44 protein-coding genes (1 of these 44 only partly in view) are annotated in these 57,671 nt (G+C 65.4%); 18 read left to right on the top strand and 26 right to left on the bottom strand.

Annotation, left to right across the window (positions count from 1 at the left end):
• The first annotated feature begins 54 nt into the window (after positions 1-54).
• Entirely contained in the window at positions 55-561 is a 507-nt protein-coding gene (locus ACVIHF_RS08365; RefSeq protein WP_156436518.1) for a DUF2147 domain-containing protein, read from the top strand.
• A 115-nt stretch (positions 562-676) separates the two neighbouring features.
• Here ACVIHF_RS08365 and ACVIHF_RS08360 read toward each other — a convergent pair whose 3' ends face one another.
• Positions 677-1,474 carry a helix-turn-helix transcriptional regulator gene (locus ACVIHF_RS08360; RefSeq protein WP_253609461.1) on the bottom strand — a complete coding sequence of 266 codons (798 nt, stop codon included), beginning with the start codon at positions 1,472-1,474 and terminating at the stop codon, positions 677-679.
• Between the two features lie 785 nt (positions 1,475-2,259).
• On the opposite strand from ACVIHF_RS08360, the gene ACVIHF_RS08355 reads away from it, so the two are divergent.
• The 7 genes from ACVIHF_RS08355 (at position 2,260) to ACVIHF_RS08325 (ending at position 13,814) form a co-directional block, all read left to right on the top strand.
• On the top strand, positions 2,260-7,251 hold the full coding sequence (locus tag ACVIHF_RS08355) for an autotransporter domain-containing protein (protein ID WP_256559051.1): 4,992 nt from the start codon (positions 2,260-2,262) through the stop codon (positions 7,249-7,251).
• Between the two features lie 188 nt (positions 7,252-7,439).
• Positions 7,440-7,577 carry a hypothetical protein gene (locus ACVIHF_RS08350; protein WP_167350443.1) on the top strand — a complete coding sequence of 46 codons (138 nt, stop codon included), beginning with the start codon at positions 7,440-7,442 and terminating at the stop codon, positions 7,575-7,577.
• A 260-nt stretch (positions 7,578-7,837) separates the two neighbouring features.
• Entirely contained in the window at positions 7,838-9,130 is a 1,293-nt protein-coding gene (oxlT, locus tag ACVIHF_RS08345; RefSeq protein WP_057020267.1) for an oxalate/formate MFS antiporter, read from the top strand.
• A 236-nt stretch (positions 9,131-9,366) separates the two neighbouring features.
• Positions 9,367-10,683 carry an oxalate/formate MFS antiporter gene (gene oxlT, locus ACVIHF_RS08340; protein WP_028331533.1) on the top strand — a complete coding sequence of 439 codons (1,317 nt, stop codon included), beginning with the start codon at positions 9,367-9,369 and terminating at the stop codon, positions 10,681-10,683.
• A 313-nt stretch (positions 10,684-10,996) separates the two neighbouring features.
• A complete protein-coding gene (locus tag ACVIHF_RS08335; RefSeq protein ID WP_028331534.1) occupies positions 10,997-11,431 on the top strand; it encodes a CBS domain-containing protein in 435 nt (144 codons plus the stop codon).
• 246 nt (positions 11,432-11,677) lie between these two features.
• Complete coding sequence (locus ACVIHF_RS08330; RefSeq protein WP_253609463.1) at positions 11,678-12,673, top strand: NAD(P)H-dependent flavin oxidoreductase; 996 nt, start codon at positions 11,678-11,680, stop codon at positions 12,671-12,673.
• Between the two features lie 172 nt (positions 12,674-12,845).
• Positions 12,846-13,814 (top strand): zinc-binding dehydrogenase, encoded by a 969-nt coding sequence (locus ACVIHF_RS08325; RefSeq protein WP_253609464.1) that lies wholly within the window; start codon positions 12,846-12,848, stop codon positions 13,812-13,814.
• A gap of 43 nt (positions 13,815-13,857) precedes the next feature.
• Here the strand turns inward: ACVIHF_RS08325 and ACVIHF_RS08320 are convergent, their stop codons facing one another.
• The 5 genes from ACVIHF_RS08320 to ACVIHF_RS08300 form a co-directional block, all read right to left on the bottom strand.
• The gene (locus ACVIHF_RS08320; protein ID WP_253609465.1) at positions 13,858-14,352 is read right to left on the bottom strand and encodes a septal ring lytic transglycosylase RlpA family protein; all 495 of its coding nucleotides are present in this window, start codon (positions 14,350-14,352) and stop codon (positions 13,858-13,860) included.
• A 146-nt stretch (positions 14,353-14,498) separates the two neighbouring features.
• The gene (locus ACVIHF_RS08315; RefSeq protein WP_253609466.1) at positions 14,499-14,732 is read right to left on the bottom strand and encodes a hypothetical protein; all 234 of its coding nucleotides are present in this window, start codon (positions 14,730-14,732) and stop codon (positions 14,499-14,501) included.
• A complete protein-coding gene (locus ACVIHF_RS08310) occupies positions 14,716-16,737 on the bottom strand; it encodes an alkyl/aryl-sulfatase (RefSeq protein ID WP_253609467.1) in 2,022 nt (673 codons plus the stop codon). Before ACVIHF_RS08310 ends, ACVIHF_RS08315 begins: the two co-directional genes overlap by 17 nt.
• Positions 16,738-17,179: 442 nt before the next feature.
• Entirely contained in the window at positions 17,180-18,031 is an 852-nt protein-coding gene (locus ACVIHF_RS08305; RefSeq protein WP_253609468.1) for a DMT family transporter, read from the bottom strand.
• 92 nt (positions 18,032-18,123) lie between these two features.
• Positions 18,124-18,720, bottom strand: a complete 597-nt coding sequence (locus ACVIHF_RS08300; RefSeq protein ID WP_253610059.1) for a TetR/AcrR family transcriptional regulator — start codon at positions 18,718-18,720, stop codon at positions 18,124-18,126.
• A 429-nt stretch (positions 18,721-19,149) separates the two neighbouring features.
• Between ACVIHF_RS08300 and ACVIHF_RS08295 the strand changes: the two genes are divergently transcribed.
• Positions 19,150-20,538: a cation-efflux pump gene (locus ACVIHF_RS08295; RefSeq protein WP_253609469.1), complete on the top strand. Its 1,389-nt coding sequence runs from the start codon at positions 19,150-19,152 to the stop codon at positions 20,536-20,538.
• A gap of 193 nt (positions 20,539-20,731) precedes the next feature.
• Positions 20,732-23,053, top strand: a complete 2,322-nt coding sequence (locus tag ACVIHF_RS08290) for an ATP-binding protein (RefSeq protein WP_456791894.1) — start codon at positions 20,732-20,734, stop codon at positions 23,051-23,053.
• A 10-nt stretch (positions 23,054-23,063) separates the two neighbouring features.
• Here the strand turns inward: ACVIHF_RS08290 and mdoH are convergent, their stop codons facing one another.
• From mdoH to ACVIHF_RS08275, 3 genes are all read right to left on the bottom strand, one after another.
• Positions 23,064-25,184 (bottom strand): glucans biosynthesis glucosyltransferase MdoH, encoded by a 2,121-nt coding sequence (gene mdoH / locus ACVIHF_RS08285; RefSeq protein ID WP_456791893.1) that lies wholly within the window; start codon positions 25,182-25,184, stop codon positions 23,064-23,066.
• Positions 25,172-26,638 carry a glucan biosynthesis protein G gene (locus ACVIHF_RS08280; protein ID WP_253609471.1) on the bottom strand — a complete coding sequence of 489 codons (1,467 nt, stop codon included), beginning with the start codon at positions 26,636-26,638 and terminating at the stop codon, positions 25,172-25,174. Before ACVIHF_RS08280 ends, mdoH begins: the two co-directional genes overlap by 13 nt.
• A 242-nt stretch (positions 26,639-26,880) precedes the next feature.
• A complete protein-coding gene (locus tag ACVIHF_RS08275) occupies positions 26,881-27,777 on the bottom strand; it encodes a LysR family transcriptional regulator (RefSeq protein WP_018270739.1) in 897 nt (298 codons plus the stop codon).
• Between the two features lie 256 nt (positions 27,778-28,033).
• Between ACVIHF_RS08275 and ACVIHF_RS08270 the strand changes: the two genes are divergently transcribed.
• From ACVIHF_RS08270 to ACVIHF_RS08250, 5 genes are read left to right on the top strand one after another with little or no spacing between them, the layout of a single operon-like run.
• Positions 28,034-28,510 (top strand): formate dehydrogenase subunit gamma, encoded by a 477-nt coding sequence (locus tag ACVIHF_RS08270; protein WP_456791892.1) that lies wholly within the window; start codon positions 28,034-28,036, stop codon positions 28,508-28,510.
• A complete protein-coding gene (locus ACVIHF_RS08265) occupies positions 28,507-30,075 on the top strand; it encodes a formate dehydrogenase beta subunit (protein ID WP_253609473.1) in 1,569 nt (522 codons plus the stop codon). The genes ACVIHF_RS08270 and ACVIHF_RS08265 overlap by 4 nt, the downstream gene beginning before the upstream one ends.
• Positions 30,076-30,088: 13 nt before the next feature.
• Positions 30,089-32,965 carry a formate dehydrogenase subunit alpha gene (gene fdhF / locus ACVIHF_RS08260; protein WP_253609474.1) on the top strand — a complete coding sequence of 959 codons (2,877 nt, stop codon included), beginning with the start codon at positions 30,089-30,091 and terminating at the stop codon, positions 32,963-32,965.
• Between the two features lie 2 nt (positions 32,966-32,967).
• A complete protein-coding gene (fdhD, locus tag ACVIHF_RS08255; protein ID WP_253609475.1) occupies positions 32,968-33,804 on the top strand; it encodes a formate dehydrogenase accessory sulfurtransferase FdhD in 837 nt (278 codons plus the stop codon).
• Positions 33,788-34,009: a formate dehydrogenase subunit delta gene (locus ACVIHF_RS08250; protein WP_076833312.1), complete on the top strand. Its 222-nt coding sequence runs from the start codon at positions 33,788-33,790 to the stop codon at positions 34,007-34,009. The genes fdhD and ACVIHF_RS08250 overlap by 17 nt, the downstream gene beginning before the upstream one ends.
• A gap of 143 nt (positions 34,010-34,152) precedes the next feature.
• Here the strand turns inward: ACVIHF_RS08250 and ACVIHF_RS08245 are convergent, their stop codons facing one another.
• The 11 genes from ACVIHF_RS08245 to ACVIHF_RS08195 form a co-directional block, all read right to left on the bottom strand.
• A complete protein-coding gene (locus ACVIHF_RS08245) occupies positions 34,153-37,110 on the bottom strand; it encodes a bifunctional [glutamine synthetase] adenylyltransferase/[glutamine synthetase]-adenylyl-L-tyrosine phosphorylase (RefSeq protein ID WP_253609476.1) in 2,958 nt (985 codons plus the stop codon).
• The gene (locus ACVIHF_RS08240; RefSeq protein WP_253609477.1) at positions 37,107-38,561 is read right to left on the bottom strand and encodes a sensor histidine kinase; all 1,455 of its coding nucleotides are present in this window, start codon (positions 38,559-38,561) and stop codon (positions 37,107-37,109) included. The genes ACVIHF_RS08245 and ACVIHF_RS08240 overlap by 4 nt, the downstream gene beginning before the upstream one ends.
• Positions 38,545-39,225 (bottom strand): response regulator transcription factor, encoded by a 681-nt coding sequence (locus ACVIHF_RS08235; RefSeq protein ID WP_028331552.1) that lies wholly within the window; start codon positions 39,223-39,225, stop codon positions 38,545-38,547. The genes ACVIHF_RS08240 and ACVIHF_RS08235 overlap by 17 nt, the downstream gene beginning before the upstream one ends.
• Before the next feature lie 265 nt (positions 39,226-39,490).
• Positions 39,491-41,077, bottom strand: coding sequence for a Do family serine endopeptidase (locus ACVIHF_RS08230; protein ID WP_057020253.1), 1,587 nt, complete (start codon positions 41,075-41,077; stop codon positions 39,491-39,493).
• 171 nt (positions 41,078-41,248) lie between these two features.
• Complete coding sequence (locus tag ACVIHF_RS08225; RefSeq protein WP_253609478.1) at positions 41,249-41,755, bottom strand: cytochrome c-type biogenesis protein; 507 nt, start codon at positions 41,753-41,755, stop codon at positions 41,249-41,251.
• Positions 41,755-43,737: a heme lyase CcmF/NrfE family subunit gene (locus tag ACVIHF_RS08220; RefSeq protein WP_253609479.1), complete on the bottom strand. Its 1,983-nt coding sequence runs from the start codon at positions 43,735-43,737 to the stop codon at positions 41,755-41,757. Before ACVIHF_RS08220 ends, ACVIHF_RS08225 begins: the two co-directional genes overlap by 1 nt.
• Positions 43,734-44,231 carry a cytochrome c maturation protein CcmE gene (gene ccmE, locus ACVIHF_RS08215; protein ID WP_253609480.1) on the bottom strand — a complete coding sequence of 166 codons (498 nt, stop codon included), beginning with the start codon at positions 44,229-44,231 and terminating at the stop codon, positions 43,734-43,736. The genes ACVIHF_RS08220 and ccmE overlap by 4 nt, the downstream gene beginning before the upstream one ends.
• Positions 44,232-44,290: 59 nt before the next feature.
• Positions 44,291-45,430 carry a c-type cytochrome biogenesis protein CcmI gene (gene ccmI / locus ACVIHF_RS08210; protein ID WP_253609481.1) on the bottom strand — a complete coding sequence of 380 codons (1,140 nt, stop codon included), beginning with the start codon at positions 45,428-45,430 and terminating at the stop codon, positions 44,291-44,293.
• Between the two features lie 360 nt (positions 45,431-45,790).
• On the bottom strand, positions 45,791-47,185 hold the full coding sequence (locus ACVIHF_RS08205; RefSeq protein WP_253609482.1) for a hypothetical protein: 1,395 nt from the start codon (positions 47,183-47,185) through the stop codon (positions 45,791-45,793).
• A 357-nt stretch (positions 47,186-47,542) separates the two neighbouring features.
• On the bottom strand, positions 47,543-48,919 hold the full coding sequence (locus tag ACVIHF_RS08200; protein WP_253609483.1) for a sensor histidine kinase: 1,377 nt from the start codon (positions 48,917-48,919) through the stop codon (positions 47,543-47,545).
• 216 nt (positions 48,920-49,135) lie between these two features.
• Positions 49,136-49,798 carry a response regulator transcription factor gene (locus ACVIHF_RS08195; RefSeq protein WP_016841655.1) on the bottom strand — a complete coding sequence of 221 codons (663 nt, stop codon included), beginning with the start codon at positions 49,796-49,798 and terminating at the stop codon, positions 49,136-49,138.
• Between the two features lie 172 nt (positions 49,799-49,970).
• On the opposite strand from ACVIHF_RS08195, the gene ACVIHF_RS08190 reads away from it, so the two are divergent.
• Positions 49,971-50,570, top strand: coding sequence for a VanZ family protein (locus tag ACVIHF_RS08190; protein WP_253609484.1), 600 nt, complete (start codon positions 49,971-49,973; stop codon positions 50,568-50,570).
• Positions 50,571-50,588: 18 nt separating this feature from the next.
• Here ACVIHF_RS08190 and ACVIHF_RS08185 read toward each other — a convergent pair whose 3' ends face one another.
• Both ACVIHF_RS08185 and ACVIHF_RS08180 read right to left on the bottom strand, forming a co-directional pair.
• Positions 50,589-50,822, bottom strand: coding sequence for a hypothetical protein (locus ACVIHF_RS08185; RefSeq protein ID WP_253609485.1), 234 nt, complete (start codon positions 50,820-50,822; stop codon positions 50,589-50,591).
• A complete protein-coding gene (locus ACVIHF_RS08180; protein WP_253609486.1) occupies positions 50,819-51,976 on the bottom strand; it encodes a hypothetical protein in 1,158 nt (385 codons plus the stop codon). Before ACVIHF_RS08180 ends, ACVIHF_RS08185 begins: the two co-directional genes overlap by 4 nt.
• A 160-nt stretch (positions 51,977-52,136) precedes the next feature.
• On the opposite strand from ACVIHF_RS08180, the gene ACVIHF_RS08175 reads away from it, so the two are divergent.
• On the top strand, positions 52,137-53,672 hold the full coding sequence (locus tag ACVIHF_RS08175) for a hypothetical protein (protein WP_456791891.1): 1,536 nt from the start codon (positions 52,137-52,139) through the stop codon (positions 53,670-53,672).
• Positions 53,673-53,708: 36 nt separating this feature from the next.
• Positions 53,709-54,695, top strand: coding sequence for a UbiA family prenyltransferase (locus ACVIHF_RS08170; protein WP_253609488.1), 987 nt, complete (start codon positions 53,709-53,711; stop codon positions 54,693-54,695).
• A 73-nt stretch (positions 54,696-54,768) separates the two neighbouring features.
• Here the strand turns inward: ACVIHF_RS08170 and galE are convergent, their stop codons facing one another.
• The 4 genes from galE to ACVIHF_RS08150 all read right to left on the bottom strand — a co-directional run.
• A complete protein-coding gene (gene galE / locus ACVIHF_RS08165; RefSeq protein ID WP_253609489.1) occupies positions 54,769-55,764 on the bottom strand; it encodes a UDP-glucose 4-epimerase GalE in 996 nt (331 codons plus the stop codon).
• Between the two features lie 140 nt (positions 55,765-55,904).
• On the bottom strand, positions 55,905-56,162 hold the full coding sequence (locus ACVIHF_RS08160) for a hypothetical protein (RefSeq protein WP_253609490.1): 258 nt from the start codon (positions 56,160-56,162) through the stop codon (positions 55,905-55,907).
• 158 nt (positions 56,163-56,320) lie between these two features.
• Positions 56,321-56,950 carry a transglutaminase-like cysteine peptidase gene (locus ACVIHF_RS08155; protein ID WP_253609491.1) on the bottom strand — a complete coding sequence of 210 codons (630 nt, stop codon included), beginning with the start codon at positions 56,948-56,950 and terminating at the stop codon, positions 56,321-56,323.
• Between the two features lie 219 nt (positions 56,951-57,169).
• Positions 57,170-57,671 carry the 3' portion of a ParA family protein gene (locus ACVIHF_RS08150; RefSeq protein WP_016841664.1) on the bottom strand. Its footprint extends 161 nt past the window's final position, so only the last 502 of its 663 coding nucleotides appear in the window; its start codon lies off the right edge, out of view; it ends in the stop codon at positions 57,170-57,172.

Below are 57,671 nucleotides of genomic sequence, written 5' to 3'. Positions count from 1 at the left end.
CCTTAAACGCGATTTATTTCATGTTTATCATGAAATTTTTCATGAAGAAGGTGGATGATGACGGTAATCCCAGACCAAAACGGCCTGCGCAAGGCCCTGAAGCAATTGATCCACGCTCACCTCACGCGCCGCCTGATCGTGGCCACGTTCCACATCCCGCTGCTCGGCAGCCCCGCCGATGCCGCCAAGGCGAGCGACAAGGCCAACGATCCGGCCGGCGTCTGGCTGACCCAATCCGGCGACGCCAGGATCAAGGTCCACCGATGCGGCAGCGCGCTGTGCGGCCGCGTCGTCTGGTTGAAGGAGCCGACAGACAAGGCCACCGGCAAGCCGCAGCTCGACGACAAGAATGCCGATCGCGCGCAGCGCACCCGACCGGTCATAGGCATGTCGCTGTTCATCAACATGCAGCCCGCCGGCCCGAACAAATGGGCCGGCCGGATCTACAACGCCGACGACGGCAAGACCTATGAGAGCTCGGTGACGCTGGTGTCGCCGGGCACGCTGAACGTTCGCGGCTGCATGGGAACGCTGTGCGCCGGCGAAGACTGGACGCGGTGAAGGGAATGCGGTGAAGGGACTTGGCCCCGACCCTTCATCGGCCAAGAAGAAAAGCAAACCCGCACTCGAGGCCGCCGCATTTGGGCGGCCTTCTTTTATAAACGCGCCGCCCGCCTCAATCTTCGAGGCCGAGCTTCCACAGCGGCGGCAGATCGGCGAAGGGCGGCGTGGTGTGGGCGATGACGATCGCGGCGCGCCGGCTGTCGGAATCGATCTTGCTGTTGATCGCCTTGACGTGCGCCTTCACGGCATCGAGCCCGACGCCGAGGATGCCCGCGATCTCTTCGTTCGACTTGCCCTGCGCGATCCACGACGCCACCTCGATCTGGCGCGGCGTCAGCGCGGGAAATGCCAGACGCAGGCGGTCGCTCGGTGTCAGCGCCGCCAGCGTTCGCTCCTGCGCCTGGCGGTAGCCGCGTAGGATGTGCGGACGAAAACCCTGCATCCGGTCGCGCTCCTCGTCGCTGAACGCCGGCCGTCCCACCACGCGATGCCCGACAACCGTGACCACATAACCGGCGTGCTCGAACGCGATCCCCATGATCCGCCGCGCCCCCGACGGCAGGAACACCTCCTTGGCAATCGGCAGCTCGACGAATTCCTCGTCGCTGAAGAAATCCGACTCGCGCAGCGCGCGTTCGCCATAGAACGCCGGATCGTGCTGCCAGAACGGATGCGAGTGCATGTGCTTCGCAAACGCCTGCATGCCGCGGGCACGAACCTCCGGATCGTCGCCGACCGAAATCAACGACCGGAAATCCCAGCTCGGACGATGGAACTCGGTGAAGCTCACCACCTCCGCATCGACCAGGCGGCCGACGCCGGCGAACAGGACACCCGGCAGCGTGTGCAGGTTGGACTCGGATTCGTAGAGACGAATGATTTCGTCGTCGAGTGTGCTGTCCCGTTGCATGGGATTCTGATCGACCAGGTTTGATTTGATTTTTTGGCGATCACTGCAACGTCGCGACGTGCCCACATGTTGCAGCAAAGCCTCGCTCGCCGTCTTATCGTTCGTGCGCGCGTTGGTATACCCCTTAGGGTAATGGCCAGATCGCATTCGATTACGGAATCTCTCCGCTGTGTCGAGTCCGACACATCGCGCAACGTCATCAGGGACTGCAACACACATGGCCCGGCGAAAGTTGCAACAATCCGAGTTACTACCGGGACTGAATGCGGTGCCCCATTTGACGACGCAGCGGAACGTCCCGCTGTAGGACAGTTCGACGACACCGTAGCGGTTGCTTGGCCTCGATCTGCGCATCACGTCGCAGGCAAGCGTCGGCATCTCCTATGTCGGCCAGTTGGCCGATCGGGTGCAGGATCATTCGGTGAAGGGCAATTTCAGCTGGAAGTTCTGACGACGGCTTCGACACCATCGTCGCTGTTGAATTGGCGTGACACGCGACGTCTCGCGCTCTTCCCGCTAACGGGAAGAGCAAGCCGTCTTGATTCAATTTGCGCGCAATTCGCAGCGATTGTGGGACCCGCCTGTTGCAGCAAAGCCTCGCTCGGCGACTTATCGTACGTGCGCACGTTGAATACCCTTTTGGGTAGTGGCCAGATCGTAGTCCATTACGGAATCTGTCGGCAGTGTCGACTCCGACACATCATGCGACATCATCAGGGCTCGAGTCACGTAAGCCCGATGAAGGCGGTGACATCTCGAGGCTGCCGGGGCTGAATGCGGTGACAATGCGGGAATACGCGGCGAAGGATTTCGCTGTAGGACAGTTCGGTGGCGCGCAGACCGCCCGTCTCGATGCGAAGTCGCGCGCGAGTTATTTTCGCACCCTCGCCACGGTCTCGCCGCTTGCGCTGATCCTCGGCACGGCCGGCCTGACATTGCCGGCTCACGCCCAGGCGGCCTGCACGGCTGACACCACGGCGTGCAGCGCTGCCGGTGGTCCCAACTCCGGCGGGCGTGGCGGCTTCGGCGGCAACGGCAATGGCGTCGGCGGCAACAGCACCAACCTGGTGGGCGCCGACACCGTGCAAGTGCCTGGCAGCCCCAGCAGCGGCGGCACCGGCGGGATCGGCGGTGCGGGGGAGAACGCTGGAGGAAACGGCGGCGCGCCGGGCTCGGCACTAACCGGAACGGCTGTCGTGACGACACCAACCACCGGCGTGACCGGCGACACCGGACCGGACGGGTTTCATTTTGGGTCAGGCGGCGGCGGCGGCGGCACCGGGGTGTATTTTTCGGGCACATCCCTGACCGTCAATGGCGGAGTGACAGTCAACGCCGGTAACGGCGGTGCTGGCGGAAATTCTCCCGGCGCCGGTGGCGGTGGTGGCGGCGGCGGCGGTGGCGCCGGCGTGGTCTCCACCGCAGCCGGCGCCTTCGTCTCGAATGCGGGGACGATCACGGGAGGGCAAGGCGGGACCGGAGGCGGCGGGACCGGACTCGGCGGCGGCGGCGGGGGCGGCGGCGATGGCTTGCTGGTGCTCGGCGATGGAACGTCGATAAGCAACGCCGGCAGCATTACCGGAGGCGGCGGCGGCAGCGGCGGGATCGGCTCCCTTGGCGGAGCCGGCACCGGCGGCAGCGGCGCCGGCGTCAATCTGGTCAGCAGCGATAATACACTGGGCAACACCGGCACCATCACGGGCGGTGCCGCGACCGGCACAGGTACGGCCGGCGTCGGTGTCATGACCAATGGAAACAGCACCATCAACAATGCCGGCACGATCAGCGGCGGGCTCAACGCCGACGGCGCAACCCATGCGGCCGCGATCCGTTTCGGTGGAACCAGCAACGTCCTGAATTTGCTGACCGGCTCGACGCTTGTCGGCGATATTCAATTGATTACGGGTGCCGCTGCAACGATTGCAGCACAAAACAACGGGTTCGCGCTCGGCAACAACATCGTGCTCGGCTCCGGCTCCCTCGTCGCCTTCAACACCACGCCGGCCAATTTTTCAGTCACCGGTGTGGTATCGGGCGCCGGCAGCGTGGCCGTGACCGGAATAGGCACGCTCACACTCTCCGGGACCAACAGCTACACCGGAGGAACGACGCTGGCGGGCGGAACGCTGTCGGTGTCGTCAGAGGCCAACCTCGGCGCGGCTTCGGGCTCCCTGACCTTCAACGGCGGCACGCTCCAGGTGACCGGCACGAGCTTCACCGGTACGTCACGCACCATCAATTGGGGCGGCGGCGGCTTCGAGATCGTCGATGGCACCAACAATTTCGTCGTCAGCAACTCGTTCACGGGCAACGGCGGGCTGACCAAGTCCGGCGCCGGAACGCTGACCTTCACCGGCACCAACAACTACTCCGGCGGCACCACCATCTCCGCCGGCACGCTGCAACTCGGCAACGGCGTCAGCTTCGGATCCATCACCGGCAACGTGGTGAACAACGGCATTTTCGCCGTCAACCGATCGGACATCTATACCTTCGGCGGGACGATCTCGGGCAGCGGTGCGTTCGCGCAGATCGGCATCGGCACCACCATCCTGACCGGCACCAACAGCTATGGCGGCGGCACGACTATGTCGCGTGGCACAGTGCAGGTGTCATCGGACACCAATCTCGGCGCCGCGTCGGGCGCGCTGAATTTCGACGGCGGTGGCACGCTGCGGGTCACCGGCACAGCCTTCACCGGCACCACGCGCGCCATCAACCTGGGCAGCGGCGGCGGAGCGTTCGATATCGCCGATGCCGCCAACAATTTCACCCTGGGCCAGTCGATCAACGGAAACGGCACCCTGTTCAAGTTCGGCGCCGGAACGCTGACCTTGACCGGCAACAGCAGCCTGACTGGCGGCATCGCAATCAGCGCGGGCACGCTGCAACTCGGCAACGGCGGCACCTCCGGCTCCATCCTGGGCCAGGTGGTGAACAATGGCACCTTCGCCATCAACCGCTCCGACACCTATACTTTCGGCGGCGACATCTCGGGCAGCGGCGGGTTCGTGCAGAAGGGCAGCGGCACCACCATCCTGACCGGCACCGGCCGCTATGGCGGCGGCACGACGATCGCGAACGGCACGCTGCAGATCGGCAATGGCGGCACGTCGGGCGCGATCACCGGTAACGTCTTCAACAACGGACGGCTGATCTTCAACCGCTCCGACGACAGCACCTTTGCCGGTTCGATCAGCGGCGGCGGCCTCTTCACCAAGAGCGGGACCGGCACGCTGACGCTCTCCGGCAACAACACCTATACCGGTGGCACGCAGCTGCTCGGCGGCACCTTGGTCGTACAAGGTGGCAACGCCATTGGCGACAATTCCAGCGTCATCGTGCTCGGCAACAGCACGCTGCGCCTGCTCAGCAATGAGACGGTGGCAACGCTGTCGTCCGGCACCACCGATTTCGGCACCGTCGATCTGGCCGGCGGCAATCTCACCACCAGCCTGAAGTCGACCATCACCACCGCGCTCTACTACGGCGCCATCACCGGCGCGGGCGGTTACATCAAGGACGGCAGCTACAAGCAGGTGCTGGCCGGCACCAGCAGTTACACCGGCGGCACCACGATCCAGGCCGGCACGCTGCAGCTCGGCGATACCACGCATCAGGGCAAGATCATCGGCAGCGTGCTCAACAACGCCACCTTCGAGGTGGTCAACGCCGATACCTCGGGCCTGACCACGATCACCAACAACAGCAAGCTGAATTTCCGCAACGCGACCTCGGCCGGCGCCGTCACGCTCACCACCACAGCGAGCGGCCAGACCGCGTTTGCCGGCAGCAGCACGGCGGGCAATGCCCGTCTCGTCACCGACGCCGGCGGCGTCGTGGATTTTTCCGCAAGCACGGGGCCGGCCGGAAACCGCGTTCTCTCCGCCGGCTCGATTGAGGGAGCCGGCCGCTATAATCTCGGCGCGAACGCACTCACCGTCGGCGGCAACGACCTGTCGACGATCGTCAGCGGCGTCATCGCCGACGGCGGCTCGAGCGGCGGCACCGGCGCATCGCTCACCAAGATCGGCGCCGGCACGCTGACCCTGAACGGCCAAAGCACCTACACCGGCGCGACCAACGTCAACGCCGGCAAGCTCGTGGTCGGCGACGACAGCCACGGCGGCGCAAGCCTTGCCAGCGCCGTCACGGTGAACAATGGCGGCACCCTCGGCGGCATCGGCACCGTCGGCGGCATCACGGCCAATGCCGGCGGCATCGTCGCGCCCGGCAATTCGATCGGCACCTTGAACGTCGCCGGCAACGTTTCCTTCGCGGCCGGCTCGATCTACCAGGTCGAGGCCAATGCGGCCGGCCAGTCCGACAAGATCATAGCCACCGGCACCGCGACGCTCGCCGGCGGCAATGTGCTGGCGCTGGCGCAGACCGGCACCTATGCGCCGCAGACGGTCTACACGATCCTCACCGCGAACGGCGGCGTGAACGGCACCTTCACCGATGTCACGAGCAGCCTGACATTCCTCACGCCGACGCTGAGCTACGACGCCAACGACGTCTTCCTGACACTCGCCCGCAACGCCACCTCGCTGACGAGCGTCGCGACGACACCGAACCAGATCGCCGTCGCCGGCGCACTGGACGCAAGCGGGCAACAGCGCGATCCGCTAATGATCGCGGTGCTGAACCAGAACGCCGCCGGCGCGCGACAGGCGTTCGATGCGCTGTCGGGCGAAGTGCATGCCAGCGCGCAGACCGCGATGCTCGACGACTCGCGCTACCTGCGCGATGCCGTGCTCGGCCGTCTGCGGCAAGCTTCGTTCGCCGGCAGCAGCGGGCCGATGGCGGCGCTCGGTTCAGGTGGCCCGCAGACCGCTGCGATGGATCAGCTGTCGGTCAGCACCGCGCTCGCCTATGCCGGCACCGAGCGGTCCGCGTTTCCGGTCAAGGCGCCGCCACTCGCGCGTGCTGCGCCGATCGCGGACACCACATTCTGGGCACAGGGGGTCGGCGCCTGGGGCCGGTTGAACGGCGCCGGCAACGCCGCGGGAATGACGCGCGACCTCGCCGGCTTCTTCAGCGGCGTCGATCATAGATTCGCGCCGAACTGGATCGCCGGCATCGCCGGCGGCTACACCAGTTCGTCGGTTCATATCGGCGATCGCGCGAGCTCGGCCGATATCGAGACCGCGCATCTCGCCGGCTATGTCGGCGCGAGCTACGGCGCGGTCAATCTGCGCGGCGGCGCCTCGGCAAGCTTCAGCACGCTCGACACCAGCCGTTCGATCGTGTTCCCGGGCTTCTTCGACGCGGCGCGCGGCCGCTATGACGCGACCACCGCGCAGGTGTTCGGCGAGATCGGCTACGGGCTATCGCTCGGCCGCGCCGCGCTCGAGCCGTTCGCCGGCCTCGCCTGGGCCCACCTCAGCACCGACAGTTTTGCCGAGACCGGCGGCAGCGGCGCTGCCGCGCTGCGCGGCGCCGGCAGCGATCAGGATGTCGGCTACTCCTCGCTCGGCGCCCGCATCGCCACCAGCTTCGCCCTCACCAACGGCATGCAGCTGACGCCGCGTGCCTCGGTGGCGTGGCAGTACGCCTTCGGCGACGTGACCCCGACGGCGGCGCTCGCGTTCCAGGGCCTGGGAACCGGATTCACCGTGGCCGGCGTGCCGCTGGCGCGGAACGCGGCACTGGTCGAAGGCGGGCTCGACCTGCGGGTCACACCGCAGGCCAGCATCGGCATCGCCTATGTCGGCCAGCTTGCCGACCAGGTCCAGGACCACTCGGTAAAGGCCAGTTTTAGCTGGAAATTCTGACCCGGCGCCGCCGCCGGGCTCCGCCCCATCCGCGCCGATCCGGAATGCCGATCCGCCGATTTTGCTGCATTGCACAGTCGTGCATGCTGCTATGCAAACAAGTCCGTTGTATCTGGCATCTGGTATACATAGTTTGGCTGCAGATGATGAGCCGGCCCATTGCTGGCCTCCAATGAAAGGGGACACCAATGTCCAAGACCACTGTACTGACGCTCGCGCCCTCCTCCACCCTGTTCGGCCGCCTGCTGGCCTCGATCGACCGCCTGCTGATGAAGAGCGCGGAGATCTCGAATCGCAACGGCGACCTGCCGCGCTTCGGCCTCTAAGCCAAGGGATTTCCGGCGCTCTCCGCCGGATGCAGCTTTCGTCGCAAGATGCGACCTGACATTGAACCTTCGACCAATGGCCCCGATTTTCGGGGCCATTTCCTTGCGCGCTGAACTAGTCTCCCCGGGGGTGCCCGGGCTGAGTCCTGTGCGGCATAAGCGCGCGCTGCCCCTGCGACAGCTTGAACCTTGGCATATCGGATACCAAGATGGCCATCGCGCGCTCATAAGCAACGACAAGGGGCGCACTGGGAGGATCTATGTCGGACATGGTTCAGGCAACTGCGGCCCCTGCGGCCGCGCGTGTCAGCGACACCTATCGCTGGACGCAACTCGCGATCGGCGTCGCCGCGATGGTGATGATCGCAAATTATCAATACGGGTGGACATTCTTCGTCCCCGACATCCAGAAGAAATTCGGATGGGATCGCGCATCGATCCAATGGGCTTTCACGCTGTTCGTGCTGTTCGAGACCTGGCTGGTGCCGGTCGAAGGCTGGTTCGTCGACAAATACGGTCCGCGCATCGTCGTGCTGGTCGGCGGCATCCTCTGCGCACTCGGCTGGGCGATCAACGCGCAGGCGACGACGCTGAACGGCTACTATCTCGGCATGATCATCGCCGGTATCGGCGCCGGCGGCGTCTACGGCACCTGCGTCGGCAACGCGCTGAAATGGTTTCCGGATAAACGCGGACTTGCCGCGGGCATCACCGCTGCCGGCTTCGGCGCAGGCTCGGCGCTCACGGTCGCGCCGATCCAGGCGATGATCAAGGACTCCGGCTTCCAGACCACCTTCCTGTATTTCGGTCTCGGCCAGGGCATCATCATCGTGCTGCTCTCCTTCTTCCTGCTGGCGCCGAAGGCCGGACAGGTGCCGGCCGTCGTGGCGAACGCCAACATCATCCAGACCCGGCGCAACTATCAGCCGACCGAAGTGCTGCGGCAGCCGATCTTCTGGCTGATGTACTTCATGTTCGTGATCGTCGGCGCCGGCGGCCTGATGGTGACCGCGAACCTGAAGCCGATCGCGGTCGACTGGAAGGTCGACAGCGTGCCGGTCACGCTGATGGCGGTGACGATGACGGCCGTGACCTTCGCGGCAACCATCGACCGGGTGCTCAACGGCCTGACGCGTCCGTTCTTCGGCTGGATCTCCGACATGATCGGCCGCGAGAACACGATGTTCATCGCCTTCGGCATGGAAGGCATCGGCATCTGGATGCTCTACCTCTGGGGACACGACCCGGTTTGGTTCGTGCTGCTCTCGGGCTTCGTGTTCTTTGCCTGGGGCGAGATCTACTCGCTGTTCCCCTCGACCTGCACCGATACGTTCGGCGCCAAGTTCGCCACCACGAATGCGGGCCTGCTCTACACCGCGAAGGGCACCGCGGCGCTCTTGGTGCCGATCGCCAACTACATGCAGCAATCGTCGGGCAACTGGGACAAGGTGTTCATCATCGCGGCAGGCGCCAACATCCTCGCCTCGCTGCTCGCGATCATGCTGCTCAAGCCCTGGCGAAAAATCGTGGTCGCGAAATCGGCTACGGCTTAAGCAACCGCCTCACCACAGCCTGCGAAGCGCCTGGCCAAAAGCCGGGCGCTTTTCATTTTGGCTGGCCACGAGATGCCGTCTGGACCGGCGCGTCGGAGGGCAGATTTGCTGCATTGCAGCAGCATGAAGGGCTTGCTTTCTGGAATATAGTATACCAACTTCCGCCGGCGCTTGCGACGATACGCCACAATAATTGCGACACTCGGTCACAAGACCAGCGCGCTCGGGAGGACTTGATGGTTTCCAGCAATACTGCCGTCACACAAGCTCAACCTTCGTCCAGCGGCTTCCGCTGGCTGCAGCTCGTCATGGGCATCGTCTGCATGGCGATGATCGCGAACCTGCAATATGGCTGGACGCTGTTCGTCGATCCGATCGACGGCGCGCATCACTGGGGCCGCGCGGCGATCCAGTTCGCCTTCACGATCTTCGTGGTGACCGAGACCTGGCTGGTGCCGGTCGAGGCCTGGTTCGTCGACAAATACGGCCCGCGGCTCGTCATCATGTTCGGCGGCATCATGATCGCGCTCGCCTGGGTGTTGAACTCCTATGCCGACTCGCTCGCCCTGCTCTACACCGCCGCCGTGTTCGGCGGCATCGGCGCCGGCGCGGTGTACGGCACCTGCGTCGGCAACGCGCTGAAGTGGTTTCCCGATCGCCGCGGCCTCGCCGCCGGCGCAACCGCGGCCGGCTTCGGCGCCGGCGCCGCGCTCACGGTGGTGCCGATTGCAAAGATGATCGCCGCGAGCGGCTATCAGACTGCGTTCTTCGATTTCGGCATCGGACAGGGATTGATCGTCTTCCTGCTCGCCTTCTTCATCCAGCCGCCCGCGGTCTCGATCCCGCCGAAGAAGAAGCAGCTCAATCTGCCGCAGACCAAGGTCGACTTCACGCCGCCGCAGGTGCTGCGCAGCCCGATCTTCTGGGTGATGTATCTGGTGTTCGTGATGGTCGCCGCCGGCGGCCTGATGGCGGCGGCGCAGATCGCGCCGATCGCGCACGACTACAAGATCGCGAACACGCCGGTCACGCTCGCCGGCTTCCAGATGGCCGCGCTGACCTTTGCGATCTCGCTCGACCGCATCTTCGACGGTTTCGGACGGCCGTTCTTCGGTTGGGTGTCCGACAATATCGGCCGCGAGCACACCATGTTCATTGCGTTCGGCACCGGCGCGCTGATGCTGCTCACGCTATCCACCTGGGGTCACAACCCGGTGGTGTTCGTGCTGGCGACCGCGGTCTATTTCGGCGTGTTCGGCGAGATCTACTCGCTGTTCCCGGCGACCTGCGGCGACACCTTCGGCTCGAAGTTCGCGACCACCAACAACGGCATGCTCTACACCGCGAAGGGCACCGCAGCGCTCTTGGTGCCTGCCGCCAGCATCGTTGCCGCCAGCTATGGCTGGCAGGCGGTGTTCGTGATCGCGGTCGCCCTCAACGCCACCGCGGCGCTGATGGCGCTGTTCGTGATCAAGCCGATGCGCCGCGCCTTCATCAACGGCAACGAGGCTGCCGCCGCGGAAGAGACCGCGACGAGCGCCAAGACGGCTTAACAAGACGGCTTAACAAGACGGCTTGGCTAAAGACCACCCGATCAGGACCGCTTGGTCCCGACATTTCCCCGGAGACTGATGGAGGCGCATTTCGGTGCGCCTCTTCTCCTTTTTGCCAGCTCAGGGATGCCAGATGCCACCACGCTTAGTGCGGCAGATCGCCCGCGCCGCCCACGGCCGCTCACAATCGTCGGAAATGTCAGTAAACCTGCCTATTTAAGCATTTTGCTGATGGTAGATTTCTGAGACAGTCACGTTGACAATTGGCATTTTGTATACCAGACTCCAGTGAACGATAACCAAGGAGGTTGCCATGCAAGTCGGAGATATCCTGCGCAAGAAGACCCCCCGCGTCGCCACGGTGCGCATGAACGAGACCGTTGCGATTGCCGCGCAACTGATGCGCGCCAGCAATATCAGCGCGCTCGTGGTCAAGGATGTCGTTCGCACCGAGGGCAACACCGCCGTCGGCATGTTCACCGAGCGCGACGTGGTGCGCGCGATCGCCGAGCACGGCGCGGCCGGTGCGAGCATGAAGGTGTCGCAGTTCGTCTCGGTGCAGCAGCTGGTCTCGTGCACATCGAGCGACACGCTCGAGCACATCCGTCATCTCATGACCAAGCACCACATTCGCCACGTGCCCGTCATCGACAACTACAGCCTGATCGGCGTCGTCAGCATGCGCGACATCGCCGCCGCGTTCGACGAGGAGACCGCCGCGTCGAAGAAAGACGCCGTGCCGGCGTAACACGCGCCTGCTTTGCCTTGCTCTCAGCCAGGCGCTGCGTGTTCGATCACCAGCGCCTGAACAGATGACGAAAGACTTCCGTCCCGCCCTCGCCTGACCGCCGCGGCCCGTCATTTCCGCATGGGCGCGCCGCAGGTCGCCGGTAGACAATTGCCGGACAGGACTGCATCCTTCCCTCGACATCCCATAACAACACCGTGCGCCGCCGTCCGCGCCACGGAAAATTTTGATGGAAACGAGGGCAGAATGATCAAGACACGTTTCACCGAGATGTTCGGCGTCGACCACCCGATCGTGCAGGGCGGCATGCAATGGGTCGGGCGCGCCGACCTGGTTGCCGCCGTCGCCAATGCCGGCGCACTCGGCATGATCACCGCGCTGACACAGCCGACGCCGGACGATCTGCGCAAAGAAATCGCGCGCTGCCGCGAGCTGACCGACAAGCCGTTCGGCGTCAACCTGACTATTCTGCCCGCGATCAAGCCGCCGCCCTACGCCGAATATCGCCAGGCCATCATCGAGAGCGGCATCAAGATCGTCGAGACCGCCGGTAACAAGCCGCAGGAGCATGTCGACGAGTTCAAGAAGCACGGCATCAAGGTGCTGCACAAATGTACCAGCGTGCGCCACGCGCTCTCCGCCGAGCGGATGGGCGCCGACGCGATCTCGATCGACGGTTTTGAATGCGCCGGCCATCCCGGCGAGGACGACACCCCCGGCCTGATCCTGATCCCTGCCGCCGCCGACAAGGTGAAGATCCCGATGATCGCCTCGGGCGGCTTCGGCGATGCGCGCGGCCTGGTCGCAGCGCTGGCGCTCGGCGCCGAAGGCATCAACATGGGCACGCGCTTCATGTGCACCAGGGAGAGCCCGATCCACCAGCTCGTGAAGGAACGCATCGTCGCCAATGACGAGCGCGAGACCGAGCTGATCTTCCGCACCATGCGCAACACCTCGCGCGTCGCCAAGAACGCGATCTCGACCAAGGTCGTGCAGATGGAGAAGGAAGGCGCCAAGTTCGAGGACGTGCGCGAGCTGGTCGCCGGCGCGCGCGGCAAGATGGTCTACGCGTCAGGCGATGCCGACGAAGGCATCTGGTCGGCCGGCCAGGTGCAGGGCCTGATCCACGACATTCCGTCCTGCGCCGAGCTGGTGTCGCGCATCGTCCACGAAGCGGAAGCGATCATTCGCGAGCGGCTGGAAGCGATGATGTCTGGCGGCAAGCGCCAGGCCGCGGAATAGGGCGGAGCGGAGCACGAGTGTTATCCGTCACCCTGAGGAGCGCGAAGCGCGTCTCGAAGGGTCGACGGCCACCAGCCGGGCCGTCCATCCTTCGAGGGCCGCTGAAAAAGCGGCCACCTCAGGATGACGGAATTCAAGTCATCTCGCGTTAGACACAAACGAGAAGAAGCCCATGAAAGCCTATGTCTACGGCCCTAACGGCCCTGAAATCACCGACGTTGCGAAGCCCGTGCCGAAGGGCACCCAGGTGCTGGTCAAGGTTCATGCCTGCGGGCTGAACCGCGCCGATCTCGGCATGACCAAGGGCCATGTCCACGGCGCGGCCGGCGGCGTCGGCACCGTGCTCGGCATGGAATGGGCCGGCGAGGTCGCCGAGCTCGGCCCCGATGCCAAAGGCGTCAAGGTCGGCGACAAGATCATGGGCTCCGGCGGCGCGGCGTTCGCCGAATACACGCTGGCCGATCACGGCCGGCTGTTCCGCGCGCCCTCCAACATGAATTTCGACGAGGCCGCAACCCTGCCCGTCGCGCTCGCCACCATGCACAACGCCGTCGTCACCAATGGCGCGCTGCAGCCGGGCCAGACCGTGCTGATCCAGGGCGCAAGCTCCGGCGTCGGGCTGATGGCGATGCAGATCGCCAAGCTGAAGGGCGCCAAGCTCGTGGTGGGCTCATCGACCGACGCGATGCGCCGCGGCCGGCTGAAGGAGTTCGGCGCCGATCTCGCGGTGGACTCCAAGGATCCCGGCTGGGTCGATCAGGTGCTGCAGGCGACATCAGGCGAAGGCGTCGACCTGATCGTCGACCAGGTTTCCGGACCGGTCGCGAACCAGAACCTCAAGGCGACCAAGGTCAAGGGCCGCATCGTCAATGTCGGCCGGCTCGGCGGCACCCATGGCGACTTCAACTTCGACCTGCACGCGGCGCGCCGCATCCAGTATATCGGCGTCACCTTCCGTACCCGCTCGATCGAGGAGATCCGTGCGATCTTCGACGAGGTGCGCAAGGACATCTGGCCCGCGGTCGAGGCACGCAAGCTGCAGCTGCCGATCGACCAAGTCTACAAATTCGCCGACATCGGCAAGGCGTTCGAACACATGGAAGCCAACAAGCACCTCGGCAAGATCGTGGTGACGCTGTAGCAGGCTCCGGCGATTGTCATCGTCATCGCGAGCGAAGGGCGATTCAGCCGACAGGTCCTGGAATCCAATAGTCCCCCGCAAGCGGGCTGACCTTGACGCCACTGATGACTCCGAGCTCCAGGCTTGGATCGAAATAGCGCATCGTCCGCTCGTTGAGGTCAATGATGCGGCCAGGCCTTAGTGGCCCCACGTCATTTATCTTAACGATGACCTTCTTGCCGACAGCCTCGACGAGGGCATATTTCGGCCTCGCGCCAAATTGGACCCCACCAAACTTCCGGCGCAAGCTCGTCTTGATGGCAGCCGCCCAGACCGAGTGATCATAGCGCTCGCCGGAAGCTGTGCTTGGACCGCCCTCCTCCTTGCCGGGCTTGAACGGATTGTACATGGATGCCGCACCAACGATTGCATCTCCACACGCGGCGTTGACGACGGCACTTGAATGAACCGCACCGATTTCACTTCGAGCAGCGGTGCCAGAAAAGGCGAGCGCAACCAGGGCCCCGCAAATTGCGGCGCTCGAGCCGAACAGCATCATAACTCCTTGATTGATTTTCTTCGATCGTCCGGTTCCCGATGCCGCAAAACATGGTCAAGCGAACGCGAAGGCGTTAACGCGTGCCAATTCCTTGCGGATTCGTGCCAGTTCCGGCGATGGAACCATCGTGAGAACCTGGGCGGCCCTCACACCGTGTTTTCAGTTTCTCGCTCGACTAAAACAGAGATTGCGTCAGCAAAATGACTGAATGGAGCTGTCTTCGACAGCGCGTGAAGAGTGTCGGCGTCACCTTCCGCACCCGCTCGATCGCGGAAATCCGCGCGATCTTCGGCGAAGGTGCGCATAGCAAAGCGGCGCGAAGCAAATGCTCCGCGCCGCTTGACCGTGTGATTATCGTTATGATTATCGCGACGTTCCACCTCGCCCCGTCGTGGCGGATTGAGCCGTCTGGTTCGGCGTCACGATATTGAACCAGAAGTCGAACGTGTCGAGATACGACACGAGATCGCGCAGCTTGGTCTGGTCTCCGCTGACCTTCACCGCGCCGGACGAGATGGCATCATCAAACCTGGTCTGCTGCAGGATGATGCCGTTCAGCGTATCCCGCGACAACGCGACCGTCGCATCGGCATTGTTGGACTTCATGTTCGCCGTGTGGTTCAGCACTCCGTTCTTCAGCTCGACGAAGTAGTTGCCGTCCTTGCCGAACTCGAAGTTGAGCTTCGCATGCGCGTTGCCGGCCTTCTCCGCGTTGAGGCGAACTCCGAGATAGTCGAAGAACAAATCCGCGGACATCGCGCGCACCGTATCGGGGCTCGCGGTGTTCGGCGTCGGCAGCTTGGCGACACCGTTGCGCAGCTCCTGGGCGCCGGTCAGGTAGAAGTTGCGCCACGGTCCGGACTCGGCCTGATAGCCGAGCTGCTCGAGCGCGTCGGCTTCGAGATTCTTGGCGGCCTGATTGTCGGGATCGGCGAACACGACGTGGTGGACGGCTTGAGCCACCCAGCGATATTCGCCCTTGTCGTAGGAAGCCTTGGCCTTCTTCAGAACCTCGTCGCTGCCGCCCATGAATTCGACGTACTTCTTGCTCGCCTCGACCGGCGGCAGTTCGTGCAGGGTGGCCGGGTTGCCGTCGAACCAGCCGAGATAAAGAACATAGGTGGCGGCCACGTCATGATAGATCGAGCCGTAGTAACCGCGGTTTGCCCAGACATTGGCGAGGCTGTCAGGCATTTTGAATCCGTCGGCGATCTCGCGCATCGTCATGCCGTGGTTGACCATGCGCAAGGTCTGGTCGTTGATGAAGCGGTAAAGGTCGCGCTGGCTCTCCAGAAGTGAAACCACCTTGTCATTGCCCCATGTCGGCCAGTGATGCTGCGCAAACACCACATCGACCTTGTCGCCCCACATCACCAGCGCCTGGTTGAGGTACTTCGACCAGGGGAGCGGCTCGCGAATCTTGGCACCGCGAAGCGAATATGTATTGTGCAGCGTGTGGGTCGCGTCCTCGGCGGATTCCATCGCCTTCTTTTCCTCGATGAACCACATCATCTCCGAAGGCGCTTCCGAACCGGGCGCCATCAGAAACTCGTAGGTCAAGCCGTCGATCTTCTCTTTCTGTCCGGTTTCCTTGATGATGTTGGTCGGCGCGATGAGCGTCACCGTGCCTGCCGAGGTCGTGGTGCCGAGACCCGCACCGACCTGACCTTTCGGATCCGCCTTGAGCAGGTTGCCGTACATGTAGCTGGCGCGCCGGCTCATCGCGGTGCCGGCCATGACGTTCTCGGCGACCGCAGCCTCTAGGAATCCATCCGGCGCGTAGATCTTGACCTTGCCGGATTGGACGTCGTCCTCGCTGGTGACGCCCCGCACACCACCATAGTGATCGACGTGGCTGTGGGTGTAGATCACGGCCTTGACGGGTTTGTTTCCGCGCTTCGAGCGGTACAGGTCGAGCGCCACCTTTGCCGTCTCTGCCGACACGAGCGGATCGACGATTGTAATGCCCTCGCTGCCCTCGATGATCGTCATGTTCGACAGGTCCTGATTGCGGACCTGATAGATGCCGTCGGTCACCTCGAACAAGCCGGAGATGTTGATCAGCCGGGATTGTCGCCACAGGCTTGGGTTGACCGTATCGGGGGCTGTCGCGTCGCTGATGAAGCCATACTGCTGCGGGTTCCAGATCGCGTTGCCCGTGCTTCCCTTGATTGCCTCGGAAGGCAGCGCGGCCATGAAGCCTTTGTTCGCGGCGTCGAAATCGGAGGTGTCGTTAAACGGCAGCTGTTTCAGCAAGACCGAATTCGTCTGCTTGGTCGCATCGGCCGCGCCCTTGCGCAAATCTTGAGTCTGTGCCGCGGCCGTACCGATCAGCCCCGCGCTGACAACCCCGAGGATTGACGCCTTCGCGAAAACGCTCCTCATGTGGCCTCTCCCTTTACATTGGATATTGGTCCACTCCCTGAGCACCGAGAGCATCGCCGCCAAACACGTCCAGAGAGCAATCGTTCCACCCGAAGTTGCGACGTCGAAACATGTCCGGCAGCATCCGTCCGCATGGCTGCGCGCTCTGGCACAAGCTGCACACCAACGCTGCGGGCTGAGCGGTCAAAAAAAAGATGTCTGGCGCGCGAAATCACGCTCCGAGTAGCCCTGCATGCCGCGATGGCCGGCTCTGAGGCGAGGCGCGGCGCACCGGCCACGCTGAGAGAGCGCTGTTTTGCCGCACACGCTCGCGTCCTGGCGATGGCGAACAGTTCGCATTTTACGCAAGCGGAAGGCCGCCCGAAGGCGGTTCCCTGTTGTGGAAGCGGGAGCCATCGGCCACGGCCGAATTCCGTCCCTGCGAGCGCTACGTCTGGCTCGCCTACGCACCCGGCCTGACTTGTGTGATGGCGACGCCGGAGATTGCAAGCAGTCCGCCGACAATCAGCTTCGGCGTCACGCTGTCGCCAAGGAACAGCACGCTCGAGATCAGCGCGAACACCGGAAGCAGCAGTCCGAACGGCGCGACGCGGGCCATGGAGCAGCGGGCGATCAGCCAGAACCACAGGCCGAACCCGACAATGCCGCCGATGAAGACGGTGTAGGCGAGCGCCAGCCAGCCACGTTGATCCGCCGTGCCAAGGCTCGCCAGCTGTCCATATTCGAGCAGCAACGACATCAACATCACCTGCGGCACGGTGAGCAGCGACGACCACCCCATCAGCATCAGGGGATCGAAAGGGCCGTAGCGTTTCGTCAGGACGGTGGACGCCGCGAATGCGAACGCCGCGGCAACCACGAGCAGCAGCGGCAGCGCGTTTGCCGACAGCCCCGGCCCCGCCGCCAGCACCACCACGCCGACGAACGCCAGCACCACGCCGGCGGATGTGATGAGCGACGGCCGCTCCGCGAGCAGCGGCCAGGCGAGCAGCACGGTGAAGGGCGGGGCGAGTTGATAGGCGACGGCCGACATGCTCCCCGAGCCGAGCCCAAGGCCGACATAGAACAGCCCGAAGTTCAGTCCGCCGAGGAAAACCGAAATAGCTGCGACAGGGCCGAGCTGTTGGCGTGTCGGCCTTCTGACGAACGGAACAAGCAGCAGCGCGATGGCCAGGAAGCGCAGTCCGAGGAAGAACAGCGGCGGAAACTCGGTGACGCCGACCTTGATGACCACGAACTGATAACCCCAGAGCAAGGGAACGGCCACCGCGCAGATGATCTGGATGGCAGACATGGCATCTTTCCTTTCAAGACCGATCGGTCCATATATCGGCACGCAGATCCCGCGGACGTACAGTGGACATCAAAGGTCATTCCAACAGTTGCTTATTTGATGAAGCGAGCGAGGAGCGCGTCAGCGGTGGCCTGCGACGTGGTACGTGCCGGAGCCGTCTTGGCGACCACGCGCAGCCCCCAAAGGAAACAGATCAGAATTCGGGCGGCACTCGAAGGCTCGACGCCATCGGCCAATCTGCCCGCGGTCTCCGCACGGGAAAATGCGTCCGCCACCCTGGTCTCCATGGTTTTGAAGAAGCTCGCGAAGCGGCGGCCAACCTCGGCATCCTGGCCAGCCAGCTCCATCGCCGTCGCCACCAACAGGCAGCCGCGCCGGCCATTGGCACCGCACGCGCGTTCAACGTAACCGGCAAGGTAGGCCCGCAGGCCATCGACCGGATCTCTGCGGGGATCGAGTTCGTCATCCATCCGGGTCAGGGCATCGGCAATGTAGCGATCGAGTGCGCGCAGGAACAGCGAGTGCTTGTCGCCGAAAGCGGCATAAAGGCTGCCGCGCGAGAGTTTTGTCGCACGCAGCAGGTCCGGGAGTGCCGTGGCGTGATAGCCGCGCGACCAGAACACATTCATCGCGCGTTCGATGGCGGCGTCCACGTCGAAACTTCGCGGGCGGCCACGGGGCGCCTGCATGGTGGTTTGGCGGCTCATTGCCGATATATAGACCAATCGGTCCTTAAATGGCAAGAGCAGCTTTGGATCATTAGCTCGTAGGATGGGTAGAGCGCAGCGAAACCCATCGATTGCATCCGCACGCCGAGATGATGGGTTTCGCTGCGCTCTAGCGAAACGCGCCGCGAGAACGCGGATGTTTAGTTGACACGTCGCGCAACACGTCCAGCGTCGTCCTGGCGAAAGCCAGGACCCATTACCCCGAATGCGAGTCATGACGCGATTCAGTCGCTACAGCTCACTTCAACAACACAACCCTTTGGTCATGGGTCCTGGCCTTCGCCAGGACGACCGCGTGATTTTGGCAAAACCCTGCAATTGCAACTGAGTGGCGATTGCGTTTCATCAACGACACTTGATGTTCACCAACTCCCTGCTAAACCGCCGCCCATGAGCTCTTCCAGCACCAGCGCACCCTCCACCAAGACATCGGTCGCCGCGATCTCGATCCTCGCCAGCGGCAGCATGGCGGTGGCGAAGTTCGTGGTCGGCATCGCGATCGGATCGCTGGCGCTTATCTCCGAGGCGCTGCACTCGTCGATCGACCTGGTCGCCACCATCATCACCTGGGCGGTGGTGCGGGTATCGGACCAGCCGGCCGACGCCGAGCATCATTACGGCCACGGCAAATTCGAGAGCGTCTCGGCGCTCGGCATCATCGCGCTGCTCTATGTGCTGGCCGGCGGCATCCTGGTGCAGGCCTACAGTCATCTGCGCGAGGGCGCGCCGCCGCCGTCGATCTCGGCCATTCCCTTTGTCGTTCTGGTCATCGATATCGGCGTCAATCTGTGGCGGGCCCGTGCGCTGCACCGCGCCGCGCGCGACACCAAGAGCCAGGCGCTGGCCGCCGATGCGCTGCATTTCGCCTCCGACGTGATGGGCTCGACCGCCGTCATCGTCGGCCTGGTGCTGGCCGGCCTCGGCTTCTGGTGGGGCGACGCCGCGGCGGCGATCGCGGTCGCGGTGATGATCGCCCTGCTTGGCCTGCGCATGGCGCGGGAGACGGTCGAGACCCTGCTCGACCGCGCGCCCGAAGGCGCGCTGGAGAAGGCCACCGCCGCCATCAAGGCCGTGCCGGGGGTGGTCGATGTCGACCGGTTGCGCGTCCGCATGGTCGGCGCGACGCATTTCATCGATGCCATCGCCAAGGTGCCGCGCACCTACCCGATCGACCGCGTCGAGGACATCAAGCGCCGGGCGCAGGCGGCGGTGACCAAGACGTTCGGCGACGCCGACCTTACCTTCACCGCGGTGCCGGTGGCGCGCGACAATGAGAGCGTGCGCGAGCGCATCATGGTGATCGCGCGCAATTCCGGCCTCGCCATCCACCACGTCACGGTGCACGACATCGGCGGCAAGCTGATCGTCGGCATCGACCTCGAGGTCGACAGCGACATGGCGCTGGACGCAGCGCACGACATCGCCCACGGGCTCGAGCGCGCGATCCGCGAGGATTTCGGCGAGGACGTCGAGGTCGACACCCATATCGAGCCGCTCGAGCCGGAACTGCCGTGGGGAACCGACGCCGCGCCGGACCGCGTCGAAGCCATCAAGGCGGCGCTGACCGGTTTTGCCGATGGCGGCGCGATCCATGACATCCACAATGTGCGGGTCCGCAACACCGACGCCGGCGAGGTCGTCAACTTCCATTGCCGCGCGCAGCCTTCGATGAGTGTGATCAAGGTGCACGAAAGCGTCGACGAGATCGAACGCAAACTGCGTCGTGCGTTCCCCACCGTGAAGCGTGTGATCAGTCACGCAGAGCCGACGCGCGCGTAATTCTACGGAGCCGTTCCCGTTTCGGACTCGCTTTGCGCCGCGTGATTCTTCCCGGGACAAGAATTTTTTCGCATTAACGAATCGTTGACTCTCGACAGTCCCGGAAATCTGGATTCAAATGATCATGATTCGGATGCATCGTGGGGAGCATCCGAACCGGGTAAAAAATCAGCTTAGAGCGGGGGTCTCAGGCATGGCGCGCGCGCATGCAGCGAACGCGTGCGTCCAATCCGATTCGATCAAGGGATTGGCGCAGTCGATCGCGAAACCGGCCTATCACAGGCTCCTGACGGCCGAGCCTGCACTGCGCCGCGCTGTCCCTACCCTCATCATCGCCTTCCTCATCACGATCTGCCTCGGCGCCTTCGTCCAGGTGATCGACCAGAACCGGCAGAAGCGCGGCGCGATGAAGCGCGACCTCGCCGCGCTCTCCGACATCCTCGCCGAACGTCTCGATCGCCTGACCTCGGTGCGGCGCGACCGGCTCGCCAACATCGAGCGGATGCAGGAACTGCTGCCGGACCTGATCCCGTCCTGGGGCATCGCCTATGGCCGCCACGTCATCATCACCAGCGCCGATCACCGCGTGCTGGCGCGCGTGCCGGTCGACGGCGCCGGCGAGAACGACCGCATCCTCGACATCGTCTCCACCGCGCAGCTGCTCGTCGCGCCCGGCCAGCAGGGCACGGTCAGCGACATGACGCTGCCCGGCGGCACCGGCGCGCTGGCGATCTCGCAGCTCGTCAAGTCGCTGCCCGGCCAGGTCGTCGTCATCCAGGAGATGAACGAGCCGATCTGGGGATCGGATGCGGCGCTCTCGGTGACGCTGTCGGCGACCACGAGCTTCGTGGTGCTGATCCTCGGCTTCGCGTTCCACTGGCAATCGACCCGCGCCCGCGAGGGCGACCTGATCAACGACGCCGTGCGCGGCCGGATCGACACCGCGCTCAACCGCGGCCGCTGCGGATTGTGGGACTGGGACCTGTCGCGCGGCCGGATCTTCTGGTCGCAGTCGATGTTCACCCTGCTCGGCCTCGACACCCGCAACGACCTCCTCACCTTCGGCGAGGTCAACGCGCTGGTGAATTCGGACGACATCAACCTGTTCGACATCGCCGACCAGCTGATCTCGGGTAAGATCGATCACATCGACCAGAGCTTCCGCATGCGCCATGTCGGCGGCCACTGGATCTGGCTGCGGGTGCGCTGCGAGCTCAGCCACGCCGCCGCCGACGGCGGCTTGCATCTGATCGGCATCGCGGTCGACATCACCGAGCAGAAGAGCCTCGCCGAGAAGTCGGTGGAAGCCGACCTCAGGCTGCGCGACGCGATCGAGACCATTCCGGAGGCCTTCGTGCTCTGGGATGCCGACGATCGCCTCGTGCTCTGCAACTCGCACTTCCAACGGCTGCACAAGCTGCCCGATTCCGCCGTCAGCCCCGGTACCTCCTACGAGACCGTGATCGAGGTCGGCAGCATGCCGGAAGTGCGCACCCGCCTGCACGAGAGCGGCGTGCCGGCGCCCGGCGCCCGCACCTTCGAGGCCCAGCTCGACGACGGCAGCTGGCTGCACATCAGCGAGCGCCGCACCAAGGACGGCGGCTACGTCTCCGTCGGCACCGACATCACCCGCATCAAGGCCCACGAGCAGAAGCTGGTCGACAACGACCTGCGCCTGCGCGCCACCGTGATCGACCTGCAGCGCTCGCAATCCGAGCTGGAGCGGCAGGCCGTCGAGCTCGCCGACCTCGCCGAAAAATACTCGCAGGAAAAAACCCGCGCCGAGGACGCCAACGCGGCGAAGTCGAAATTCCTCGCCAATATGAGCCATGAGCTGCGCACCCCGCTCAACGCCATCATCGGCTTCTCCGAGATCATGGGCAGCGGCCTGTTCGGCACGCTCGGCTCGGACAAATACGCAGAGTACTGCCACGACATCCTGACGTCGGGGAAATACCTGCTCGAGGTCATCAACGACATCCTCGACATGTCGAAGATCGAGGCCGGCCGCATGAAGTTCGACATGGAGCCGCTCGATCTCTCCGGCATCCTCGCGGAGTCGCTGCGCGTGGTTTCCGGCCGCGCCGAGCACAAGGGATTGTCGCTGGAGTCGAATATCGAAAGCACGATCTCGGTCGTCGCCGACCGCCGCGCGGTCAAGCAGATCATCGTCAACCTGCTCTCCAATGCGGTGAAGTTCACGCCCGACCACGGCCGCGTGCTGGTGCGCGGCCAGATGCTGGATGACTCGATCGTGCTGTTGATCGCCGACAGCGGCATCGGCATCGCGCCGGAATCGTTGCGCCGGCTCGGCAAGCCGTTCGAGCAGGTCGAGAGCCAGCTCACCAAGAGCTACCAGGGCTCCGGTCTCGGACTTGCGATCGCGCGCTCGCTCACCAATCTGCACGGCGGCTCGATGCGGCTGCGCTCCAAGCTCGGCGTCGGCACCGTCGTCCGCGTCACGCTGCCGCGCGATCCGCGGTCCCTGCAGACGAAGCTGCCGGAAGCGGCCTGAGCCCCCCACACTACTTCGCAAGCACCCCTTCCAGCAGAGCGGAATCGCCGAGCACGGCCAGCGTCTCGCGAGGCGTGAGATGGCGGACCGCCTGGTCGAAGCTGTCGCTTGCCTCGATCCGCGCACGCGCCACCGCGAGGTGAAGATCGATCTCGCCCGGACCGCCGCGCCGCGCCGGCGGCAGCGACGAGAGATGGCGATGCAGCAGCCCGGAATCCTGCCGCAACGTCGCGAGCGCGGGGGCCGATGCGTGTGCCGGCGACGATGCCAGCTCATTGGCGCGGACCAGCACGCGCGGCGGCTTAGCTTCCTCCGGCGTCACGAAAAGCGCGCGCATCGCCGGTCGTGCGGTCCAGGCCCCGATCGGGATCGCAAACAGCAGGCCGACGATCACCGGCGACATCCACAGCAACAGCGGCAGCGACACCGCCCAGGCGCTTATCGCCATCGCGACACCGCAGGCGGTGGGAACGCCGTACTTGCGATAGAGCTCCCGCCGCTCGACCGCGCCGTCATCGCGCCGCTGCGTCTGCCAGCCGGCATCCCGGCCGAGCAGGATCTCGACGACGGCGATCGACTGGAACACCATCATGACCGGCGCGATCATCGCCGAGATCAGCACCTCGGCGAGCACGCCCGTCAGCGCCCGGAACCCGCCGCCGAATTGCCGGCGCACGTCCGACCGCGTCAGCAACAGGATGAAGCCGAGCAGCTTCGGCACGATCAGCAGCGCCATGGTGAGGCCAAATACCCAGGCGGCGAGCACCGGGTCCTGCGCCGGCCAGTTCGGGAACAGCGAAAAACCCTTCGGAAAATATTCGGGCCGAATGAAGCGCGCCTGCAACGAGATCAGGATTCCGAGCAGCAAGAACGACAGCCAGAGTGGCGCGGTGATGTAGGAGCCGATCCCGGTCATGAAATGCAGCCGCGAGATCCAATGCAACCGGCGCGTCCTCAGCACGGCGAGATGCTGCAGATTGCCCTGGCACCAGCGGCGGTCGCGCGCGGCAAAATCCAATAGCGACGGCGGCACCTCCTCAAAACTGCCGCCGAGCATCGGGGCCATGTAGATGCCCCAGCCAGCGCGCCGCATCAGCGCCGCCTCGACAAAGTCGTGGCTCAGGATATGTCCGCCGAACGGCTTGCGTCCCGAGAGTTCGGGTAGCCCCGCCTGCTGCGCAAATGCCTCGATCCTGATGATGGCATTGTGCCCCCAGTAATTGCCCTCGGAGCCGTGCCACCACGCGACACCGGCGGCGACCATCGGTCCGTAGAGCCGGCCGGCGAACTGTTGCAGGCGGCTGAACAGGCTGCGCGCATTGACGATGACCGGCAGCGTCTGCAGCAGCGCCGCCTGCGGGTTGGTCTCCATCGCGTGCGCCATCCGCACCATGGTGTCGCCCGACATCAGGCTGTCGGCGTCGAGCACGATCATGAACCGGTAGGCGCCGCCGAACCGCGTGATCCACTCGCCGACATTGCCGGACTTCCGCGCCGTATTGTCGGCGCGATGCCGGTAGAACAGCCGTTGCGGGCCGCAGGCCTCGCACAGTTCGAGAAACGCCCTCTCTTCGGCGATCCAGGTATCGGGATCGCGGGTGTCGCTGAGCACGAACCAGTCGAAGCTGTCGCCCTGCCCGGTCGCCTCGACGGACTCGTAGATGGCGCGCAGGCGCGCCATCAATTGATGCGGATTCTCGTTGTAGGTCGGGAGCAGGATCGCGGTCCGGCTCGCGAGCTGCGGCAAGGGACCGTCGTCGCGGATCGGCAAGGCGTTGCCGTTGCGGCGAAGCAGAGCGAAGAAGCCGGCGAGCGCCGAAGCGAACGAAAACGCGATCCAGGCGAGCAGCGCGACGAACAGCACCAGCACCATGCCTTCCATGATCGTCACGCCGCCGACCTGGACCACCATGTACATCTCGTAGGCGCCGGCACCGGTCAGCGCCGCCGTCAGCATCAGGACGAACGCGCGGCGCATCAACATGCCCGCGCCGACCGACACCGGCGTGCTCACCGCATGCGGCGGCCGGCCGAGATCGGCCGCCGACATCGCAAGCGGGCTCTCTTGTGGCAGGAAGCCGTCGGCCGCCGCGGCGACGTCGGACTGAGGCGACGTGACTATGGCGCCCATCGATAGACCCAGATCTCGGAGAGCGGCTTGTCATCCTGCGCCAGATGCGCACGCAGCTCGATCGGGTCCTTCTTGACGGCGCATTGGAAGCTGAGCCGCCATCCGCCGGTATTCGGATTTGGCTGCGTGACGACATTCGTGATCTCGGACTTCTCGGCCGTCACGACGCCCTTGACGCTATTGGGATCGATCCCCTTCAGATTGTCCCCGAACAGGTCGAGCACGAACAGCTTGCTGTTCTCGCCATGGGCGCCGATGCCGCTGCGCGTGAAGCGCGCGAGCGAATGCGGCTTCGGCGCATCCGGCCCCCAATGCAGGCGATAGGTGAAATTGGTCTCGCTCTTGGCCTTGAGCGGCGCCTTCGGCCGCCAGAACGCGGCGATGTTGTCGTGGATCTCTTCCTTGGTCGGGATCTCGAACAGGATGACCGCGCCCTCGCCCCAGTCGCCGATCGGCTCGACCCACAAGCTCGGACGCTTCTCGAAGCGCGATTCGATGTCCTGATAGGCGAAGAAATTCTTCTCGCGCTGCATCAGGCCGAAGCCATGCGGATTGACGTCCTGGAACGTGCTGATCTGGAGGTCGCGCGGATTGCTCAGCGGGCGCCACAGGCTCTCGCCCTTGCCGTTGTAGATCGCAAGCCCGTCCGAATCGTGCACCGACGGCCTAAAGTCGTCGACCTCGTTGCGATCGTTGGGCCCGAAGAAGAACATGCTCGTCATCGGCGCAAGGCCCACGTGCTCGAGATCGGCACGCGGATAGAGCGATGCCTCGACATCGAACACCGTGGTCGCTCCAGGCCTGATCGTGAAGCGGTAGCTTGCCGCGCAGCTCTTGCTGTCGAGCAAGGCGTGAATGACCAGCGAGGTCGCGTTGGGCACGGGACGCTCGAGCCAGAACGCCTTGAAGAACGGAAACTCCTCGCCCTTGGCTTCGCCGGTATCGATCGACAGGCCGCGCGCCGACAGGCCGTAGGTCTCGTCCTTGGCGACCGCGCGGAAATAGCTCGCGCCGAGGAAGACGCAGACCTCGTCATAGTAGTTCGGCTTGTTGATCGGCGCGTGGATGCGAAATCCGGCAAAGCCGAGGTCGGTCTCGGTGAAGTCAGGCACGGTCTCGCCGAACGAGAACATGTCCTTGCTGTACTTGACTTCGCTGACCTTGCCGTCAGCGACCTCGAAGATCTTGACCTTGTTCTTGTAGAAGAAGCCGCGGTGGAAGAACTGCGCTTCGAACGGCAGCTTCGCGCCGCGCCACAGCGCGCGCTCGGGCGTGAAGCGGATCGAGCGGTACTGGTCGTAGTTCAGGTCCGTCAGACCGTTCGGCAACTTCTCGTCCGGCGCCTCGAACGACTTGCCGGCGAGATTGCGCGCAAGCTCCCTGACCATGCCTGGGTTGAAGGGTGCGTCCGTCGCGCTCCCTGCGGCGGCGGCCTGGCGCTGTGGCAAGAACATGAGTGTCGGCAATACGGCCGATCCGTGGAGTAACTGGCGACGATTCAAAGCAGCTCCTGCTCGCTGACCGGGACGCCGCAATGCAACCGCCGAACCGGCGCTGAGTTCCATCTTTGCTGCGAGCAAGCGAAGATTGTCCGCCGGCTGAACACCAGGACTTGCTTCAACACAACCACACAACGCGTGGTCGGTTGCTGCCGTGCCGGAACCGTGGCGAAAAGGCTGCGAGAGAATGCCGGGAGCTACGCGCTCTCGAGCGTCGGCGCGACCTCGCGTGCGACCTGCACTAGGGCTGCGATCAACGGCGTCATCGGATCGCGCTGCGGGATCACGAGGCCAATGCTGTAGTCCACGACCGGATCGACGATCGGAATGCTGCGCACGGCATCCGCAAGGCCGAGCGTCTCGGCGAGCTTGGCCGGCATCACGCTGGCCCAGCGGCCGGTCTTCACGTGGGTGTAGAGCACGAGCAGTGAGTTCGACGTCAGCGTCGGCGTCGCCTCCGCGCCGACCGAGGTCAGCGCGCGATCGATGATGCGGCGGTTCTGCATGTCGGGCGTGAGCAGACAGAGCGGCACGGTGCCGACTTCCTTCCACGTCACCTGCTTGCGGTCGCCGAACATCGCATCCGGCGCCGTCAGCAAGCGATAGCTCTCGTTATAGAGCGGGATGGTGCGGACCTTGCCGATCGGCTCGTTCTCGATATAGGTCAGCCCGGCATCGACCTCGAGATTCTCGAGCAGACCGAGCACATCGGCCGACGTGCACGACTGGATGCGGAACCGCACGTCGGGATGGCGCGCCCGGAACGGCGTGGTCAGCGAGGCCACCATGCCGAGCGCGGTCGGGATCGCCGCGATCCGGATCTCGCCCGACAGCTTGTCCTTGAGGCTGTTGATCTCCTGCTTCATCGCGCGCGCATCGCCGACGATGCGCCGCGCCCAGTCCAGCGTGCGCTCCCCTTCGGGCGTGAAGCCCTGGAAGCGGGATCCGCGCTGCACCAGCATGACGCCGAGGATTTCCTCGAGCTGCTTGAGACTGGTCGACATCGTCGGCTGGGTGACGCCGCACGCCTCCGCAGCCCGGCCAAAGTGCCGTTCCTTGGCCAGCGCCAGCAGAAGTTCCAGCTTGTCGATCAAGGTTCAAATCCCTTCGGAAAACGGCGCCCCAAGCGGCAGCCCAACACGTCCATAGGTAGCACGATCGGGGTGCGATCCCGAAATCCAAAGCGCCCCGGAAGTGCGTGATTCCAGAACATTATTACGATCCCGCATCGATCCATTCGGCGACGCTATTAATCGCGTTTCGCAATCGCCGCATGAGACAGCTTTATTGATGTTTCGAAGGATTCCAACTCTCATGTGCGAAGCAAAAAACTGATCGTGAGAAGCGCTGATGACGGTGGGATACGAACCTTGGGACAAGGCGCGCGGCGCTGAAATCATCGCCGAGCACGCCGGGCTCGAAGGCGCCACGCTGGTGATCCTGCACGCGCTGCAGGAAGCCTTCGGCTACGTGCCCGAGCCGGCGATCCCGATGGTCGCGGAGGCGCTCAACCTGTCGCGCGCCGAGGTGCACGGCGTCTTCACCTTCTACCATGATTTCCGGAAGCAACCTGCGGGCCGCCACGTCCTCAAGCTGTGCCGCGCCGAGGCCTGCCAGGCCGCCGGCGGCGATGCGCTGGCGGCGCGCGCGGAAGCCAAGCTCGGCGTTGCCCTCGGCAATGCCACGGCGGATGACCGCGTGACGCTGGAGCCGATCTACTGCCTCGGGCTGTGCGCCACCGCGCCCTCGGCGATGCTGGATGGCCGCGTGGTCGGCCGGCTCGATGAAGCGCGGATCGACGCGCTGGTCGCGGAGGCACAGCGATGACAATGCGGATCTTCATTCCTCGCGATGCCGGCGCGGTTGCCGTCGGCGCCGACGACGTCGCCCTCGCGTTCGAGCAGGCCGCAGCAGCGCGCGGCATGCCGATCGAGATCGTCAGGACCGGTTCGCGCGGGCTGTACTGGCTGGAGCCGCTGGTCGAACTGGCGACCGCCCAGGGCCGCGTCGCGTTCGGCCCGACGACGCCGGCGGACGTTCCATCCTTGCTCGACGCGATGGCCGGCAACGGTCAGCATGCGCTGCGGCTTGGTGTCACGGATGAGATTCCCTGGCTGAAGCGCCAGACCCGGCTGACCTTCGCCCGCTGCGGCGTGATCGATCCGCGCTCGGTCGACGACTACCGCGCCCATGGCGGCTACAAGGGCCTGGAGCGGGCGCTGACGCTGACCTCCGACCAGATCCTCGCCGACGTCACCACGTCCGGTCTGCGCGGCCGCGGCGGCGCCGGCTTCCCCACCGGCATCAAGTGGAAGACCGTGGCGCAGGCCAGCGCCGACCGCAAATACATCGTCTGCAACGCCGACGAAGGCGACAGCGGCACCTTCGCCGACCGCATGATCATGGAAGGCGACCCCTTCGTCGTGATCGAAGGCATGACGATCGCAGGTATCACGGTAGGCGCCACCAAGGGCTACATCTACATCCGCTCGGAATATCCGCACGCGGTCGAAGCGATGAATGCGGCGATCGTGGCCGCCCGCCGCGCCGGCTTGCTCGGCAAGCGCATCGGCGGCTCCGCCCATGAGTTCGATCTCGAGGTGCGCGTCGGCGCCGGCGCCTATGTCTGCGGCGAAGAGACCTCGTTGCTGGAAAGCCTCGAGGGCCGCCGCGGCATCGTGCGGGCCAAGCCGCCGCTGCCGGCGCATAAGGGCCTGTTCGGCCGCCCGAGTGTGATCAACAACGTGCTGTCGTTCGCGGCGATTCCCTTCATCCTCGACAACGGCGCCAAGGCCTACGCCGATTTCGGCATGGGCCGCTCGCGCGGAACGATGCCGATCCAGCTCGCCGGCAACATCAAATATGGCGGGCTGTTCGAGACCGCCTTCGGCGTCACGCTCGGCGAACTCGTCGACGAGATCGGCGGCGGCACCTTCACCGGGCGCGAGGTGCGCGCGGTTCAAGTCGGCGGCCCGCTCGGGGCCTACTTCCCGCGCGCGCTGTTCGACACGCCGTTCGACTATGAAGCGTTCGCTGCGCGCGACGGCCTGATCGGCCATGGCGGGATCGTGGTGTTCGACGACAGCGTCGACATGGCGAAGCAGGCCCGCTTTGCGATGGAATTCTGCGCCGTCGAATCCTGCGGCAAGTGCACGCCGTGCCGTATCGGCTCGACCCGCGGCGTCGAGACCATCAACAAGATCATCAATGGCGAGCGCGTCGCGGAAAACCTCGCTGTTGTCGAAGACCTCTGCAACACCATGAAATTCGGCTCGCTGTGCGCACTCGGCGGCTTCACGCCCTACCCCGTGATGAGCGCACTGAAACACTTCCGGGAAGATTTCGGCGGAGATCTAGGTCCCGCACCGGCCCGGTTGCAGGCCGCGGAATAGCAAGGAAATCACGATGTCGCTGATCCAGGAAACCGATTTCGGCACGCCCAAATCCAAATCCGAGACGATGGTCACGCTGACCATCGACGGCAATCAGATCACGGTGCCCGAGGGCACCTCGATCATGCGCGCGGCGATGGAAGCCGGCACCCAGATTCCAAAGCTCTGCGCGACCGACATGGTCGACGCCTTCGGCTCCTGCCGGCTCTGCCTCGTCGAGATCGAGGGCCGCGCCGGCACGCCGGCCTCCTGCACGACGCCGGTCATGCCCGGCCTCGTCGTGCACACCCAGAGCGAGCGGCTGAAGAAGCTGCGCAAGGGCGTGATGGAGCTCTACATCTCCGACCACCCGCTGGACTGCCTGACCTGCGCCGCGAACGGCGACTGCGAATTGCAGGACATGGCGGGCGCGGTCGGCCTGCGCGACGTGCGCTACGGCTATGAAGGTGAGAACCACGTCTTCGCCAAATCGCACGGCTGCGAAAACGACAACTGGATGCCGAAGGACGAGTCCAATCCGTACTTCACCTACGATCCCTCGAAGTGCATCGTCTGCTCGCGCTGCGTCCGCGCCTGCGAGGAAGTGCAAGGCACCTTCGCGCTGACGATCTCCGGCCGCGGCTTCGACAGCCGCGTCTCGCCCGGCATGAACGAGAGCTTCCTCGGCTCCGAATGCGTGTCCTGCGGCGCCTGCGTGCAGGCCTGCCCGACCGCGACGCTGACCGAGAAATCCGTGATCGAGATCGGCCAGCCCGAACACTCGGTCATCACCACCTGTGCCTATTGCGGCGTCGGCTGCGCCTTCAAGGCCGAGATGCGCGGCGAGGAAGTGGTACGCATGGTGCCGTGGAAGGACGGCAAGGCCAATCGCGGCCATTCCTGCGTCAAGGGCCGCTTCGCCTGGGGTTACACCACCCACAAGGAGCGCATCCTGAAGCCGATGATCCGCGAGCGGATCGAGGATCCCTGGCAGGAAGTGTCGTGGGACGATGCGCTGAATTTCGCCGCCGCGAAGTTCAAGGGCATCCAGCAGAAATACGGCCGCGACGCGGTCGGCGGCATCACCTCGTCACGCTGCACCAATGAAGAAACCTATCTGGTGCAGAAGCTGATCCGCGCTGGCTTCGGCAACAACAATGTCGACACCTGCGCCCGCGTCTGCCATTCGCCGACCGGCTACGGCCTGTCGCAAACCTTCGGGACTTCGGCCGGCACGCAGGATTTCGACTCGGTGGAGGACACCGACGTCGTGCTGATCATCGGCGCCAATCCGGCTTCCGCCCATCCGGTGTTCGCCTCGCGGCTGAAGAAGCGGCTGCGCCAGGGCGCCAGGCTGATCGTGATCGATCCGCGCCGCACCGAGATGGTGGAATCGCCGCACGTGAAGGCGCTGCATCTGCCGCTGATGCCCGGCACCAACGTCGCCGTGCTCACCGCGCTCGCCCATGTCATCGTCACCGAAGGGCTCGTCGATGAGGCCTTCGTGCGCGAGCGCTGCGACTGGAGCGAGTTCCAGGACTGGGCGGCTTTCGTCGCCGATTCCAAGCACAGCCCGGAAGCCACCGCGATCATGACCGGCGTCGATCCGAAGGTGCTGCGCGAGGCGGCCCGAATCTATGCCACCGGCGGCAACGGCGCCATCTATTACGGGCTCGGCGTCACCGAGCACAGCCAGGGCTCGACCACGGTGATCGCGATCGCCAACCTCGCGATGGCGACCGGCAACATCGGCCGGCCCGGCGTCGGCGTGAATCCGCTGCGCGGCCAGAACAACGTGCAGGGCTCCTGCGACATGGGCTCGTTCCCGCACGAGCTGCCGGGCTACCGCCACATCGCCGGCGATGCGGTGCGCGAGCAGTTCGAGGCGATGTGGAACGTCAAGCTCAACAACGAGCCGGGCCTGCGCATCCCGAACATGTTCGACGCCGCCATCGAAGGCAGCTTCATGGGCCTCTACGTGCAGGGCGAGGACATCCTGCAGTCCGACCCCAACACCAAGCATGTGGTGGCGGCGCTGTCGGCGATGGAATGCGTCATCGTCCACGATCTCTTCCTGAACGAGACCGCGAACTACGCCCATGTCTTCCTGCCCGGCTCGACCTTCCTCGAGAAGGACGGCACCTTCACCAATGCCGAACGCCGCATCCAGCGCGTCCGCAAGGTGATGACGCCGCTCAACGGCTACGCCGACTGGGAAGTGACGATCATGCTCGGCAAGGCGATGGGCTTCGAGATGAACTACACCCATCCATCCGAGATCATGGACGAGATCGCCGCGCTGACGCCGACCTTCGCGGGCGTCTCCTATGCCAGGCTCGACGAGCTCGGCTCGGTGCAGTGGCCCTGCAACGAAAAGGCGCCGGAAGGCACCCCGGTGATGCATATCGGCGGCTTCGTGCGCGGCAAGGGCAAGTTCATCCTCACCGAATACATCGCGACCGACGAACGCACCGGCCCGCGCTACCCGCTGCTGCTCACCACCGGCCGCATCCTCAGCCAGTACAATGTCGGCGCACAGACCCGCCGCACCGAGAACGTGGTGTGGCACGCCGAGGACCGGCTGGAGATCCATCCGCACGACGCCGAGCAGCGCGGCGTGCGCGACGGCGACTGGGTGCGGCTGGCGAGCCGCGCCGGCGAGACCACGCTGCGCGCCGAGATCACCGACCGCGTGGCGCCGGGCGTTGTCTACACCACGTTCCACCACCCTGACACCCAGGCCAACGTCATCACGACCGACTTCTCCGACTGGGCCACCAACTGTCCCGAGTACAAGGTCACCGCCGTGCAGATCTCGCCGTCGAACGGTCCGTCCGACTGGCAGAAGGCCTATGACGAGCAGGCACGGCACTCCCGCCGCATTGCGCCGGTGGTGGAAGCCGCGGAGTAACGATGCGCGAGCCCGTCCACCAATCAAGGCGGAAAGTCTGGCGTGACGGCGTCTTCAGCGACGGCGCGCGCCTGATCCCGGAGGAGACGCCGCTCGCGCTGACCTATAATGGCGGCACCTACGCCGTGATGATGGGCTCGCCCGAGGACCTCGGCGACTTCGCCGTGGGCTTCAGCCTGAGCGAAGGCATCGTGCAAGCGGCCGACGAGATCGAGACCCTCGACATCGTCGAGCTCGATGACGGCATCGAGCTTCGGATGTGGCTCAGGCCCGACAGGGCCGAGCGGATCGCCGAGCGACGGCGCAACATCGCCGGACCGACCGGCTGCGGCCTGTGCGGGCTCGATTCCATCAGCGAGGCGGTCCGGCCGGCCGCGGTGGTACGCGCGGGCCGCGCCTTCTCGCCGCGCGAGATCATGGCGGCGATGGCGGCGGTGGCGCCGCTGCAGGAGATCAACCACCAGACCCGCGCCGTGCACGCCGCGGCGTTCTGGACGGGCGCGCGCGGCGTCGTGGCGCTGCGCGAGGATGTCGGCCGCCACAATGCGCTCGACAAGCTCGCCGGCGCGCTGGCCCGCGACAAGGTCATGGCCGGCGAAGGCATGGTGCTGCTCACCAGCCGCGTTTCGGTCGAAATGGTGCAGAAGACCGCCGCGATCGGCGCGCCGCTGATCGCTGCGGTGTCGGCGCCGACCGCGCTTGCGGTGCGGATGGCGGATGCCGCCGGCATCACGCTCGCCGCGATCGCTCGCGCCGATGGATTTGAAATCTTTACGCATCCGGAACGCGTCACAGGCGCGATGGCCGGCAAGGAGCCCGCTTATGTCGTCGTCGCCTGACAAACTGGTCTATATGGCGAACCAGATCGGAAAATTCTTCCAGAGCCAGGGGCGCGAGCGTGCCGTGCAGGGCATTTCCGAGCACATCTGGAAGTTCTGGGATCCGCGGATGCGCAAGCAGATCTTCGCCCATCTCGACGCCGGCGGCACCGGCCTCGATCCCGACGTCCGCGATGCCTTGCAGAAGCTGAAGCAGCAGGCGTAGGCAGCCGCGCCCTGCTCTATCACCGTCACCCTGAGGAGCCGCATAGCGGCGTCTCGAAGGGTCGACGGCCCGACTGTGGCCGTGCATCCTTCGAGACGCGCTACGCGCTCCTCAGGATGACGGGATTGAGATCGTAGCTTCCCCTACCCCACGATCGCGTTGAAGACGCGGCGCACCTCGCTCTGGGTCTCGCGCAGGCGGGCCTCCAGTGCGGAGAAATCCGGCGTGTCCCCGGCCCGCGCCATCACGCGCAGTAGGTCTTCGCCCGCGCTCTCCGGATTGAACTTGCCGGTGACGCAGAGCCGCAGGATCTGCGTCAGGTCATGATAGAGCCGCGCCGCGGAGCGCAGGATCTCGGCCTCGGACTGGCCGAGCAGGCCGAGCTTGGCGGCATTGTCGAGCACCTGCAGCGTCGAGACACTGAGGATTTCCGGCTTCGCCGCGGCATGCGCGAGCTGGAGATATTGCGCGATGAAATCGATGTCGACGAGCCCGCCGGCGGCGAGCTTGAGATCCCAGACGTCGTCCTCGCCCTTCTCCAGCGCGATCGCGCGCCGCATGTCGGCGACGTCGGCCGCGGTCGACGCCGCATCGCGCGGCCGGGTCAGCACGCTGCGGATGATCGTCTCGATCTTCTCGCGGAATTCCGGCGACGACGAGATCACGCGGGCGCGCGTCAGCGCCATGTGCTCCCAGGTCCAGGCCTCGCGCTCCTGGTAGTCGGAGAATGAATCGATCCGCGAGGCGACCGGGCCGGCGCGCCCCGACGGGCGCAGCCGCATGTCGACCTCATAGAGCACGCCGTAATTGGTCCGGGTCGTGAAGGCGCTGATCAGGCGCTGGGTGAAGCGGGCAAAATACTGCGCGCCATGCAGCGAGCGCTCGCCGTCGGAGTCCGGCGCCTCGCTATCGAAATCGTACAGCAGGATCAAATCGAGGTCGGAGGACGCCGTCATCTCGCGGCTGCCGAGCCGGCCCATCGCGATGATCGCGGTCTCCTGCCCCTTGATCCGGCCATATTGCGCGGCGAACTGGTCGGTGACGAGGCCGTGCACGGTGTGGACGATCCCCTCGGCCACATCGGCAAAGGCGGTGCTGGCGTGCTGCGCCGATACCGTGCCGGACAGGATCCGCGTGCCGATCAGGAACAGGCTCTCCTGGCCGAACAATCTCAGACGATCGAGAAAATCCTCGTAGGACGAGGCATCCTGCAGCGTGGCGGCGAGCCGCTCCGACAGTTCCTTCTTGTCCGGCATCGCGCCGAAGAAGCGCGGATCAACCAGGCCGTCCATGATCTGCGGCTGCCGCGCCAGCATGTCGCCGAGCCGCGGTGCCGCGCCGAGGATCAGCGCCACCAGCGCGACGAAATCGCGGTTCTGGCTGAGCAGCGAGATCAGCCGCCCGCCCCGCTGCAGCGCGCCGAGGAAACGGTCAAACGCCGCCACCGCATCGTCAGGCTCCTCGGCATGCGCGAGGCCGTCGATCAGGCCGGGAATGAATTCCAGGAACGCGGCGCGCGTCGCCTCGACGCGCAGCGCGCGATAGTCGCCCTCGATCCATTGCTGCACGGTGCCGGCAACCGCAATGGGCTTCTTGAAGCCGAGATTGGCGAGATGTTCGATGAGGCGGGCGTCCTCAGGTCCGGCGCCGTAGTCGATATCCGGCAGCTTTGCGGTGCCGGTCGGATCGTCGCCCTCGAACAGCTTGCCATAGTGGTTCTGCACGATCTTGAGCTGGCCGAGCAGGTCTCTGGCGAAGGCCTCGCGATTTTCGTAGCCGAAGAAATGCGCAAAGCGCTCGACATCCTCAGGCGCTTCGGGCAGCGAATGGGTCTGCTCGTCGGCGATCATCTGCAGCCGGTGCTCGACCCGGCGCAGGAATTCATAGGCCGTCGTCAATTCGTCGCGCGCTTCAAAGGTGATCCAGTTGCTGTTGGCGAGCACGTTGAGCGCCTCCAGCGTCGGCCGCACCCGCAACTCCGGATGGCGGCCGCCAGCGATCAGCTGCTGGGTCTGGGCGAAGAACTCGATCTCGCGGATGCCGCCGCGGCCGACCTTGACGTTATGGCCCTCGACCGAGATCTCGCTCTGGCCGCGATAGGTCTGCATCTGCCGCTTCATGTCGTGGACATCGGCAAGCGCGGCAAAATCCAGATGCTTGCGCCAGACAAAGGGCGCGAGCTCGGCGATCAGCGCCTCGCCGGCCTTGGGATCGCCGGCGCAGGGCCGCGCCTTGATCATCGCAGCACGCTCCCAGGTGCGTCCCTCGCGTTCGTAATAATGCAACGCCGCGTCGGTCGAGATCGCGACCTGGGTCGAGGCCGGGTCCGGACGCAGCCTGAGATCGACCCGGAACACATAGCCGTCGCCCGAGCGCTGCTGCAGCATCCGCGCCATCGCCTGGGTGACGCGCACGAAGAACGGCTGCGGCTCAATGTCCTCGGCGAGCGAGGTGGCCGCGCGATCGAAGAACACGATCAGGTCGATGTCGCTGGAATAGTTCAGCTCGCCGGCCCCCATCTTGCCCATCGCGAGCACGATCAGGCCCGAACCTGCTTCGGGGTGATCGGGATCGGCCGCGGTCATCCGGCCGCGGGCCACTTCCTGCCGGAACAGATATCGCAGCGCCGATTGCACCGAATTCACCGCGATGTCGGTCAGCGCCGCCGTCACCCGCATCACCGGCCAGACGCCGCCGATGTCGCACAGCGCGATCATCAGCGCGGCCTCCGCCTTCATGCGGCGAAGCAGAACCATCACGTCGGCCTCGCTGCCGGCGGCGAGCACCTCGCGCGACGTCGTCTCGATCAGGTTGGCCAGATGCGACTCCGGGTCGCATGACAGGATCCGGATCAGCCGCGCGGCGTCGGCACGCGCGAGCTCGAACAGGTAGGGCGAGAACTCGGCGATGCCGCGCAGGATGTCGCGTGCGAACGGATGTTCAAGCAGCGCATTGAGCGCGGCCAATTGCGCCGGCTCGAGCTCGGCGAACCAGTCGGTCAGGCGCTGATCGGCGGATGTGGGCGCGGCGACACGCGGTCCGTCCGCGAACCGCGCGGCCAGACCATGTCGATCCGCGTTTCCCGGCGCGGCGGCATTCATGCCGCCTTCTGTGGCACATCCTGCGTTTGAGCCGCAAGCCTGTCACTGCCGCCCGCCCGCGCGGGCAGCACCAGGGTGGCGACCAGCCCCGGATGGGCATCGCCGAGCCTGAGCTCGCCGCCATGAAGCGTGGCGACCGCCGAGGCCAAGCTGAGGCCGAGACCGGAACCGGGTAAGGTCCGGCTCGCCTCGAGCCGGACGAAGCGCTCGACCGCGTGCTTGCGGTCGGCCTCGGGAATGCCCGGACCGTGGTCGGTGACGCTGAGCAGGACCTGGTCGCCCTCGCGCCGCGCCTCGATCAGGATCTCCCGCGCATCCGCATTGAGCGGCTGCACGCTGACGTCGGGCTTGCCGTATTTGATGGCATTCTCGACCAGGTTGGCGACGGCCTGGCTGATCAATTCGCGGTTGCCGTGAATCGGCGCCGGTACGGTCTTCACCTGCAGCGTCATGCCGTCGTCCTCGGCCAGCGGCTCGTACAGTTCGTGGATGCCGTTGGCGACATCGGCACCGTCGAAATCGTCCATGTTGCCGCGCGCCTGGCCGGACTCGGCACGCGCAATCATCAACAGGGCGTTGAAGGTGCGGATCAGCCCGTCGGATTCCTCGATGGTCCGCTCCAGCGCCGCGCGATAGTCGGCCTCGCAGCCCGACCGCGCCAGCGCCTCCTCGGCGCGGTTGCGCAGCCGTGTCAGCGGCGTCTTGAGGTCATGGGCGATGTTGTCGGAGACCTCCTTCAGCCCCGTCATCAGCGCCTCGATGCGCTCGAGCATGGCATTGAGATTTTCCGCCAGGCGATCGAGCTCGTCGCCGCTGCGGCCGACCGGGAGCCGGCCGGACAGATCGCCCGCCATGATGCGCTTGGTGGTTCCGGTCATGGCGTCGATCCGGTGCAGCACGCGGCGGGCGACGAAGATACCGCCGCCGATGCCGAGCACGACGACGACGAGGATCGACCATTGCGCGGCCTTGGCGACGATGCCGAACAGCCGCCGCCGTTCCTCGAGGTCGCGCCCGACCAGCAGGCGGAAGCCGTTGTCCATCTGGGTGACCCGCACCAGCGCGCGGTGATCGGTCTTGTCCTGGTCGTCGAGCCGGCGATAGGCGGTCTCGGTCCAGCCCTGCGTGCTCATCACGCCCGGCGCCAGCGCGCCGACATTGCCGGCAAGCATCTGCCCGTTCGGCGCCGTCACCAGATAGAGGTTGGCGCCAGGCCGCAGCGCACGATTGCCCATGGTGCCCAGCAGGCCGCGCAGGCCGCGGCGGTTGTAGATATCGGTGATCTCGCTGATCTCGACATTGACCGTCGTCGTGATCTGCTCGGTGATCAGCCGCCGCGTGTTCCATGCGAAGTAAGCCAGCAGCGAGGCGGCGAACAGCGCGAACAGGAACAGGTAGACCAGCGTCAGCCGAAACGCCGTGGTCCGGATCAGTTTACCGAATGCCGTCACGGATCATATACCCCGCGCCGCGGATGGTATGCAGCAGCGGCCGCTCAAAACCCTTGTCGATCTTGGAGCGCAGCCGCGAGATGTGAACGTCGATGACGTTGGTCTGCGGATCGAAATGATAATCCCAGACATTCTCGAGCAGCATGGTGCGCGTCACCACCTGCCCGGCATGCTTCATGAGATATTCGAGCAGGCGGAACTCGCGCGGCTGCAAGGTAAGCTCGTCCTTGCCGCGGGCGACGCGATGGGACAGCCGATCGAGCTCGAGGTCGCCGACCCGGTAGGTCGTCTCCTCGGCCGGGCCGACATTGCGCCGCGACAGCACCTCGACGCGCGCGAGCAGCTCGGCGAAGGAATAGGGTTTCGGCAGGTAGTCGTCGCCGCCGGCGCGCAGGCCCTTGATGCGGTCATCGACCTGGCCGAGCGCCGAGAGGATGAGTACCGGCGTCCGGTTGCCCTTGTCGCGCAGGCTGCCGATCAGCGACAGGCCGTCACGCTTCGGCAGCATGCGATCCACAACCAGCACGTCGTAGTCGCCGGACTCGGCCATCGACAGCCCTTCCTCGCCATCGGAGGCGAGATCGGCGATATAGCCGACTTCGCGGAATGCCTTGACCAGATAGTCGGCTGACTCACGGTCGTCTTCGATGATCAGGATGCGCATTTGCGGAGCGATTGCGGTCACGGGAATTGGCCCTCTGTCAGCATGACGCGGCCGGCCTGCACATGCAAGACGACCGCGCATATTCTCGATTGCTTGAAAAAAGTGGGCGGTGAAGCTGGGGGACCTCACCGCCCTGAGACCTTCCGACAGAGGGGGGCATATTCCATCGAAAGGCAACGTAGGGAGCGAGCAAGGGGCCCGCCCCCCGGAAAGCGCCGTCGGCGGGGGCGACTGATGCCGGCGACGCCTTCCAACTCATAGATAGTTATCCCTTCGCCAGCGGCACTGCCACAAAGCGCGACGAACCGCCGCTCTTCACGCGCATGAGAACGCTGTTCTTGCTGTCATTGCGCGCCGCGGTGATCGCGTCCCGCACTTCACCGGCGGTGCCGACGGACTTGCCGGCGACCTCGAGGATCACGTCGCCTTCCTTGAAGCCCCGCTCAGCGGCGGCACTCTTGGGATCGACTTCGGTCACGACCACGCCATCCTTGCCGGCGCCGGCCACGCTGTTGGCGGGCGCGACGGTGAGGCCGAGCTTCGGCACGTCGGTGCCGCGGGACGAATTGCCCTTGTCGCTCTTGTCGGTGTCAGCCTTGGCTTCCAGGTTGTTCGGCAGCTGGCCGAGCGTGAGGTTGACGGTCTTGTCCTGACCCTTGTGCAGCACGTTCAGCTTCACGGCGTTACCGGGCGCGAGGCCACCGATGGTGCGGGCGAGCTCGCGCGCATCCTTCACCGGCTCGCCGTTGACGGCGGTGATGACGTCACCGGACTCGATGCCGGCCTTGGCCGCGGGGCCGTTGGCCTGCGGTTCGGCAACCAGCGCGCCTTCGGCCTTCTTCATGCCGAGGCTGTCAGCGATGTCGGAGGTCACCGGCTGGATCTGGACGCCGATCCAGCCACGGCTGACCGCGCCCTTGTCCTTCAGCTGGGCGACGACGCTCTTGACGGTCTGGGCCGGGATCGAGAACGCGATGCCGACGCTGCCGCCGGACGGCGAGTAGATCGCCGTGTTGACGCCCATCACCTCACCGGACACGTCGAACGCCGGGCCACCCGAATTGCCCTTATTCACGGGCGCATCGATCTGGATGAAATCGTCATACGGGCCGTTGCCGATGTCGCGGCCGGAGGCCGAGACGATGCCGGCGGTCACGGTGCCGCCGAGGCCGAACGGATTGCCGACCGCCAGCACCCAGTCGCCGATGCGCGGCTTGGTTTCGGAAAGCTTGGCAAACTGGAAGTTGGAGCCGCCCTCGACCTTGATCAGCGCGAGGTCGGTGCGCGGATCGGTGCCGATCACCTTGGCGGAATAGGTCTTGCCGTCGTCGGTGGTGACTTCGACCTTGTCGGCGCCGTCGACGACGTGATTGTTGGTCACGGCAAAGCCGTCAGCCGAGATGAAGAAGCCGGAACCCTGGCCCGTCACCACGCCACCGCCGCGCGGTCCACCGCGCAGGCCCGGGGGCAAGCCATCCGGACCGCCGAAGCGGCGGAAGAAGCGCTCCATCGGCGAACCCGGCTGGAACGGCGAATCGTCATTGTTGTTGCTGTCATCCTTCGCGACCTTCTCGCGAATGTTGACCTTGACCGAGATCACCGACGGCTTCACGCGCTCGACGATGTCGGCAAACCCGACCGGCTGCTGAACCTTCTTGACCTCGTTATTGACCTGCGCATGCGCGGGCGTCGTGAACAGGTCGGCGGGGTTGTGCGAGGGGCTGAAGCCGTAGGTGGCGGCACCGAGGCCGGCCACGACCGACGCCATCAGCGCGAGTTTGCGGGCAGAGAACAGCGAGCGCTTCGGCGCCTTGTAGGACGGAAGGGTCGAGAGGTCGGGACGGTCGGTCATGTCTTGAAATCTCCAGGGCCAGAATCATTGGTGCCGGGGGCGAGCACCTGATGGGTCTGAACATGGGGTCATCAGCCTTACGGCGCGCTGGCTGCGGAATTAAACTTTTGTAATCGAGGCGGCCGCCGCTGCGGCAGAATAGCGCAGGTAAATAAAGGACTTAAAAGGGAACTAAAGCGGCTTGTTCGGCGCGGATTCCGCCGCCAGCAGCCGTTCCAAGCGCGCCTGCTCGTCGGACGTCAGTCCGGCGGCGGAATCGCCCCCGCCCGCGGCCGGATTTGCCTTGCGCCGGCCGAGGCGCCAGAGCGCAAAGCCGCCCAGCAGCAACGCCAGCGGCGGGGTCAGCCACAGCAGCAGCGTGTGCTCGTTGAGGCGCGGCTTCAGCAGCACGAATTCGCCGTAGCGCGCCACCAGGAAATCGATCACCTGGCCGTCGCTGTCGCCGGCCGAGATGCGTTCACGCACCAAAAGACGGAGATCGCGCGCCAGCGGCGCCTCCGAATCGTCGATCGACTGGTTCTGGCAGACCATGCAGCGCAGCTCTTTGGAGAGCTCGCGCGCCCTCGCCTCCTTGGCCGGATCCGCCATGACCTCGTCGGGCAGCACCGCCCGGGCGGGCATCGCCCCGAGCATCAGGGCCGTCGCAAGCACGGCGGCTGCAAGCGCGCGCGACCGCATCACTCGGCCGCCTGCAATGCGCGCGCCGCTTTCGCCGGCTTCGGCGCACCGACCCGCAAGCGGCGGTCGGACAGCGACAGCATGCCGCCGAACGCCATCAGCACCGGTCCCCACCAGATCATCAGCACCAGCGGCTTGTGATAGATCCGCACCGCGATCGCGCCGTCGGCCGAGGTATCGCCGAGCGAGATGTAGAGCTGGCTTGCGCCGCGCGTCATCAGCGCGGCCTCGGTCGTCGAGGCGCCGCGCGTCGTGAAGTTGCGCTTCGACGGCGTCATCACGCTGACCTTCTCGCCGTCACGCGTCACGGTGAATTGCGCGACCATCTCGCGGAAATTCGGACCCTGCCGCGGGTTCAGGCCGTCGAGCCGCAACTGGTAGCCGGCGACGCGAGCGACGTCGTCCGGCTTCATCGCGCCGATATATTCGCTGTTCCAGGTGGTCTCGCAGACGATCCCGATCAGCGCGACGCCGAGACCGGCATGCGCAAACGCAGTCCCCCAGGTCGCGCGCGGCAAGCCGCGCGCGCGGCGCAGCGAGAGCGACAACGGAATCCGGAACAGCGCGATGCGCTCGGCGAGATCGCACACCGCGCCCATGATCACGAACACCGCCAGCCCGATCGCGAGCGGCGCCAAGGTCGCGCCGCCATAGGTCCACGCCAACACCAGCGCCATCGCAACCAGCGCGACGATGCCGGCCACCATCAGCCGCTGCGCTGCGCCGAGCAGATCGCCGCGCTTCCAGGCCAGCAGCGGCCCGAACGGCACCGCGAGCAACAACGGCACGAACAGCGGCGCGAAGGTGAAATTGAAGAACGGCGCGCCGACCGAGATCTTTTCACCGGTGAGCACCTCGAGCGCCAGCGGATACAGCGTGCCGATGAACACGGTCGCGCAGGCGGTGGTGAGCAGCAGATTGTTGAGCACCAGCGCGCCTTCGCGCGAGATCGGTGCGAACAGCCCGCCCTGCTTCAGCGCCGGCGCGCGCCAGGCGTATAGCGACAGGCTGCCGCCGATGAAGACGAACAGGATCAGCAGGATGAACACGCCGCGTGTCGGATCGGTCGCGAAGGCATGGACCGAGGTCAGCACGCCGGAGCGCACCAGGAAGGTGCCGAGCAGCGACAGCGAGAAGGTCAGGATCGACAGCAGGACGGTCCAGACCTTCAGCGCATTGCGCTTCTCCATCACCAGCGCCGAATGCAACAGCGCGGTGCCGGCAAGCCAGGGCATCAGCGAGGCGTTCTCGACCGGATCCCAGAACCACCAGCCGCCCCAGCCGAGCTCGTAATAGGCCCAGTAGGAGCCCATGGCGATGCCGAGCGTCAGGAAGATCCACGCCATCAGCGTCCACGGCCGCACCCAGCGCGCCCAGGCGGCGTCGATCCGTCCCTCGAGCAGCGCCGCCACCGCGAACGAGAACGAGATCGAGAAGCCGACATAACCGAGATAGAGCATCGGCGGATGCACCGCGAGGCCGATATCCTGCAGCACCGGATTGAGGTCGCGTCCCTCCAGCGGCGGATTGGCGATGCGCAGGAACGGGTTCGAAGTGATCAGGATGAACAGATAGAACGCGCTGGCGACCCAGGCCTGCACCGCCAGCACATGCGCACGCAGCGACAGCGGCAGATTGTTGCCGAAGGCAGCGACGAGGCCGCCGAACAGCGCCAGGATCGACACCCACAGCAGCATCGATCCTTCATGGTTTCCCCACACGCCGGTGATCTTGTAGAGCAGCGGCTTCAGCGAATGCGAATTCTCGTAGACATTGGCGACCGAGAAATCCGAGGTGACGTGCAGCGTCACCAGCGCCGCGAACGACGCCGCAACGAACAGCAATTGGGCGAGCGCGGTCGAGCGCGCGACGTTCATCAGCGCCGCATCGCGCCAGCGCGCGCCGACGATCGGCACGATGGACTGGATCAACGCGAGCCCAAGCGCGAGCACCAGGGCGTAATGTCCACTTTCGGCAATCACCGCACGGCTCCCTGGGTCGGCGCCGCGGAGGCACTCGGCGTATTGCCTGATTTGGCACCGTAATCGTCCTTCCAGTGGCCCTGCTTCTTCAAGGCGTCGGCGACGTCCTTCGGCATGTAGGTCTCGTCATGCTTGGCGAGCACGGTGTCGGCGCGGAACACGCCGCTGGCGTCGAGCGCGCCTTCGGCAACCACGCCCTGCCCCTCGCGGAACAGATCCGGCAGGATGCCCTTGTAGGCGACCGGCAGCGTCGCGCCGCCGTCGCCGACGGTGAAGGTTACGGCGAGATTGTCGCCGCGCTTGAGCGAGCCCTGCTCCACCAGGCCGCCGAGCCGGAAACGCTTGCCCGGACCGAGATGCTTTTCGGCGACCATCGACGGCGTCGAGAAGAACACGATGGAATCGCGCAGCGCGTTCAGCACCAGGCCCGCGGCGATCGCGAGCACGACGAGCGCGCAGCCGATCAGTGTCAAACGCCGTTGCTTCCTGGTCATCGTCCATCCTTGCGCATGACATCCTCCGAAAACCGCCGCGCACTTTTCGACGTCATAAGTTATCCATCCAGCCCGAGATTCTTCAGCCCCTCATTGAGCTGACGCAACCGGTCCGCATCGTTGGCGACCGCCTGACGGGCATCCGCGAGCGCGCTCATCGCCTTGTCGCGCTCGCCCATCACGAGATAGGCGCGGACCAGCCGCAGCCAGCCCTCGACGTCGTCGCCATTGGTCTTCAGCCGCGTCGCCAGCCGATCGACCATGCCTTTGATCATGGTGCCCCGATCGGCCTCGCTCATGTCCTTGGCCGCGGCCACCGCGCCATCGGGCAGCGCCGGCGCGCTCACGCCGGGCGAGCTAACGCCGCCGGGCGAGCTAGCGCCGCCAACCCGCACGAGCGCGGCCTGCACCAGCGGCCGCCACGGCGCGTCCGCCGGCGCCTTCGCCAGCATCTTCTGCCAGAGCGCCGCGGCATCGGCCTTGCGGCCGTCCTGCTCGGCGGCGAGACCGAGGAAATAGTTCGCCTTGGCATCGTCGCCATTCAGCGCGACCGCGCGCTCGAATTCCGCCTTGGCGTCCGCGGTGACGACGCCGCCGGCGGTCCCCATCAGCGCCTCGCCGAGATCAGCGCGGCGATCGGCGCTGTCGCCGGCATAGGTGATGGCGTTGCGATAGGCGCGGACGGCTTCATCGTAGCGGCCGAGGCGCGACAGCACCGGCGCCAGCACCGTCCAGCCGCGGCCGTCGGTCGGGTTCTTCTCCAGATGCGCCTCGACCTGTGCGACCAGGTTGGCGAGCGGCTGGTTGGCATCGGCCACCCGGCCGCGCTCGGCGAGCGGAAAGTCGCCAAGCCGCGGCGAGCCGAGCGCGAGATAGAAGCTCGAGGCAATCACCGGCAATCCGACCAGGCCGACGATCGCGGCAGTGCGCCGCAGATTGAGGTTGCCTTGCACCGGGGTCTCACGTCCGCCCTGATCGGCGGCGGCCAGCAGCCGGCGGCTGATCTCGACCCGTGCGGCATCGGCCTCGGCGGCACCGATGATGCCGGCGGCCATGTCGCGGTCGATTTCGGCGAGCTGGTCGCGGTAGACCACGACCTCGCTGCCGCCGGTATCCGCGCGCCCGCGGCGGCTGAGCGGCCACAGCACGGCAAAGATCGCCGCGACCGTCATCAGCGCGAACACAAACCACAGCGTCATCAAGCGGTTCCCGGATGGAACGGCGACTTCCGGCAAGCCGCCTTAGAATCGCTTTACACTACCGGCAGCGAGCCCGGCAATTGACAATTGCTGGATCGGCGGAAGGTCGAAATCAGGCGGTTTCCGGTGCCGTTCCGGCGGTATTGCAAGAACGTTTCCGGGCAAAGGCGCGCGCGACCAAAATATCGAAAACAACCCCATGCAAAGGAGCGGGCTTCCAACAGCGCTCGATTGACGGTTGACACGTCGGGCAAATCAGTGCCACACTTCCATTATTCCGAAATTGCGCAATGCTGATGGTCCCGCCTTGGCGGGCTCGTCGGCTTGTCGTCGAACATGCTCGCGAATTGCGCGATCTCGCTACCCCGCGCGCGACGACTTGCGCTCGCCGGTCACGGCGTTTTCGGCGGCCCGGTTCATCAGCGAGGCATAGTCGTGGCCGAACAATACCTCGCAGAAGCGGATCGCGGCCTTGACCTGCTGCTGCCGGAACGCCCGGACCCGGGCGTCGCCGCCGCGCAGCGACTGCACCAGTCCTTCGGTCGACTGCTCGACATAGTGTTGCAGGTCGGAGAAGGTCCGCAGCGTCACCTCGTTGATGGCGAGCTCGCTGGCATAGGTGCGGCACACCGCGACGAAATCGATCAGGGCGGCGGCGTCCTCGACCTCGGACATGTCGATCTTGGCGCCGGCCGTAATGTCCTTTTCGGCGCGCTGGCGCAGGATGCGGCGGACCCGGCCCGGTACGCTGTCGATCTCCGATTGCAGCGCGTTGGAAGTATCGGCGCGCACCGAGGTGAGCTGGCGGCCCCAGGTGGAATCATTGCGCAGATCAAGCTCGGTGCGCAGGCCGCGGACGCCATCATGCAGGGTCTTGAGCTGCTCGCCGACATAATCGAAATGCCCGCGCCTGATGTCGGTGCGCAGGCAGGCCGCGACGAACGACAAATCATGCAGCGCGATGGTGACGGCGATGCCATACGGCGTTGCCGCGACGCGGAGCTCGTCGTCGGAGGCCGCCATCTTGATGGCGAGACGGATGATCTGCCATGGCGCGGCGAGCCGCTGCGCGATCAATGACAGCGCGAACGGCAATAGCTGCGGCGTCTGCAGCGACGGCAGCTTGAGCGCCTCCATCGCGGAGGCGATCTGGGAATCGGCAAACACCCGGATCTGGCTCGGCAGCCGGCTGCCGAGGGTTTCCAGCGCTTCGCGGGCCTGCAGCACGAGGCCGATCGGCAGCAGGTCCTCGACCACGTTTGGCGGGCCGACGCGCGACAGCGCGCGCTGGCGGTCGTCCTGGCTTGGCGCCGCGATCTTGAGGATGGCGTCCGCGGCGGCAAGCTGGAACTTGCGCGCGGCGGTCTCCATCGGACCGCTCTCCGTGGCTGCGGCGAGCGCCGCCTCGAACGCGCGAGCCGCTTCGGGCGCGCCCTCGCGGGCCAGCCATTGCCAGATCGGCAGCAGCGAGGCGCGTCGGATCTGGCCCGCTCGCGTCGGGAAATTGGTCTCGGCGAGGAACGGCTCGAGCGGCCGGAACAGAAGCCGTGCCGGGTCGTCGCTGCGCGGCTGGATCTGCTCGTCCTCCTCGGCCCCACGCACGATCTTGCGCAGCTGCTCGAGGACCAGATTGGCGACGGCGACGTCATCGCCGCGTTCGACGGCGCGCTCCAGCTCCCGCATCAGCAGCGCCTGCGATTGCGGCGGAAGCTGCGCGAGATAATCCCTCAGCCGCTCGGTCGATTTCTGGCTCATGCCCGGTCGTGAAAGCTTGGTGCCCGGCAAGCGCCGCAGCCCGTCCGCCCGCAATGATAGCGGCGGGCGTGTTAAGAAGCCGTTTAGGAAGAATAGCGGCGTCGATCCTCCCAAGGCAGACTAGAGCGAGATGGGTTTAGGTCGGATGGCGACCGCGACGGCGGTGCGCTCCCTCGCCCCGTTCTTACGGGGAGAGGGCTGGGGTGAGGGGCCGTCTCCGCGTATCGGGTGATAGCTGCGTTTACGGAGACTCCCCCTCACCCGGAACGCATCTAACGATGCGTTCCGACCTCTCCCCGCGCGCGGGGCGAGGTGAAGCGGAATCCGCCGCTCGATTCAGAGTAAAGTCATCTTGTGCTACACCGCCGGCAACACGAGCTCGGCACGCAGGCCGCCGATCGGCGCGTTGTTCAGGGTGAGATTGCCGCCGTAGAGGCCGGCGAGATCGGTCACGATCGACAGGCCGAGACCGGAGCCTGGTTTTGACTCGTCGAGCCGCTGGCCGCGCCGCGACACCTGGGCACGCTCGGCTTCCGACAGGCCGCGCCCGTCGTCGTCGACCACAATGCGCAGCCTCGGCCCGGCGCCCGAGGCCTCGGGCGGGACCACGGTCACCTCGACGAATACCTGCGAAGCCGCCCATTTGCAGGCGTTGTCGACGAGATTGCCGACCATCTCCTCCAGATCCTGCCGCTCGCCGCGAAACCGTGCCGCCGGATCGGCCTTCGCCTCGATCGAGAGGTCGCGATCGCGATGGATCTTCTCCATGGTCCGGCGCAGCGCCTCGATCACAGGTGCGACGTCGGTGATGGTGCTGACGATGGTGGCACGGGCGGCGATCCGCGCGCGCTCGAGATGGTGCGCGACCTGGTCCCGCATCAGATCGGCCTGCTCCAGCACCTTGCTGGCGAAAGGATCGGCGGTATGCGCGGCCGCCTCGTTCACGATCACCGAGAGCGGCGTCTTGATCGCATGGGCGAGATTGCCGACATGGGTGCGCGAGCGCTCGACGATCTCCCGGTTGGCATCGATCAGCGCATTGGTCTCGCGCGCCAGCGGTGCGATCTCGACCGGAAATCGGCCCTCCAGCCGCTCGGCGCGGCCGGAGCGGATGTCGGCGATCGCATCCGAAATGCGCTTGAGCGGCGCGAGGCCGTAGCGCACCTGGAAGACCGTGGTCAGCAGCAGCACGACGCCGAGCGCGGCGAAGGTGCCGCCGAGATAATAGTCGAAGCTGCGCGTCTCATCGAAGATCTCGGTGGCATCGCCGGCGACGCTGACCAGGAACTTGCCGTCGGCGCCGAGATCGACCGGCCGCTCCACCACGCGCAGGCTCTGGCCTTCGGGCCCGTCGACATAGCCGAGCCGGACCCCGGCGGCGGTCAGCTCGGCGCCGTGCTCCTCGAGCTTGGGCAGCTTCTTGTCCCACAGCGAGCGCGAGGCGCGGGTCTCGCCCTTTTCGGTATCGGTCCGGGTGATCTGCCAGTACCAGCCCGACAATGGCAGGTCGAACAGCGGCTCGCCGAGCGACTGGAACTGGCGGTCCGCCGGCTCGTCCGGCGTCGCCACCTCGGCGATCAGGGTGCGCAGATAGAGATTGAGCCGGCGGTCGAAGGCGCGCTCGGTCGCGTCGCGATAGACCGACGACAGGATGACGCCCGTGATCGCCAGGATCACCACCACCCAGGCGGTCGCCGAGACGAACAGGCGTGTCGCGAGCGAGCTGCCGCCCATCAGGGCACGAGCTCGAACATCGCGTCAGCGGGCCGCGACAAGGCGAGTTGAGACATGGCGAATCCAGTCCTCCTGGCGCGGATCATGCCAATGCCCGCATCGCGATCAAGCACCTTAAGAGCATGATCCGATTGAATAGGACATGCTCTTATCCCGTTGTTTGGTCCGCGCTTTCTTCACGCGAACGAACCGGCATCCATTTCGCTCGAAAATGGTTTAGGTCGGCGGCGACAGCATGTAGCCGAGGCCGCGAACGGTCTGGATGATATCGACTTCCAGCTTCTTGCGAATGCGCCCGACGAACACCTCGATCGTGTTGGAGTCGCGGTCGAAGTCCTGGTCGTAGAGATGCTCGACCAGTTCGGTGCGCGAGACCACCCGCCCGGTGTGGTGCATCAGATAGTCGAGCAGATTGTACTCGTGCGAGGTCAGCTTGATCGGATTGCCGTTGACGGTGACCCGCTTGGTGCGGGTATTCAGCGCCACCGGCCCGCAGTTCAGTTCGACCTGGGCATGCCCGGTCGCGCGGCGCAGCAGCGCGCGGATCCGCGCCAGCACTTCCTCGAGGTGGAACGGCTTGGCGACATAGTCGTCGGCGCCGGCGTCGAAGCCCTGAACCTTGTCGCTCCAGCGATCGCGTGCGGTGAGGATCAGCACCGGCATCACCCGCTTGTTCCGCCGCCAGGCCTCGAGCACCGAGATACCGTCCATTTTCGGCAGGCCGATATCCAGCACCACCGCGTCGTACGGCTCGCTATCACCAAGGAAATGCCCCTCCTCGCCGTCGAACGCGCGATCGACCACATAGCCGGCGTCCGTCAGCGCGGTGGTGAGCTGGCGGTTCAGATCCGGATCATCCTCAACGACGAGCAGACGCACTTTGGCCTCCGAGAGTGAGCATTACGACATTCCGGCACCAAATGAGGCTTCCGGCCGTGAACGGCTTATGAATGGACCCGCAAGGCGCCGCTAATTTTTTCGTCAGGTGCACCATCCCGGGAACCCGCGCAAGCACCCCTGGTTCCCTCCATGAGATGCGCGCGAAGTGAGATTGGGTTTCAGTCCAAGGTATTTTAATACCCTAAACTTGAAAGCGATTGTTGCTGGCAACCTTCCGGCGGACCGGAGCGCGGACAACATGTCGGGTCATTTGCAGTCGACCGGCAAGTTAACCTTCGACGACCATTTTCATGTCGCTGACACCGGCGATGCGCTAATTCAACCGCGGTGCGCCCAGCGCATATGGACCGGGAAGAACGCGTTGCTTGTTTCAAAGATACGGAGGTTCGGCGTGATTGCAGGCTGGCTTGCGCTTGCGTTCATCGCCTTCGTGACACTGTCCCCGATCCAGGACCGTCCCTCGCTATTCCATCCGCAGATCGAGCATTTCGCTGCTTTCGCCGTGATGGCGCTGGCCTTCGTGCTGGGCTACCCGCGGCGCACCGCGCTGATCGTGCTCCTTGTCATCTTCAGCGCGTTCACGCTCGAAGCGATGCAATTCCTGACACCGGACCGTCACGGCCGCCTGATCGACGCGATCGTCAAGGTGGCGGGAGGTCTGGTCGGCATCGGCGTCGGTCGCTTCATGCTGCTCGTGCTGCGCAACCAGCTCGGCCGGCTGAGGTCGAGCGTGGAGCAGTCCGCGAACTGAGCGGCCGGCGCATTGCGCTCAATCGCGCTTCTTCGCTTCCGCCGACTTCATGTCGTCTTGCGCCATGCATTGCTGAAAGAAATGCAGCCGATCGCCATTCATCGGCACGGCCCCCGGTCGCTTGTAGGGGTAGACCATGTAGGCCGCGCGCAGGCAGCGCTTTGCGGTCTCGGCAGCGGGTGCGGCGACGGCGGCACGCGATGCCAGCAGGAGCGCCAGCACGACACTGAACCGGACGGACACCCCGCTCACGGTTTCTCGCATTCCGAGTAGAACACGCCATTTGCGGCCGCCAGCCGCTGCAGGCAATGCCGCTTGTCGGTGACCGCGCCCTCGACCGTGAAATCGTAGGCCTGCGCCTTCAGGATCAACGCGTAGCGTCCCGGCGGCAGCGGCACGTCGTCGCGCGGCAGGACCTCGAACATTTGCGGATCGTCCTTGAGCGGCGCCGCGCGGAACGGGATCGAGATGTTGCGGATCACCCAGCTGTCGTCGCCCGGCGAGACCACCGGCTTGCCGGTCGCGTCGAACGTGGTCTGCTGGCTCACATGCGCGATCAGACGCACATCGATCGGATCGGAGGCGCCGCCGGCACCCTCGCGCCGGAACACGATGACGCGGAGATGTCCGTCCGGCAGCGTGGTCTCGCTCGGCCTGGTGATCGCCGCCGAGATCGCCACCCGCGGATCCGGCGCACGCCCCTGGATCAGCTGCAGCTCGTAGAGCTTGCCGTCGCTCTCGGCGTAGACGCCATAGGCGGTCGGCAATGGCCGTCTTGGTGCCGGCGGCTCGGCCGCAACGGCCGGCGCCGGCACGGCCGCGACCACCGCCGGCCTTTGGGTTTCAGGCGGCGCCGATGCCAGCGTGCCGGCAATCATCGCGCGGGCCGCGGCCAATGACACGCCGCGTTGCTGCAGCAGGACAACGGCCGCGATCAACCCGAAGAACGCCAGCATGACAACGTAACGCAGCGGCGCCGACGACGACCATCGCGGACCGCGCGCCACCGCGGCAGGCTCGACGCGATCGAGCGTCGTGACAAAGGCCGGCTCGGCATCGATCCGGGGCGGTGCCTCGATCCGCCGCGCAGCGCCCGCCGCCTCGAGGAATGCGGGCAGCGCCCGCGCTGGCGGCACCTCGAATTTCTCGATCACATTGCTCTTGGTGTGCGCTTCGACGCCTTCGATCGCCACTTCCAGCGCCTGCATCAGACGCTGCTTTTCCGCCGGATCCTCGTGCGCGAGCTGCTGCAGCTTCTGCCGCGCGAGCTCGTAGACCGCGCTGCGCAGCAGCTGCGGGTCGGCGCTCACGGAATCGATGGTTCGTGCCAGCACCAGCGCGAACTCCACCTCGGGGTGCGCAGGACCGATGTCCCTGACCGTTCTCTGGGCCGGCGTCGGCGTCATAAATGTTAGTCTGGTTTGCCCATAATGTTACAACATTCTATGTGGATTTTACTGTTAACACAAACCACCAGGCCGGCAGATGACGCCCCGGTTTGACCGTCCCGATCCGAGCAGTAGCAGGATTCATTTGACCCGTTCTCTGCCCATCCTGGACCAGTGGTTGTTCGCGCCCAAGCGGGACCGCCGATCCTGGCCGGACGTCCTGCTCCTCGCGGGATGGGTCGCGGTGGTCGGCTTCCAGATCGGCCGTCACGCGATGTGGCGCGATGAGGTCCGGGCGCTCACCATTGCCCTGAACGGCGACGATCCGGTCGCCATGCTGAGAGGGTTGCATGGCGAGGGCCACCCTGCCCTTTGGTACGTTCTGCTGCGCGGCGCGCACGCCGTATTCGATCGGGTCGAGGTGCTGCCCGCCGTCACCTTCGTGGTCGGGCTCATCACGGTCGCACTGCTGATCTTCCGGTCACCATTCCCACGACCGTTGGTCCTGCTGCTGATCACGGGCCATGCGCTGTTGTTTGAATATGTCGTGATGGCCAGGAACTACGGCATCTCAGCCCTGTTCCTGTTCGCGATCGCGGCCTGCTATCGGGCCCACCGCGATCGCGGTTTGCTGCTCGGCGCGCTGCTGTTCCTGCTCGCCAACACCAACGTCGTCGGCGCGATCATGGCCGGCGCATTCCTGCTGTTCTGGCTGCTCGACCTGCTCGAGACGGATGGCTGGCGCTGGTCGCCGCAACTCACCAATTTCGCGATCAATGCAACGATCGCGACGATTGGCGTCGTGATCTGCGCGGTGACGATGCTGCCGACCTATAATGACGCCGCGGCCCGGGACTGGTCGCACGAGTCACCGCTGGCGGCGGCAATCCTTGCGCTGGTGAACCCCGGCGCGACGTCGCTGGGCGCGCTGTTTGCCAATCTGCTGCCGGGGATCGCGGGATCGGCGCTGCTGTTCGGCGCGACGCTCGGGCTCTTGCCGCGGCGACCGGCCTTCCTCGCCGCCATCGCCGCCCTGTTGCTGACGTCGTTGTTCTTCGCCGTCGCCGCCAACGGTGCCTACCGACATGCCGCGGTCTGGCTGAGCTTCCTGATCGCGCTTTACTGGATCGGCTGGAGCCGGGTCACCGCGCCATCCGGCTCTCGCGCATGGCTCGACCGGCGATTGCCGGCGATCGGACGCGTGTCGCTCCTGCTGGTGCTCGCGATCCAGACCGCCGCCGGCATCAACGATTTGCGCAACGCGGTGACCGGCGTGGTCGCGAGCCGCAGCGCCGATCTCGGCCGCCTGATCGCCTCGCGCGCCGATCTCACCAATGCAGTGATCCTCGCCGAGCCGGAATATCTGGTCGAGGCGTTGCCCTACTACGTCAAGAACCGGATCTATCTCGCGCGCGACCATAAATTCGGCAGCGTCGTGATCTTCTCGCGCAAGGGCAAGATGGACAGCGATCTCGGCGAGACCCTGCGCCTTGGCCGCGAGCTTCGCGACACGACCCGTGCGCCCGTCATCATCCTGCTGGCCTACCGGCTCGACGAGATCACGCCCGACCGGAACTACGACGAAGGCAAGGACTGGCGGACGTTCCGTGCCTCAGCGGCGCAGATCCGCGATTTCCGCGAAGCGACCACGATGCTCCGCCGCTTCGGCCCCGCCAAGACCGACGAGAGTTTCGACGTCTACCTCCTCAACTAGGCGATCGATCAACGACGACAGAAAAAGGACCGCGCGATGGCGCTGATGGACAGCAAGGTCGAAGCCGGCAAGCCGCCGGCCGCAAGCATCCGGCAGTATCTCGCCATCCTGCGGCTCGATCACAGCACCAAGCACATCTTCATCGTTCCCGGGATTGTCCTCGCCTGGCTGTTGCGCGGCCCGAGAGGCGAGCATATTGCAAGCGCGATCGTCCTCGGCCTCGTGGCCGCGATCTGCATCGCGTCGGCCAATTATGTGATCAATGAATGGTTCGACCGCGACTTCGACCGGCATCACCCGACCAAGTCGCAGCGCTCCGCGGTGCAGAGCGCGATGGACGGCAAGATCATCGGAATCGAGTGGCTGCTGCTGGTCGCACTCGGTCTCGTCTGCGCATCTGCGAGCAGCCGCCTGATGCTGTTCGCAACCGGCATCTTCGCCTTGCAGGGCATCGTCTACAATGTCCCGCCGCTCCGCAGCAAGGACAAGGCCTATTTCGACGTCATCTCGGAATCCGTCAACAATCCGCTGCGGCTGTTGATCGGCTGGGCGATGATCGACCCGACCTCGCTGCCGCCGGGCTCGGTGATCCTGTGCTACTGGTTTGGCGGCGCGTTCCTGATGGCGGCCAAGCGGCTGTCCGAATATCGCGAGATTGCCGCGTCCCATGGCAGGGAGCTGCTGGCGCGCTACCGCGCGAGCTTCGGGCACTATACCGAGGTGTCGCTGACGGCCTCGTGCCTCAGCTATTCGCTGTTCTCGGTGTTCTTCCTCTCGGTGTTCCTGGTGAAGTACCGCATCGAGTATGTCCTTGCGATGCCGCTGGTGGTGATGCTGTTCACCACCTACTTCTCGATGTCGACGTCGCCGGGCTCGTCGGCGCAGAAACCCGAGAAGCTCTATGGCGAGCGCGGCCTGATGCTGCTCGTGCTGGCGCTGGTCGCCGTCTTCCTGGTGGCAAGCCTTGTTGACATGCCGTTCCTCTCGCGGCTGGCCGAACAGCACTACATCACATTGAACTGAGGCCCCCGCGGCTTGATCGTTATTTGAGCATGATCTTGTCGGAAAACCGCTTCGCACTTTTCCGGATCATGCTCTACCGCCGGCGCGGATGCGCCTTCTGATGCCAGGCCCAGGCCGTGCGAATGATGTAGCCGAGATCGGACCGGCTGGCCTTGAAGCCGAGGCCGCGCTCCGACCTGGAAGGATCGGCCACCAGGATCGGCGGATCGCCGGCCCGGCGCTCGCGCACCACGCTCGGCACCGCTTCACCGGTCTCGGCGCGGATCGCATCGAGCACCTGGCGCACCGAATAGCCGGTGCCGGTGCCGAGATTGAACACGCCGCCGGCGTCGCCACTCAGCAGCAGCTCGAGCGCCGCGATATGGGCGCTCGCGAGGTCATCGACATGGATGTAGTCGCGCACCGCGGTGCCATCAGGCGTGTCATAGTCTTCGCCGAAGATGGCAAAGTCCGGCACGTGCCCCAGCAGCGCCATCAGCGCGCGCGGAATCAAATGCGTCTCGGGATCGCGGAGTTCGCCGATGGTGACGGAGGCGTCGGCGCCGCATGCGTTGAAATAGCGCAGACAGACCGAGTTGAACCGATAGGCCGCGCGGTAGTCGGCCAGGATCTGCTCGATCATGAATTTGGAGCGGCCGTAGGGATTGACGGTCGGACCTGCGGCACTCTCGGGAATTGGATCGCGTCCGGCGTTGCCGTAGACCGCGCCGGTGCTGGAAAACACCAGGCGGTCGCAGCCCGCCTCCCGCATGCCGCGCAGCAGGCCGAGCGTGCCGGCAATGTTGTTGGTGAAATACTTCTGCGGATCCGCCACGGACTCGCCGACCGCGCTGAACGCAGCGAAGTGCATCACGGCGAGCGCATTGTAGTCGCGGACGGTGGCGGCGATCCTGTCGTGGTCGGCGACGTCGCCGATCACAAGCGGTCCCCATCGCACGAAATCACGGTGACCGGTGGACAAATTGTCGTAGACGACCGGCAGAAACCCGGCCTCGGCAACCGCCTTGGCGCAATGGGATCCGATGTATCCCGCGCCGCCCGTGATCAGGATCGAACCCCTGCTCGCCATTTAAAAGTGTCGTCCCTGCGCGAACCAATCCCGCGCCTCAACCGGCGCAGTGATCGCATCGGTACGACATTCCGTCCGAGGCGGCAAAATGACGATGGGAATAGCGTTAAGACCGAACGGATTTGCAGCCGAAGCGACGGCTAGCGCGACCCCAGCGGCACGTTGGTCCGTTGACCGACCGGCGGCGCGTGCCGCGACGCTCTGCCATAGGGGTAAGCCGGTGTTGCCGGCGGGACCGGCTGGGTCGCCTGCGGCCGCGATGTCGGAACGCCGCCGCCCGGTCCATCGATCGAATAGCGCGTTGTGCCCTGCGTGGTCTGCCCGGTGCCCTGTGCAAGCACCGGCGTGGCTAGAGCGACGACCAGCGCCGCTGTTGTGACAAGGCCGGCCAGCTTCATGTCGATGCCTCGATGGGTTGGATCAGGATCAACCGTTGATGCCTCCAATCGTTCCGGCAATGTCGCCGCGACGCGCTGGCGATCGTCTCCGATGCAAAAAATGGCGCGGCGAAATGTCTCGCCGCGCCATTTTCGATCGATGGGGCTCGTTCAGAACTTCAGGCGCCGGCCTGCGCAACGGCGGCCCAGTGGTCGGGGTTCGCCGGGGTCTGCATCCTGACCCAACGATAACGCGCCTGCGACCAGCTGCGGATCTGCGCATTCAGATTGTCGAGCACGATGTCTCCACCCTTGGCGCGGACCACCAGCACGAGATGATGCTCGCCGGAGGAGGTCACAACCTCGCTCAGCAGAAGGTCGCGCATCGGCCAGCCGCGCGCCAGGAGCTCGTGGCGCTTGCTGACCGCGTAGTCGTTGCAATCGCCGCGCGCCGGATTGATCAACCATTCCTCGCCGGCAAGGCCGCGTTCGTTGCGCTGTGGCACGATGCTGCGATTGACCGAAGCGTTGACCTCGATCAGGTCGGCGATGCGTTGCTTGGTCAGCCGTGTGGCGCCGCCGCGGAACACCATCCGGGCGCGGGCTTTCGGCTTGCACTCGTCGGCATAGCGCATGCAGAACATGGTGTAGGCCATCGGCGCCAGCGTCGGCTCGCTGAAGCGGATCTTCTCGATCACGCCGCGCAGCGGCAGCGGGAAGCCGACCATTCCAGCCTGGGTGTTCTGTGCGCTTGTCCCGAGCGCAAGGACGGCCAGAACCAGGGCCATCACTCTCTTGACGTTGTACATTCTTCACTCCCCACAGTGACGGGAAGCATGTACGGGAAATGTCTTGAGCTTGGGCTCAAGCGCGCGGTGGCATTTGTTTCAAATGCGAGGGTGCGCGCGAGCAGTCCGTTAACCAAGCCTGCGGGGCGCCGCCGTCAGGTCAAGGGCCGGTTGCGGCCCGAAATCTTTCGTTCCCATGCCGGCATGGTTGGCCTGTCGTGAAGCCGCCGGCGCGCTCTGTTAAATCGCCACCCGCTGCCTGGGCGCGATCCCGCACCAGCTCATCACGAGATCGGCGAGCATCTTGATCTCGAGATCCGCGGGCGTCCCGCCGGCGAAATCGGCGACCGATTGCCCCAAGGCGACGGCGCGCACATAGGCCGAGCGACTGCCTATCATCGGCCCGATCTCCTCGTCGAGCGTATCGAGCTCCTCGATCAGCTGCTGGCCTTCGAGCGTGCGCTGGTCGACGCGGTTCGGCACGATCATGGCACGGAGCGCCGTTCGCCGCGTGGCGCGCACTTCCCGCACGATGTCGAGCGTCCGCGCGGTGGCCTCGATGTCAAGCCCGGACGGCGTGCATGGCATCAGCACGATATTGGCGACCGCGAGCACGGCGCCCAGCACCCGATCGTTCGGCGCGGAGTCCACCACGATGATCTGATGCGGAATCTGGCGCATCAGCCTGGCCCATTCGGCGACCGGCCGGGTTTCCGGATCAAGCTGGTAGACGGGGAACGAC

The sequence above is a fragment of the Bradyrhizobium sp. USDA 4506 genome, from assembly GCF_054058795.1.
This window is presented reverse-complemented; position numbering and strand designations above follow the sequence as displayed.

Excerpts from the sequence above, each read along its gene's own strand:
- ACVIHF_RS08365 (WP_156436518.1), top strand. The coding sequence starts at position 55 with ATGATGACGGTAATCCCAGACCAAAACGGCCTGCGCAAGGCCCTGAAG.
- ACVIHF_RS08360 (WP_253609461.1), bottom strand. The coding sequence starts at position 1,474 with ATGCAACGGGACAGCACACTCGACGACGAAATCATTCGTCTCTACGAA.
- ACVIHF_RS08355 (WP_256559051.1), top strand. The coding sequence starts at position 2,260 with ATGCGGGAATACGCGGCGAAGGATTTCGCTGTAGGACAGTTCGGTGGC.
- ACVIHF_RS08350 (WP_167350443.1), top strand. The coding sequence starts at position 7,440 with ATGTCCAAGACCACTGTACTGACGCTCGCGCCCTCCTCCACCCTGTTC.
- oxlT (WP_057020267.1), top strand. The coding sequence starts at position 7,838 with ATGTCGGACATGGTTCAGGCAACTGCGGCCCCTGCGGCCGCGCGTGTC.
- oxlT (WP_028331533.1), top strand. The coding sequence starts at position 9,367 with ATGGTTTCCAGCAATACTGCCGTCACACAAGCTCAACCTTCGTCCAGC.
- ACVIHF_RS08335 (WP_028331534.1), top strand. The coding sequence starts at position 10,997 with ATGCAAGTCGGAGATATCCTGCGCAAGAAGACCCCCCGCGTCGCCACG.
- ACVIHF_RS08330 (WP_253609463.1), top strand. The coding sequence starts at position 11,678 with ATGATCAAGACACGTTTCACCGAGATGTTCGGCGTCGACCACCCGATC.
- ACVIHF_RS08325 (WP_253609464.1), top strand. The coding sequence starts at position 12,846 with ATGAAAGCCTATGTCTACGGCCCTAACGGCCCTGAAATCACCGACGTT.
- ACVIHF_RS08320 (WP_253609465.1), bottom strand. The coding sequence starts at position 14,352 with ATGATGCTGTTCGGCTCGAGCGCCGCAATTTGCGGGGCCCTGGTTGCG.
- ACVIHF_RS08310 (WP_253609467.1), bottom strand. The coding sequence starts at position 16,737 with ATGAGGAGCGTTTTCGCGAAGGCGTCAATCCTCGGGGTTGTCAGCGCG.
- ACVIHF_RS08305 (WP_253609468.1), bottom strand. The coding sequence starts at position 18,031 with ATGTCTGCCATCCAGATCATCTGCGCGGTGGCCGTTCCCTTGCTCTGG.
- ACVIHF_RS08300 (WP_253610059.1), bottom strand. The coding sequence starts at position 18,720 with ATGCAGGCGCCCCGTGGCCGCCCGCGAAGTTTCGACGTGGACGCCGCC.
- ACVIHF_RS08295 (WP_253609469.1), top strand. The coding sequence starts at position 19,150 with ATGAGCTCTTCCAGCACCAGCGCACCCTCCACCAAGACATCGGTCGCC.
- ACVIHF_RS08290 (WP_456791894.1), top strand. The coding sequence starts at position 20,732 with ATGGCGCGCGCGCATGCAGCGAACGCGTGCGTCCAATCCGATTCGATC.
- mdoH (WP_456791893.1), bottom strand. The coding sequence starts at position 25,184 with ATGGGCGCCATAGTCACGTCGCCTCAGTCCGACGTCGCCGCGGCGGCC.
- ACVIHF_RS08280 (WP_253609471.1), bottom strand. The coding sequence starts at position 26,638 with ATGTTCTTGCCACAGCGCCAGGCCGCCGCCGCAGGGAGCGCGACGGAC.
- ACVIHF_RS08270 (WP_456791892.1), top strand. The coding sequence starts at position 28,034 with ATGACGGTGGGATACGAACCTTGGGACAAGGCGCGCGGCGCTGAAATC.
- ACVIHF_RS08265 (WP_253609473.1), top strand. The coding sequence starts at position 28,507 with ATGACAATGCGGATCTTCATTCCTCGCGATGCCGGCGCGGTTGCCGTC.
- fdhF (WP_253609474.1), top strand. The coding sequence starts at position 30,089 with ATGTCGCTGATCCAGGAAACCGATTTCGGCACGCCCAAATCCAAATCC.
- fdhD (WP_253609475.1), top strand. The coding sequence starts at position 32,968 with ATGCGCGAGCCCGTCCACCAATCAAGGCGGAAAGTCTGGCGTGACGGC.
- ACVIHF_RS08250 (WP_076833312.1), top strand. The coding sequence starts at position 33,788 with ATGTCGTCGTCGCCTGACAAACTGGTCTATATGGCGAACCAGATCGGA.
- ACVIHF_RS08245 (WP_253609476.1), bottom strand. The coding sequence starts at position 37,110 with ATGAATGCCGCCGCGCCGGGAAACGCGGATCGACATGGTCTGGCCGCG.
- ACVIHF_RS08235 (WP_028331552.1), bottom strand. The coding sequence starts at position 39,225 with ATGCGCATCCTGATCATCGAAGACGACCGTGAGTCAGCCGACTATCTG.
- ACVIHF_RS08230 (WP_057020253.1), bottom strand. The coding sequence starts at position 41,077 with ATGACCGACCGTCCCGACCTCTCGACCCTTCCGTCCTACAAGGCGCCG.
- ACVIHF_RS08225 (WP_253609478.1), bottom strand. The coding sequence starts at position 41,755 with ATGCGGTCGCGCGCGCTTGCAGCCGCCGTGCTTGCGACGGCCCTGATG.
- ccmE (WP_253609480.1), bottom strand. The coding sequence starts at position 44,231 with ATGACCAGGAAGCAACGGCGTTTGACACTGATCGGCTGCGCGCTCGTC.
- ccmI (WP_253609481.1), bottom strand. The coding sequence starts at position 45,430 with ATGACGCTGTGGTTTGTGTTCGCGCTGATGACGGTCGCGGCGATCTTT.
- ACVIHF_RS08205 (WP_253609482.1), bottom strand. The coding sequence starts at position 47,185 with ATGAGCCAGAAATCGACCGAGCGGCTGAGGGATTATCTCGCGCAGCTT.
- ACVIHF_RS08200 (WP_253609483.1), bottom strand. The coding sequence starts at position 48,919 with ATGGGCGGCAGCTCGCTCGCGACACGCCTGTTCGTCTCGGCGACCGCC.
- ACVIHF_RS08180 (WP_253609486.1), bottom strand. The coding sequence starts at position 51,976 with ATGACGCCGACGCCGGCCCAGAGAACGGTCAGGGACATCGGTCCTGCG.
- ACVIHF_RS08170 (WP_253609488.1), top strand. The coding sequence starts at position 53,709 with ATGGCGCTGATGGACAGCAAGGTCGAAGCCGGCAAGCCGCCGGCCGCA.
- galE (WP_253609489.1), bottom strand. The coding sequence starts at position 55,764 with ATGGCGAGCAGGGGTTCGATCCTGATCACGGGCGGCGCGGGATACATC.
- ACVIHF_RS08160 (WP_253609490.1), bottom strand. The coding sequence starts at position 56,162 with ATGAAGCTGGCCGGCCTTGTCACAACAGCGGCGCTGGTCGTCGCTCTA.
- ACVIHF_RS08155 (WP_253609491.1), bottom strand. The coding sequence starts at position 56,950 with ATGTACAACGTCAAGAGAGTGATGGCCCTGGTTCTGGCCGTCCTTGCG.